The following is a 57,671-nucleotide window of genomic DNA, read 5'->3' as shown; positions in this document are numbered from 1 at the left end:
TAGCTTGCCTACAAGCTCCACAAGGAGGAATAGGCTTACTTGTCGGTGTAATTTTTGAGCCCGCGCATATGCAGATTTTTAAAATTTTGGCATTTGGAAATTGTGCCCCAGCTGAATAGATAGCCGTTCGCTCGGCACACAAACCTGAAGGGTATGAGGCGTTTTCTTGATTGTTTCCTAAAACGATTTCACCGTTATTCACTAAAATTGCAGCACCAACACTAAAATTTGAATATGGTGCATAAGCTTGACCTCTTGCTTTTATAGCACTTTTCATTAGGTTGAAAACTTCGGGCGGCAATTCGTCCAAACTTTGAAACACCTGCAGTATAGACTCTATTTTTATTTCTTTCATTGAAAAACCTTGTTCAGTAAAAATACTAAACTCTTTGAAACAAAAAAACTATTGCGATTGGCAATAGTTTTTTCAAAATAAATTTATTTAAATCTTTCTAATACTCATAATATTCACCCGCACCAATGTTGAATGTCAATGAAAAACGTAAAGTTCCTTCTAACGGACTTTGAACTTTTGATGCCGAAAACAAATAAGACAAATCGATGTTTACCACATTGGCTTTAAATCCAGCTCCTAAGGCTAAAAATTTTCTTGCACCCTTATCTTCACTTTCATTAAAATAACCTGTTCTAAAAGCAAATGAGTCTTGATATGTGTATTCTGCACTTAAAGCCCATGTAAACTCCTTCAACTCCTCACTAAAACCATCAGGCGCATCACCAAAAGATTGAAAAATCCCTGTTAAAAAACTAACATCTGGGTCTTTTCCTTCAACGATAATGGTTGGTTCGCTTCCATCAGAAGCCTGTGTTTGGTCTCCGTCGGCATCTACATATCCATAAATAGGTGGGGTTGGCACTAAAAGTTTGGCCACCTCGGCAGTAACAGCAACTTTGTTATAATCGTCAAAAATAAAATCAAAACCTGCTCCCAACCTTAAATTTGTTGGTTGAAAATTATCTAATCCACCGTCATCATATTTGAATTTTGGACCAATATTTTGAATAGCAAATCCTGCACGCCATCTTCCGTTGTAATCGGAATAAGCTTGTTCTTCACTTTGATAGTACCCTGAGATATCAACACCAAAAGTGTTCGCTGCAGAAGCATCTCCATCTACACCCTGTATCCTTAAATCTGAACGCAAGTAACGCATGCCCACAGACATGGCGAATTGGTCCGATAAACGCAACGCATAAGAGAGGTCAAGAGAAAGTTCACTTGGTCTTTGGATTCTGGGTTCGTCATTGGCATTCTCTACAAACTCAATATCTCCCAATGAAAAATATCTTAAACTAGCCCCAAAGGCACTTCGCTCATCCAATCTATTGAAATAAGACACATTTCCCAGAAAAATATCATTCACCAATTTACTTAAATATGGCGTATAACTAACCCCAATACCAGATTTTGCTTCTGAAAAAGCATATTTTGACGAGTTCCATTGTTGTGAAAAAGCATCTACGCTGGTAGCAACACCCATATCTGCCATACCAGCAGCACGTGCATCAGATGCAATTAATAAAAAAGGAACCCCCGTTGTTATGACCCTTCTTTCTTGATTTGGAAAGATAATAGTTTCTTGTGCATTAATTTTTAGCAAAAAAGCCAATGCCAAAATTAACAGTACTTTATTCTTCATGAATTGATTTTTAGTTAGCAAATATAAATTTTTATTATAGTATTACAAGTTTCTCAATTTTTTCTACGGTCTTATTCAATAAGTTGGAACGTACTCTCATTTTGTACACATACACCCCTTTACCTATTTTATCACCAAAGTCATCCCTCCCGTCCCAAACAATATCTCTAGACAATGAACTTGGAGATGTAAACCCGCCCGTTGTTTGTCCGTTTAGCGTTCTTACCAATTTTCCTGAGACTGTAAATATCTGTATTGAAACGTCTAAAGGTTCCGAACTATTGTGATTGAACCAAAATTCTGTGTAATTAACAAACGGATTTGGGTAATTAAGCACATTATTGATGACCAAATCTTGATCTTTATCAAAAACGATAAATTGAATTTCTGAAATAGATGAATTATTATAAACATCCCACGCTTTAAGCGTTAAGGTGTGCAATCCTGGCTCTAAATCTCTAAATGGGAAGCTCAAAGTACCTTTGGTATAATCGTCCACATCGGTTTGATAATAATCGTTTAGAATAATGGGGTTGGTTTCATCACCATCAATTATGGCTACGATATCATGTCCAATACCACTTGCCGTATTAATACCATTTGCATCTTCAAGTTTAGCAAGCAAAGTAGGAGATTCATTGGTAATACCACCTGACACAAAACTTTCATCATTCATATATAGTGCAATAACCGGCCCAATATTATCTTCTGGTGCATTTTCATTCAAACCACCAATTTTAACCATATCTACGCTCGCTCCTGTCCTGTCTTGAGTCAATTCTTCGTTTTTAGCATAAAAGCTAACCTTTCCAAAACCAACGGGAATGCCAATGTCTTTAGGAACCACAAAATCGAACTCAAATTGCCCGTTTTTAACCGAAGCCTGACCTCTAAAAATAATTTCGCCAAGGGTTTTAAAATCCATTTGAACAAGTTGCCCATTTAATCTGGTTCCATCATTGGCAAGGGTTTGTCTCTCAATTTCTTTATCGTAGATGGTTGTGGAAAGTGTTCCGTTAAAATCAGTTAAGACATTACCTGATAAATCTGTAACATCCCCAGCCAATTTAACATAACTCAAGGCTTTTAAAGTATCGGTAGCTTGGGCAATTGGCACATCATTTATTTTTGTAAGCCTAATTTCGGGCTTTGAAAATGCCAACTTCATGGCAGGATCGCCAATAAAAAATATCAATCTTTTTTGACTAGATCCAGAGACCCCCGGGTCACTTTTGGCCAACCTAAGTGCTTCAGCCATAGACGGATATTCATAGGGTCCATAAGTATCATTATCACTATAAGAAAACAAATATTGCCCCAATATACTATTAAATGAAATGGCAAAACTCACAAAAATCTGACGAGTGGTACTTATTAAGCCTATAGCTCCAGCCTGTTTATTCCAGTACGTAAATTCGCCTGCCGTTTGCCTGTATGGATTATCAAACCGGGTAAACTCACAAGTAACGGTAACAAAACAATTCAGTTTATTATAATTTCGGAAATTCTCAACATCGGGTTTGAGCAAAATACGCTCTTCTGCCAAACCATCTTCACCACCATGCCCAAAATAGTTTACTACTAAAGCGCCATTGTCAACTGCATTGGCGATTTCTGTTGTAACGTCTGGATACCTTTCCCCTCCCGCCGAGAACTCTTGTTGAAACGCATCAGAATGTATTTTAACCACATTTATGAATGGTTTATTTCCAGAAACCAAGTCACCAATCATATCAGTTGTTTCTTGAAGTAAACCTTCCCAATCTTTATCAACATCATCCGAAATAACAACAAAATTGTTTCGCCAACTGCCTAAAGACTCCTTGGCATAATATGCCGCAATTTTATCTACCAACTCTTTGCCACGCTGCGGTGTATCGGCCAGTATTCTTCCCACAGCTATATCCAAACCATCTGAAATACCCATAGTCCCTTCATTATTGCCCATCATCCCATAAAAATCATCGGAAACAAATGAAGTTGCCAAACTAAAACTTTCATAAGAATACCATGAAGGCACGATATTGGTATTGTTGGGTGTTCTATCCTTATAATCGAAAGAGGCATCACCAAACAGGCACAAATATTTCAAAGGTCTATCAGTGCTAGGATTATCATAAACATACTTCACCAAATTTCTTATGGCACCAATGTCTGGATTTCCAGAACTAAATTCATTATAAATCTCATCTAGCCCAAAAACCATAACATTTAAATTATATTGGTCTCTATTAATTTGGGCCAATCGCTCCGCTTGAGCCATCATATTGTCTGGAGCCACAATAATGTAATCTAAAATAAACTCCCCTTGTTCATTTTGTAAAATAGAGCCCTTAATATTTTGGTTTGCTACAGCTGTTTTTCCATCAAATTTAGGCGTATAATAATCTGAAGGTGAAAAAGCCACATAAGTCATTAAACTTCCTAGTGTTGCATTGAAGCTAAAGTTTGCACTTTTATCATTATTTGCAGCGTTTGATACATTATAAATATCTGTTACATCCCAAACCTCAGATAGATTCTGAGCATTACTGATGTTATATTGAACAATACCCGATGCATTTGCAACTGCACTATTCTTAAATTTAAATTGCTTGTTGTTGAAATTCAAATTTCTAACACCTTCAACCGAAATATAATCCAAATACCCCAAAGTACTAGGATTTCCTCTATTATCAAAGTCAAGTTTCACAGTAACTTTCGACGAGTTAACACTAACATTATTATTACTAAATGTAGCCCCACTTGCATATGTAGGGCTGCTTACCCCTGAAAGAGACAGTGTGGCAAGACTATTTCCGTTAACACTAACATTCATGGCACTGGCCGATTTTGCTGCCGCAGCTACAATTACGGTCAATTTCAAGGGTTGTGACGTTACCAAATCAGGGAAATCAAACTCAAATTCCTTCTTATTACTCACATCAAACCGATCTCCAAACCAACGTCTACCTAAAGAAACTAGATTGTATTCGTCTATTTCATGAAACTGATAGTCTTCAAATGCGTCTATAGTCATATCAGGAGTACCTGATGGCTGGGAAAATTCCTGGATACGTTTTCCATTACCCGGACTTACATTAATGTAATAATAGGTCTTATCGGTATAGCAATTAATATGCGTTCTACTGTCTGTGTTATAACCCGTAGGGCCTTCGGCGTAAAACAAAATATAATCTTCATTATTTAGCACACCATCTTCTTCTCCCACGAACTTAATGGCATTTTCTGGAACATCGTACGGATAAGACGCTGCATTGGAATGTGGTATCATACGCCCCCCATGGCCAAAAACCTTAATGGTTCTTGGGTCAACGCTATTAACATTAACACCCAATTGCTGCAAAAAACCTCTTGATAACTTAAAAACTCCCGAATTCTCAACATAAAATCTGTACCAATCCCCAGAGTTTAAAACCGAATTAGATAATGCTGCCGTACTGCTAAATCCCTTTTTTAAAATTGAAGAATTAACGTTGCTCAACCCGATTTTATAAATAAGCTGAAAACTAACAACCTTTTTAAATGTTCCATTATTATCTTTTATGATAGGAGATAATTGAAACATGGCATATGTTTTATTTCTAGCAGAGGAATTCTTTAATCTAAAAGTCAATTCATTTGGAATTGTGCTTAAATCCAAGTCCTTTAGTTCTGTTTTAGAAATGGATTTATAAGAAACATTTGTTAGTGAAACCGAATTTTCATCAATTGAACTTTTCGTTTCCCATTGATCCACAAACAGTAAGCCAGTGTCAAAATTATACACAAAATAATCCTTTCCAAAGGAAGGAACCTGCAAAGATTTACTACCAACTGTCAGGGTTTTGAAGGCTTCCCAAGCTATGTTATATCTTCTTTGCTGGGCAAAACCTACCGCCGATACCAATAGCAGTATTAATAAAATATTCTTTTTCATCGCTAAAATAACGTCATGAACACCTTGTTATTATTAAAGAAAACAACAATTTGCAAAACTGAGCCAAAAATACAATAATAAATTTGGAAAACACACGTTAATACAACACAAAACAACGATGAAAAACAGTAAAAACATCGATGTATGGACCAAAAAATAGGATGAAATACACTTTTTTTTGGTTAAAATGCAAAAAATAGCTTGCATTGTAAGGTTTAATTATTATATTGCACCACCAAAATTTATTAGCTTACTTAAAAGTATGGATATGAAAAACGTAGTAGCATTAAAGTTTCTATTGGTTTTAGCGCTAATAGTTTCTACAACTAGTTGCAAGAAATCTTCGAGTTCTAAGAACAGCTCCAGAGCTACTGGATGGCAAATCAATTCTAGAGAGGGCGGATTTCAATACAATACCGATTTCAAAGAACAAGAAACTTCCCCTGGTTTAGTTTTTATCGAAGGCGGTACATTTACTAAAGGACGTGTTCAAGACGACGTTATGCATGATTGGAACAATAGCCCAAATCAGCAGCACGTGCAATCTTTTTATATGGATGAAACCGAGGTTACCAATGCCATGTATATGGAATACTTGGATTGGATTAAACGTGTTTACCCACCTTCAGAAGAAAACTTTAGAGCCATTTACCATGGTGCTCTTCCAGACACTTTAGTTTGGAGAAACCGTTTAGGGTTTAACGAGGTTATGACAGACAACTACTTACGCCATCCTGGGTATGGTGAATACCCTGTCGTTGGTGTAAGCTGGATTCAAGCTGTTGAGTTTGCCAACTGGCGTTCAGACCGTGTTAACGAATACAACTTGGAAAAAGCTGGCTATCTAAAGCGTGATGCCAAAGTTACCGATGTAGATGCTGAACAGACTTTCAGTACAGACACATACATTAATGCCCCATCATTAACCTATGGCGGTAACGAAGAAATTACAAGACCCGATGGTCGTGGAAGACGAAATTTAAGAGTTGATGCCGATGGTAACGAAACCGGGGTTTATGCTACTGTTGAAACTGGAATTATTTCTCCAAAGTACAGGCTACCAACTGAAACGGAGTGGGAATATGCAGCTCTGGGTTTAAGTGAAATTAGAGCCTACAACTTATACCGTGGACGTAAAAAATACCCGTGGGATGGTCAATATACCCGTAACGGTTCAAGAAAATATCGTGGTGACCAATTAGCTAACTTTAAGCAAGGAAAAGGTGATTACGGCGGAATTGCAGGTTGGTCTGATGATGGTGCAGATATCACAAACGCTGTTAAATCTTATGAGCCAAACGATTATGGTTTATATGATATGGCCGGAAACGTTGCCGAATGGGTTGCCGACGTTTACAGACCTATAGTAGATGATGAGTTTAACGACTTTAACTACTACCGTGGTAATGTTTACACAAAAAATGCATTAGATGAAGATGGCACTGTAAAAATTGTAACTGTTGATGATATTGTTTACGATACGATATCGAATGGTAAAGTAGTTGCTAGAAATTTGCCAGGCGAAATATTACAAGTACCTGTTGATGAAAACGAAACTTATTTAAGAACAAACTTTGATAAGAGCAACGAAATTAACTTTAGGGACGGTGACAAGCGTTCATCTCGTTACTATGAAAGCTTTAACGATGACGAGGAAAATGAAGACAGTGAAGCTTCCCAAACAAGAAAGATGTACAACTCTCCGAAACACAGTATTTCAAGGGATTCTCTAGGAAATATAATAAGAGAGTACGATAAAACGAATGACAGATCTTCCTTAATTAACGACGAAGTTAGAGTTTACAAAGGTGGTTCTTGGAAAGACAGAGAGTACTGGTTAGACCCTGCTCAAAGACGCTACTTCCCACAAGATATGGCGACAGACTATATTGGATTTAGATGTGCGATGTCTCGCGTAGGTTCAAAAAGCAAATCAAAAAACAAAAAGAAAAACTAAACCTTAGTTTTAAAATAATTTAAAAAAGTCCTGGCCTGAAGTCAGGACTTTTTTAATACATTTAGTTTTTAATAAAATAAATTTCATTTGGAAATAAAAGCCTTACACAGCCTTTTCTTAAAATGCAATGCTGTTTGCACCGATACAAGGAAACTTCAAAAAAATGATATGTTCTTTGCCCTTAAAGGCGAAAACTTTAATGGCAATGAATATGCCGAAAAAGCAATTGAAATTGGTGCAAAATATGCCATAGTTGATGAAGCAGCTTACAATACTTCATCTCAAACCATTTTGGTTGGCGATGTTCTAAAAACACTTCAAGAATTGGCATTATTCCATAGAGAATACTTAAAGGTTTCTATAATTGCCTTAACAGGCAGTAATGGAAAAACCACTACAAAAGAACTTATTAACGTCGTTCTTTCGCAAAAATATCAAACAACAGCAACCATTGGCAACTTGAATAACCATATTGGTGTTCCTTTAACCTTACTTTCCATGACCAACAAAACAGAAATAGGCATTGTTGAAATGGGTGCCAACCATTTAAAGGAAATTGCGTTTTTATGCAATATCGCGAAACCCAATTATGGTTATATAACCAACTTCGGTAAGGCCCATTTGGAAGGTTTTGGTGGAGTTGAAGGGGTCATTAAAGGCAAAAGCGAAATGTATGACCACCTTATTGCCCATAACAAAACCATTTTTATAAATACCAGCGATGCCATTCAGATTGAAAAAACCAAAAATGCCACAACATTTTCATTTGGAAACAGAAATGAATCCTTGGATGTGAACATAGAATTTAAAGCAGCACAACCCTTTGTAACATGCCATTATAATGGCCTGGAAATAAAAAGCCAACTTATAGGTGACTATAATTTTAATAATATTTCAGCGGCCATTGCCATAGGCAACTATTTTAAGGTTGAAGATGGCCTTATAAAAACTGCCATTGAGAGTTATACACCTTCAAATAACCGCTCCCAGATTATTCAAAAAGGGTCGACAAAAATTATTTTGGATGCCTACAATGCCAATCCTACCAGTATGAATGCCGCCCTTTTGAATTTTGAACAACAACCCGGGAAAAAAATAGCTGTTTTGGGCGATATGTTTGAACTAGGCAATGAAGCCAAACAAGAGCACCAAAATATTGCCGATTTGGCAACCTCAATGGAGATTGACAAAATTATCTTTGTGGGTGAAAATTTTTACAAAGCAACAATCTCCTCTAAAACAGTACAACAGTACAAATCCTTTTCTGAATTTGAATCCAACTTCGATTTACAAAACATTAAAAGTACCACACTTTTAATTAAGGGCTCTCGGGGAATGGCTCTGGAGCGAATATTAGAATTGTTAAACTAATTTTAAAGCTTGTTTAAGTTTCATGACAGCACAATAAAACCAAATTAACTTTTATCTCACCAAACTAAAATGGCCTTTCAACACTTTGCCATCCTTATATATAATTACATACCAATAATCGCTGTCTGGCATTAAAGTGTTATTGTAAGTACCATCCCAGCCCATTTCAGTATCCCTTATCTCTTTTAGCAGTTTACCGTAACGATCATATATGTCGATATGGCTAATACTTTTTAATCGATCTGGAACAACCCATGTGTCATTGTTACCATCATTATTAGGTGTAAAGAATCGTGGTGGAACTTGTTCCCTTTCAGTTACAAAACTATATTCTGAGCACCCTAAAGCTGTTTGCGAATCATTATACGGCACTACATTAACATAAACTTCCGTATTATAAGGCAAGTCGTCTGAAAAATCAAAATTTAAGGTATTGCCCAAATCTAATCCATTAATGATATCTGTACCTTCAGGACTTGTCCCCACTGACAATATATACCCTATGGCATTTGGCACTGACTGCCATGACAGATCAGTATCAATGGGAACAGCAGTTTCATTTGGCACAGGATTATTTATTGAAGTACACGGAAGCAATTCAATGATAATGAGTTCAAAATTTTCCTCAGAATCACATCCTGAGCTCCCAATATCATAAATATAAAATGTTATAGGGTAAACTGAAAAATCAGTAAAATAAATGGTATCCCCCTGATAGTATATCGTACCATTACCATTTGGTTCTGTGTAATATGCTTCATTACCTGATAAATTCAACCCATCGATAAATGGGAATGTAAAACTATTGATTACCGTTTGATTTTCTAAATCTTCTATTTGGGGTTCTGGAATCAATCCGTCACAATTGTTATCCAGCCCGTCACAAAGTTCTGGAGCATTGGGGTATACGGTTGGATTCGTATCATCACAATCGGAATCATTATCAATATAACCTAATGGTTGGGAACAAGCCTCTACACTGTTGGAAGTATCTCCAAAACCATCGCCATCCATATCCGCATAGTAAATTGTGGTAACATTTTCATCAATCTGTCCATCACAATCATTATCTATACCATCACACAGTTCGAGTGCATTTGGGTAGACGGTTGCATTTGTATCATCGCAGTCGGAATCATCATTCACGTAGCCCACCGGTGCAGAACAAGCCTCTAGGCTGACGGATATGTCCCCAAAACCATCTCCATCTGTATCCGCATAATAAATTGTGGTAACACCTTCATCAATTTGTCCATCACAATGATTATCTAAACCATCACAAAGTTCCGGCGCATTGGGATATACGGTTGCATTCGTATCATCGCAGTCGGAATCATCAGCAACATAGCCCACCGGTGCAGAACATGCCACAAGACTGTCGGAGACATCCCCAAAACCATCACCATCTGTATCTGCATAGTAGGTGGTTGTTACGCCCTCATCTATCTGTCCATCACAATTATTATCAACGCCATCGCATACTTCAGTAGCTCCAGGGAAAACATTAGCATTGGCATCGTCACAATCCGTGTTATTAGGAACATAACCCGCAGGCTGGTTACAGGACAAAATACTATTGGTGGCATCACCGAATCCATCCGAGTCGCCATCCAGATACCAAATGCCCTGATCGGCGATATCAGGATCGGCATCGTCAACTAAACCATCGCAGTCGTCGTCAATACCGTTACAAACTTCTGTAGCTCCAGGGAAAACGTTAGCATTGGCATCGTCGCAATCTGTATTGTCAGGAACATAACCCGTAGGCTGATTACAAGACAAAACACTATTGGCGGCATCACCGAACCCATCCGAGTCGCTATCCAGGTACCAGGTGTTTTGACCAGTAACATCAGGATCGTCATCATCAACCAGTCCATCACAATCATCGTCTATACCATTACAAATTTCTATTGCACCAGGATTAACTAAAGCATTTGTATCATTACAATCGTTATTATCCAACACATAGCCCGGTGGTGGTAAACAGGCCTCAATACTATTGGTAGCATCTCCAAACCCATCACCATCTGTATCGGCATAATAGGTAGTGGTTACGCCTTCGTCTATTTGTCCATCGCCGTTATTGTCCAAGCCATCGCATACTTCCACATCAACACAGTCGGCAACACCGTCGCCATCGGTATCAGCAAAACCTTCATCTACAACCCCGTCCCCATTATTATCCAATCCATCACACTCCTCTATATCCATACAGTCTGCAATACCATCCCCATCGGTGTCAGGAAAGCCTTCATCTACCATTCCGTCACAATCATTATCTATACCATCGCAAAGTTCGGGTGCATTTGGGTAGACGGTTGCATTCGTATCATCGCAGTCGGAATCATTATTCACGTAGCCCACCGGTGCAGAACAAGCCTCTAGGCTGACGGATATGTCCCCAAAACCATCTCCATCTGTATCCGCATAATAAATTGTGGTAACACCTTCATCAATTTGTCCATCACAATCATTATCTATACCATCACATAGCTCAGGCGCATTTGGGTATACAGTTGCATTCGTATCATCGCAGTCGGAATCATCAGCAACATAGCCCACCGGTGCAGAACATGCCACAAGACTGTCGGAGACATCGCCAAAACCATCACCATCTGTATCTGCATAGTAGGTGGTTGTTACGCCCTCATCTATCTGTCCATCACAATTATTATCAACGCCATCGCATACTTCAGTAGCTCCAGGGAAAACATTAGCATTGGCATCGTCACAATCCGTGTTATTAGGAACATAACCCGCAGGCTGGTTACAGGACAAAATACTATTGGTGGCATCACCGAATCCATCCGAGTCGCCATCCAGATACCAAATGCCCTGATCGGCGATATCAGGATCGGCATCGTCAACTAAACCATCGCAGTCGTCGTCAATACCGTTACAAACTTCTGTAGCTCCAGGGAAAACGTTAGCATTGGCATCGTCGCAATCTGTATTGTCAGGAACATAACCCGTAGGCTGATTACAAGACAAAACACTATTGGCGGCATCACCGAACCCATCCGAGTCGCTATCCAGGTACCAGGTGTTTTGACCAGTAACATCAGGATCGTCATCATCAACCAGTCCATCACAATCATCGTCTATACCATTACAAATTTCTATTGCACCAGGATTAACTAAAGCATTTGTATCATTACAATCGTTATTATCCAACACATAGCCCGGTGGTGGTAAACAGGCCTCAATACTATTGGTAGCATCTCCAAACCCATCACCATCTGTATCGGCATAATAGGTAGTGGTTACGCCTTCGTCTATTTGTCCATCGCCGTTATTGTCCAAGCCATCGCATACTTCCACATCAACACAGTCGGCAACACCGTCGCCATCGGTATCAGCAAAACCTTCATCTACAACCCCGTCCCCATTATTATCCAATCCATCACACTCCTCTATATCCATACAGTCTGCAATACCATCCCCATCGGTGTCAGGAAAGCCTTCATCTACAGCACCATCACCATCATTATCAAGACCATCACAGGTTTCGGAATCTATACAATCTGCAAGACCATCACCATCAGTATCAGCAAAACCTTCATCTATTTGGCCGTCACAATTATTATCAATGCCATCACAAAGCTCAAGCGCCCCTGGGTTAACTGTCGCATTTGTATCGTTACAATCGGTATTGTCCGAAACATAGCCAGGCGGCGGTGTACAGGTCACTATGCTGTTGCTAGGATCACCATAGCCATCATTATCTGCATCGGCATACCAAGGGGTACTACACGTTATAGTCAATAAAAAGTCCTGCTCGTCACTGCACCCTGGATAAGCTTCATCATAAATATAGATGGTTATGGGGTAACTTGGAAAGTCAGTCACATTAATCACATCACCAGCGTTGTACATGTTGCCGGTACCTCCCGTGCCAGTATAATAAGCCTCGGTGCCAGAAAGGTTAGTACCAGTAATAGCTGGCAAGGTATAAGTATCTATAGCTGTTTGATCTAAAAGGTCAACAACTGTTGCACCGGCATAACCACCATCTTGAATGCTCCAGCCATCGGTATTTATCATGTTGGTTCTAGCTGGTTCCCCTGCACAGTATTGACTAAAGCCACCATGAAAGTTTAAATTAGGATTAAGTATTTGTGCATCCCAGCCTATCAATAAACTATCGTAATTAGGAATAGAAAGAGTCACATTATAAAACATAGCTCCTGCATTCAATAAATTCGCTACATTCCAGTTCCCTAAGTCTTGATCAAAACTTACGGCTGAATGAAACATACTATTCATATTAGTCGCATTGCCTGTATTCCAAGCTCCAATATCTTGGTTAAACGAGCTGGCTTGTGAAAACATAGCTTCCATATTTATGACACTGCCTGTATTCCAAGCTCCAATATTTTGGTTAAAGCTAGTTGAATACATAAACATCCTATTCATATCTAACACATTGCTTGTGTTCCAGGTCGATAAATCTTGATTGAAAATGGAAGCATTTTGAAACATTTCAACCATATTAATTGCACTAGTGGTATTCCAAGCACCAATATCCTTATTGAAGGAAATACAAAATGCAAACACCCTTTGCATATTGGTAATAGTGCTTACATCCCAATTCCAATTTCCGGAGCCATTTCCAAGATTATCACAATGATAAAACATCCAGCTTAAATCTGAAGCAATAGAAAGATCTGGAGTATCAATAGCATTAATAACAAGATTATCACAACCTGCCAGTGCATAATTCATTGAAGTCCATTGGCCACAACCCCATTGGTCAACCGAAAGAAGTTTTTGACCATTGACACCACCAGCAAGATTCATCTGTATTCTTGGAAACGTTCCTGAAATAGATACTTGATGAATGCCAGCAGTTGCATATGTGTGGTTTGCATTTCCTGTATGGCCAGTCGTGACGTTGCCATCTCCCCAATCTACATCATAGTTGTAAACTTCCCCTACAACTGTTGGGATAGTAATAGTCTCATTAGCCGTGCTGGTTTGCCAGGTGGTGATAAAATCACATAAAGGGTCTGTGATGGTCAATAAAAAGTCCTGCTCATCGGCACAACCTGGGTAGGCTTCATCATAAATGTAAAGGGTAACTGGGTACGTTGGAAAGTCTGCATAGTTAATTACATCACCAGCATTATATGGTGTTCCCGTTCCACCCGGACCTGAATAGTAAGCCTCGGTGCCAGACAGGTTAGTCCCGGTTATTGTGGGTAGGGTAAAACTTCCAGAGACAGTTTGATCTAAAAGATCATCCAATATAGATCCTACGTAACCACCGTCTTGTATGGTCCAACCAATAGTATTAATCAAATTAGTACGAGCGGCTTCACCAGCACAATACTGACTAAACCCACCATGAAAATTAGGGTTAAAACCTAAAGGATGGTTTTGAGCATTCCAACCTATTAATAAACTATCATAATTAGCTATTGATAAAGTTGCACCTACAAACATCCCCCAAGCATCTTGTAAGCTTGAAATATTCCAGTTTCCTAAATCTTGATCAAAGGAGATAGCACTTTCAAACATGTGTACCATACTGGTTACATTTGCTACGTTCCAGCCACCAATATCTTGATTAAAATTAGTTGCGAAATGAAACATATATTGCATGTCAGTCACACTACTAGTATTCCAAGTGCCTATGTTACCATTAAAATTGGTTGCTCCTGCAAACATGAGTCCCATGTTAGTCACATTTGAAACATCCCAAGTTCCAATATTTTGGTTAAAGTTTAGAGCACCCCAAAAAGTCCTATACATGTCAGTAACATTGCTAGTATTCCAAGTAGATAAATCCTGGTTAAAGCTTATAGCGCCATTGAACATATATCGCATAGTAGTTACATTGCTAGTATTCCAAGAACCAATGTTTTGGTTAAATGCTTCAGCTGCTGAAAACATATGACTCATATTGGTAACATTACCAGTATTCCAGTTACTAATATCAAGATTAAAATTAGTAGCAAGACTAAATAAAAAACTCATATCAGTAATATTACTAGTGTCCCAATTCCAATTACCAGTTCCTCCTCCTAAAGCAGAAGCATTACTAAACATTTCACGCATGGAGGTGGCATTGGTAAGATTTGGCGTGTCAGTAGCATTTATAACTAAATTACTGGCTCCACCAAAAGCAAATTGCATAGAAGCCCATTGAGTGCACCCCCATTGCTCTACAGATAAAATTTTATTGGCGTTAGCTACAGTGGCCAATGAGATTCTTGGATACATTCCACTTATTGTAACTTGATGAGTACCTGCTGTAGTATAAATGTGCGTGGTATTTCCAACATGACCTGTAGTTATAGTTCCATCACCCCAATCCACATCGTAGTTGTACGGATCAGCACCAATTGTTCCTATAGTTATAGATTCATTAGCCGTAGTGGTTTGCCAAGTCGTGATGTAGGCGGCAGCACTACTTCCCCCCGGCTGGGAGTTATTAATATATAGTTTGGTGGATATTCCGGTGGATGTCCAGTTTCCGGGAATCATTAAGTCTTCATCACCATCATTATCAACATCGGCCAAAGCTATGGCTGCTCCAGTAGATCCTGCAAATGGTGTACAATACTCTTTAAAGAAATTACCACTGCCATCGTTGCTATAAATTTCTGTATTCCAAGAACCTGAATTACCAGTAATTATTACATCTTGGTCGCCGTCGCCATCCATATCAAAAAACCTGACTGAAGAATCAGCTACTTGCACAAAGGGAGTAACAACTTCTGTGAAGGTTCCGGTGCCATCATTGGCATAAAGTTTTGTAGACTCAACACCTCCCGACCAGTCTGCTCCGGTAATTAAAAGGTCTTGGGTGCCATCTCCATTAATATCAGCAAAATCGACGGAGCACAACCAAACACCTACAAAAGGTGTTCCTGCAACCAAAGTAAAGTTTCCCGAACCATCGTTAATATAAAGTTCAGAATGAGCGCTACTTCCCCCAAGCCCACAGATTAGCACATCCAGATTACCATCTCCATTAACATCTTCAAATTCGACATCCCCTTGGTAGGTAGGTGTAAATGGTGTGCCAATTACTTCCGTAAAAATTCCGGCTCCATTATTTAAATATAAAGTTGCATAAGCAGCGGCGTTATTTGTTCCGCTTCCAGTGATAAGTACATCTAAATCGTTATCCCCATCTACATCTGCAAAATCAATTGTTGATTTATATACATCAGGAAATGGCGTTCCAGCAACCAAGGTAAAGTTGCCATTGCCATCATTTTCGTAAAGTCCCGTAAAAGCCGCACTGGGAAGCCCTATTAATCCAGAAATTAAAACATCCTGATCGTTGTCTCCATCAATATCAGCAAAAGCCACATCGCCCCATCCCGAAAGTGGTGGGAAAGGCGTTCCAACCACTAAGGTAAAATTACCTGCTCCGTCATTGGTATATAATTCCGTAATAAAGTCTCCAGAAATTAGAAGGTCTAAATCGCCATCGCCATCAATGTCGGCAACATCGGAACCGCCTTCGTGAATCCCAGAAAAAGGTACAGACAGATTCTCTGTAAAGACAATCTGTGCTTTCAAAATACCTGAAAACAGCATAAAAAATAGCAACAGAGCTATATAGTAATTTCTCACCACAGGCAATACCTTCGTTTAGATAGTTGTTTTTTATGTGCATGGAAAAAATCTTAAATGAAATTTTGCCGTGTCTTTAAAACTATCATAAGATTTATAAACATGAATATTTTTTCGATAAAATACCTTTCTTGACGATTTATTAATTTTAAGAGGACAGAATATAAATAAAAAGTGCCCGCCATATACAATATAACGGACACTTGTATCATTGGTCCCTCTCAAAGAACTAATTAATAGCAACGTAAAATTGCGGATGAAAACCATAAAAAGCAATACTCAATTTGAGTATTCCGATAAATTTTAGAATAATTTTCGTTGAAACGCCTATTAAAAGAGATAAAAAAGCACAAGCGAAAGCGCAATTATTCAGAAAGAATAAGAAAATACGCTCACCTTATAATGGAATAATATTAAATTAACCCTTAAATAATTAGGACTCTTTTGAATTGAGTAGCAATAAAGCAGTACACTAAAAAATCATTTTTTTCATTTTTAGCATACTAATAAGCTCCCCTGTTGAGGTGATATTAAGCTTTTTTAAGATGTTCCTTCTGTGTGTATCCACCGTATTTGAACTGATGTTTAATTTCTGAGCAATTTGCTTACTGGTATAATTTAATGCCAACAACCTAATAATATCGCGCTCTCTATTACTTATCCCATCAGTCAATAGCTTTTGTGAAAAATTGTTATAGTAAACCGTATCGTACTCATCATTATCGTTTAAGAATTTTGCAGAAGCGCATACCGGCATCTCTAATTGCGCATTAATAACTGTATAATGTGCCAAACCGATTATTGGCTTTTCATCCAAATCAAATTCTAAAGGCGTTGTATTTTGGATAATATTAACGTATTCGTCTTTGGAATTTTTAAACCGATAGTTCCATGTGTAGCTCATTCTTACTCTATCCTCTAAATCAATTTCAGCCAATGTAAAATTCATCAATTCATTCAAGGCTTTCAACCATTGTTCCAAATCATCAGGGTGTATTCTACTCCAAAAATACTGCATCCCTTTTACCTCCAAATCACTCTTGTCTAACCCTAAACACGTCTTAAAATTTTTACTGACATACTCAAAAGACAAGGCTTGGGTATTGGTGATGCAAAAAAACGTTGAACTGTAAGGGAGAAACGCATCCAATTCAATTATTTTTTCGATATGTTTTTCTAAAGAAGGGCTGTAATATGACTTGAATATTGCTTTATAGGCGGCCTTAACTTTATCGTTAGTCATATGAACGAGAGATTTCGCTACTAAATGTAATAAAAAAACTTGCGAAAACTTGAATTAGTTATAAAAACTTAATTCAAACTAGTGGGTCATACTGGATTCGAACCAGTGACTTCTACCCTGTCAAGGTAACACTCTGAACCAACTGAGTTAATGACCCTTAAATGATTTGATAAATATATGATTTTTTAATCACAGGAAATAAAAAAGCTTCCATTTCTGGAAGCTTTTGTGGGCGCAGAGGGATTCGAACCCCCGACCCCTTGGGTGTAAACCAAGTGCTCTGAACCAACTGAGCTATGCGCCCTTAAATAGGTGTGCAAATATAAGCTAGTTTTTAAAATTGCAAAAACTTTTTCAATAAAAATTCAAATTATTTCTGCCACCACAAACGTACTGCCACCAACAAAAATAAAATCATCTTTTTTTGCATTTTCAAAGGCTGAATTATATGCTTCGGTAACCGAACCGTAAGCCTTACCAATCAATCCATACTTTGAAAATCGCTCCTTTAAAATCTCGGCATCTAACCCTCTCGGGATATCCGGTTTACAGAAATAATAGTTGGCATTCTTTGGCAATAAATCTACTATTGAAGTTATATCTTTATCGTTAACCACCCCAAAAACCATATGAAGGTGTTGAAATCGCTCTTCATTTATTTGCTTCATAACATAGGTTAGACCCTCCTTGTTATGACCCGTATCACAAACAACTTTGGGCTTTAAGCTTAAAATCTGCCAACGGCCCAACAAACCCGTGTTTTTAACCACATTGAGCAAACCTTCTTTTATGTTTTCCTTAGAAATATGAAATCCTTTCTGTCGAAGAACTTTAGTGGTTTGAAGAACGGTTTTAATGTTTCTCGATTGATAACTACCAACCAAATCAGAGACATAGTTTTCGCTTTTTTTCTCATCAGCAAACGTAATTTCAGCACGGTTCTTTTGTGCCAATTCTCTAAAAACAGTTTCCGTTTCCTTTTGCGTTTCCCCAATAACAACCGGCACATTAGGTTTAATTATACCACCCTTTTCATAAGCGATTAGCTCTAAGGTGTCTCCCAAAAATTGAGTGTGGTCCAACCCTATATTAGTAATAACCGATACTTCGGGGTTGATGATATTTGTAGAATCCAATCGGCCGCCCAAACCAACCTCAACAACGGCAATATCAACTTTTTCTCTTGAAAAATAATCGAAAGCCATGCCTACAGTCATCTCAAAAAAAGACAATTGGTGCTTTTCAAAAAAGGTTTTATTTCGTTTCATGAAACCGATAACGAACTGCTTACTAACGTCTTTACCGTTAATTTTTATCCGTTCCCTAAAATCTTTTAAATGCGGAGAAGTATAAAGCCCGACTTTATAGCCAGCTTCTTGTAAAATGGACGCCAGCATATGGCTGGTTGAGCCTTTACCATTTGTACCTGCAACATGAATAGACTTAAAATCCTTTTCAGGAAAACTGAGATGTTCTGATAATTTTAAAGTGTTTGATAAGTCTTTTTTGAAAGCCGCGCTACCCTGGCGCTGATACATAGGAAGTTGCGAGAACATCCACTCCAATGTCTCTGAATAAGTCATTGAATTTATTGACTTAATTGGAAATTAACACTAACAAACCCTATTTGACGTGCTGGTGCATTTGAATCTGCCGGCCATTTATGTGACAAGGCAATCTTTTTAGCAGGTTCCAATAAACATTGGGCATTGTTTGTGGTTCCTTTTATACCTGGTATGGCTTCTACAACATTGCCACTTTGATTAACCACAATTCTAACCACCACAAGTCCAGACTCATTACAATCTTGTTTATATATAGATCTTGAAGGTGCTCCTCTTCCGCCCAGACCATAACCAACACCGCCACTACCAGTGCCTTGTCCTCCAAAGTAACTCGGCGCATAAGGATTTCCATCCAACTGGCCTTTATCACCAGATTGATTATCGTTACCTTCGCTACCTGTTTCGCTACCTTCGGATTTGCTTACACCACCAATCAAAGCATCAAGTTTCCTTTTCTTTTCCTCTTGCTCACGTTTTTCCTTGGCAATTCTTTCAGCCTCTGCTTTTGCCTTGGCTTCTGCGATAGCTTTGGCCTTTGCTTCAGCTTCTTTTTGTTTTTTAATGGCTATTTCTTCAGCATTATCTGCAGTCAATACCTCTTCTTTCACTTCAGAAGCTTTGGCAGGCTCTGGTTCAGCTTTGGAAACATCGGGTTGCGGAAGTTCATTAACCTTTTGAGGCTCAGACTTCACTGGCTTTAAAGGCTGTATGTTACCCCTTCCAAAATCTGAATTTCCGAAGTTAACGGCAACACCATATTCCTCTGGTGGATCCATATATTTTGCACCAACCACAAATAAAAGCAACAAAATAATAAGCGTAATTAACGCCGTTAATTTAGCTGAATTCCGTTCGTGTTTGGTTTCAAAATACTTCATCTTAATTTTTTACAAACTATTATGAGTTAAGCCTTTAAGGAAAGATTTAGTTTGGCTTTACGGCCAATATAACCTTGAATTTGTTTCTATTGGCAATATCCATCACCTTAACCACATTTTCAACAGGCACTGATTTTTCAGCCCTTAACACAATGGTTGGTTTGTCTTCTACCGATAGCAAGGCCAGCAATTCGTTCTCTAAAACGCTTTCACCAACCCTCTTTTGATCGATGTAATAAGTTAAATCGCTTTTTATACTTACCGCAACCGATTTTTTGTTTTCAGTTTTACCACTGGCTTTTGGCAAAATGATATCAATGGCATTGGTAGTCACCAAAGTAGAAGCAATCATAAAAAAGATCAGCAGCAGAAATACAATATCGGTCATTGAAGACATATTGAATTCTGGAGTAACCTTATTTCTTCCTCTAAAATTCATATTATATTGGTTCGTTTAAGTGATCTAAAAACTCAAGCGAATTAGCCTCCATTTGATATACAACCTTATCTGTTCTAACCACTAGGTGGTTGTAAGCTATATAAGCCACAATACCTACGATAAGCCCCGCTACCGTCGTGGTCATGGCGGTATACAAACCTCCGGCTAAAACATCCATCTCAATAGTTCCTCCTGCATTGGCCAATTCAAATATGGCTAATATCATTCCAATTACCGTACCAAGAAATCCAATCATAGGTGCGGCCCCTGAAATTGTTGCCAAAATGCTTACGTTTTTTTCAAGCCCATAAATTTCCAATCGCCCTGCATTTTCAATGGCTGTATTAATATCTGCTAGTGGTTTCCCAATTCTGGAAATACCTTTGCCAATTAATCGAGAAACTGGAGAATTTACTTGTGCGCAAAGCAATTGTGCGGAATCAATCTTGCCATTGCTGACATAATCCTTGATTTGGTTCATGAAATTGGCGTCAACATTTGATGCTGCCTTAATTGCGAAAATGCGCTCGAAATAAATGTATATAGCTCCTACCAATAGCAAAAACAGAACAGCTATTATAACTTGTCCTGCTACGCCTCCACTACTGATTAATTCTATTATTGAGAGTGTTTTTTCAACAGATTCACCTTCAATTGGCATTTCTGCACCTTCTTGTATGTTTTGTATTAATGTTGTAAGCATATAATGTTATTAATTTATTCGCATCTGTATAACGCTTGATTTTTTGCTAAAGTATAATAAAAATCATTTTCAGTAATATTTACCCATATAAAAATGGAAAGATTGGTAAAAAACACCAATCTTTCCATTTTGAATATCGTTGAACCGTAAATTTAAAATAGTGTTCTGGTTACCATAAATGCAGCAGCACCAACCAAGAAGCCTATTAAAGCCAGCCAAGCTATCTTTTTAAGATACCAGAAGAAATCTATTTTTTCCATGCCCATAGCCACAACACCAGCAGCAGAACCAATGATCAGCATACTTCCTCCTGTACCTGCTGAATAAGCGATAAAATGCCAAAGCTCATTATCCATTGGCTCATGAAACATACCCAAACTAGCTGCCACCAAAGGCACGTTGTCAATTACCGCAGAACCAACACCAAGCAACAACACCACGATGTCTGAAACACCTTCGTGTCCTCCTGGGTGAATTTCTGTTCCAAGCATTGGCATATTTTCCTGCAATGACGCCGCAAAGCCGAATAGAATTCCTAAAGATTCCAATGCGGCAACAGCCATTAAAATACCTAGGAAAAACAAGATACTAGGCAATTCTATTTTAGACAATGAATAATGTACGGGGCTATGGTGCGCATGGGCATCACTTTCTTCAGCATGAAATTCAGTCATACTAAATTTTGAACTGCTGTAAATTTCAGCAAATGTAGCAACAACACCCAAAGACAACATCATACCAACGTATGGCGGTAAATGGGTTATCATTTTAAAAATAGGCACAAATACGATGGCTCCCAATCCTAAATAAAGCATGGTTGCACTAAAGCGTGATTTCTTTTTCTCCTCAACGTCCTCTACGTCCAATTCCCCTTTAAAGGCAGGCAAAAACGAAGCAACAAACGTAGGCACTGCCATACATAAAAATGAAGGCACTAATAAATAACCTATTAAATGACCTGTAGATACTTTTTTACCAATCCAAAGCATGGTTGTCGTTACATCGCCTATTGGAGACCAAGCACCACCGGCATTTGCCGCAATAATGATTAACCCAGCATACCAGATACGAACATCCCTTTCCTTAACGATTTTTTGAAGGATTGATATAAGCACAATCGTTGCCGTAAGGTTATCAATAATAGCAGATAGTATAAAAGCCAGAATACTGAAAATCCAAAGAATTTTTGTCTTCTTTTTGGTTTTCACGAAGTCCTTTATAGTAGAAAAACCATCAAAATAATCTATAATTTCAACAATAGTCATGGCGCCCAAAAGAAACACTAAAATCTCGGCCGTTTTCCCTAAATGGTGGAGCAGCGTTTCTTCCATAAGGTGCATCTTCTCATCTGCCCCTAAATCACCAAACCCTTCCAAAAGCGCATGGTTTCCAGAGTCAAACCATTGCGGGAAGGTTTCAAGACCCAAAGCAATTAACGCCCAACAGATAGCCATCATGACCAAGGCTGGTATTAATTTATCTATTCTTAAACTGTGCTCTAGGGTAATGCCCAAATAGCCTATTACAAATACCAAAATAATTGCTGATTCCATATGTTTTCGTGTTAGATGAGTTGTTTTAGCGCAATTTCAAAAGCTGTTGCACTAATCTCCGTTTTGGATTTATTTTTATTGTAAATTTTTTCTAATGCCTCTTTAATTCTGTTGGATGTGTCGTTAAAAATAGCCTCGTCCGTCATTTGCACTTTGCGTTCCATAAAATAAGCAAAAACCCGAGCCATGCCACAGTTTGAAATAAAATCGGGTATCAAACTTACCTTGTAATCAGTATGTTCCATTATGGGCCCAAAAAATATTTCTTTATCAGCAAATGGCACGTTGGCACCGCAAGATATGACCTCCAAACCACTATCAATCATTTCGTCTATTTGATGAATGGTAACCAATCGGGATGCGGCACAAGGTGCAAAAATTTCCGTTTTTAATGACCATATTTTTTTATTTATTTCCTCAAAGGGAATTAAATTTTCAGCAACAAGTGTATTTCCTTTTTTCGCAAGAAAAAGTTTTGAAACATCTTCAAAAGTAAAACCTTCTTCGTTTATCAACCCGCCTACAACATCAATAATGCCAACTATTTTAGCACCCATTTGGGACAGATAAAATGCAGCGGCAGCTCCAACATTTCCAAAACCCTGAACAACCGCCCGTTTGCCTTTTATTGAGCCTCCATAAATATTATAATACTGCCTCACAGCTTCAGCCACCCCAAAACCCGTTATCATATCGGCCACAGTGTATTTTCTCAAAACACTTGGTGAGAAATAAGGGTTTTCAATAACCTTAATGACACCTTGGCGCAACTGTCCTATTCGGTTTATTTTATCGGCTTCGGTCGGCTTGAAATAACCATTAAAAACACCTTCCTGAGGATGCCACACGCCACTTTCTTCTGTAATAGGTATGACCTCATGTATTTCATCAACATTTAAATCGCCCCCTGTACCGTAATAACTTTTCAGCAACGGTGAAACGGCCATAAACCAACGTTCTAAAACCCCTTTCTTTCTGGGGTCCTTTGGGTCGAAATTAATCCCAGACTTTGCTCCGCCTATTGGTGGACCCGAAACAGTAAATTTGATTTCCATGGTTTTTGCCAACGATAAAACCTCGTTCATATCAAGGCCTTTACGCATTCTTGTACCACCACCGGAAGCACCACCACGTAATGAATTTATAACCACCCAACCCTCTGCTTCCGTCTTGGAATCTTTCCAATTAAAAACAATTTCGGGTACTTTATTTTCATATTTTTTTAATAATTCTTTCATCTCTATTCTTAAAACTGATTCACTATTGCTTACTATAAAAACTTCTTTGAAATTAAATTAAGCGTAGCTAAAGCTGATTCATTTTAGAGAAATTAAATTATTAATGTAACAAATATAAAAAACTAAAAATCCTTAAAGATTAAATTTAGATAAAATTTAAGGATGATAGACGATGCCTGAACTGTGGTCTTTTGAAGCCCCCGTTACATTTTGCAAACAGTTTGCTTCTCCACGAAGTTTTAACACGCCAAGAAATCCAAAAACGAGCGCTTCCTTGAATTCAACAACCTGATTTTCAGGAATAATTATTTTGCTTTTAGAATGGAATTTGATTCTCTCCATTAAATATGTGTTGTACGCCCCTCCTCCGGTAACCAAAAGCGATGTGTCATTTTTTTGTTTGATTACTGAAGCTATTTGAATGGCAATGTGTTCAACAAATGTGTTTAGAACGTCTTTGACCTCCAATTGAAAACCATCAATAAGTGGAAAAATATTGGTTTTCACCCATTCCAATCCCAAAGATTTTGGGTGCTTTTGCGCATAAAAATCAAGGCCATTCAATTGATAAAGAAGCGTTGTATCCAACTTTCCTGAAGAGGCTATTTGTCCACCATCATCAAAATCAAAACCTAACTGATTTACATAACGGTTCAGCACAATGTTCACAGGGCAAATATCAAAAGCAATTCGAGATTTGCTTATCTCTGTTGAAATATTGGCGAACCCACCCAAATTCAAACAAAAACCGTATTCAGAAAACAACAACTTATCACCAATGGGGACTAACGGCGCTCCTTGACCACCTAGCTTAACATCATCAACTCTAAAATCACAAACCACGGTTTCATTTAAAATCTTGGCTATTTTAGGCAAATTGCCAATTTGAAGTGTTAGCTTTTTCTCAGGTTGGTGCAAAGCCGTGTGCCCATGGGAGCAAACTGCATCAATATTTTTGATGTCGTTTTTAAGAATGAAATCTTTAATGATAAGGGCCAAAAACTCGGTATAATCTTCATCTATTTCCTTTAAGTCTTTCAATGAAAGTGACACTAAATTGCTCAGGGTATCACGCCATTTTTTGGGATAGGCAATAGTTTCAGCAATAAGAATCTCAAAACGCCAAAAACCATCAAAATAGAACTTGGCCTGAACCAAATCGATACCATCTAATGAGGTTCCAGACATTACGCCAACTACATGATATTCGCTTTTTATCATACAGAGCAAAAATAATAATCCCATTAAATATTTAACAGTAAAAAGCTATATTTGTAAATATTTTTTATTAAAAACACAAAATATTTGTCAATTATGGATTTTAGCCTTTCAGAAGAACACCTAATGATTCGAGATGCGGCTCGCGATTTTGCTCAAACTGAACTCCTTCCTGGGGTGATTGAACGTGATGAAAAACAACATTTCCCCAAAGAGCTTGTCAAAAAAATAGGTGATTTGGGCTTTTTGGGCATTATGGTAGACCCAAAATATGGTGGAAGTGGCATGGATGCCATTTCCTATGTGCTCATTATGGAAGAATTGTCTAAAATAGATGCCTCTGCCTCTGTAATTGTTTCCGTTAATAACTCTTTGGTCTGCTACGGGCTGGAGGCTTATGGTAGCGAAGAACAAAAAGAAAAATACTTGACTAAACTGGCTACAGGCGAATTTATTGGGGCTTTTTGTTTGAGCGAACCCGAAGCTGGAAGCGATGCCACGTCTCAAAGAACAACGGCTATTGATAAAGGTGACCATTATGTTCTTAACGGCACAAAAAACTGGATAACCAATGGTGGCCGTGCCGATGTTTATATTGTTATTGCCCAAACCGATAGAGATAAAGGTTCGCATGGCATCAATGCCTTTATTGTTGAAAAAGGCATGGAAGGTTTTCATGTGGGGCCTAAAGAAGATAAATTGGGCATTCGCGGAAGCGACACGCACACCCTTCAATTTAATGATGTTAAAGTTCCCAAATCCAACCGAATTGGCCCCAACGGTTCTGGGTTTAGATTTGCCATGAAAACCCTTTCAGGCGGTCGTATAGGCATTGCATCGCAGGCATTGGGTATAGCATCCGGCGCTTACGAATTGGCTCTTAAATATTCCAAAGAGCGCAAAGCTTTCGGCACCGAAATTTGCAACCACCAAGCCATTGCCTTTAAATTGGCCGATATGTACACCGACATTGAAGCAGCACGTATGTTGGTAATGAAAGCAGCTTGGGACAAAGATAATGGCAATAATTACGACAAAAGCAGCGCCATGGCAAAACTATACGCCTCAACCGTAGCCATGAAACATACCGTTGAGGCCGTTCAAATTCACGGTGGAAATGGTTTTGTAAAAGAATACCACGTTGAGCGTTTAATGCGCGATGCCAAAATAACCCAGATTTATGAGGGCACTTCTGAAATTCAAAAAATTGTGATTTCTAGGAGTTTGATTCGGGAATAAAAGGGGCATTACTAACTATTTAATCTTCACAACAAAATACCTTCAGCCCAAAAATCTCAACAAATTTTGTTAAGTCCAAATAAACATGTCGACTTAACAAAGCAGATTTATATCTTTAGACCAAAATACACAGATGCAAAAAACATACTACGACCCCGCCGATTTAAGAAAATTTGGAAAAATTAGCGAATGGAACGAGGAATTGGGCAGCAAATTCTTTGACTACTACAATTCTGTTTTTGAAGATGGCGCCCTTACTGCCAGAGAAAAATCGTTAATCGCCTTAGCCGTAGCGCACACCATTCAATGCCCTTATTGTATTGACGCCTATACAGGTGATGGCCTTAAACGCGGCATCACCAAAGAAGAAATGATGGAAGCTTTGCACGTAGCAGGAGCTATTCGTGGTGGTGCATCGTTGGTACACGGTGTACAAATGATGAACAAAGTAAATAAATTGGATATGTGAATCGATTTTAAGAGTTACGATGTATGATTTTAGAGTTTTTTCTCAATCGTTATTCGTAATTCTTAAATCAAAAATCAAAAAATGATTAAATCCTTACATAAACGTGAAAGTGCACTTGCCAACTCAAAAAGGCAATTGGAAATTTTGTCCAATGGTATTTTTCAGTACGGTGATTTACCCACTTTTAAAAACAAAATTGCAGAGACGGGACAATTTCCGCTTAAAGCAAAAAAACTGGAAATTCTTCAGATAAATGTGGGTTATATGTGCAATCAAGTTTGCGCACATTGCCATGTTGATGCCGGTCCTGACCGAAAGGAAATCATGAGCAAGGAAACTATGGAACAGTGCTTGGAGGTCATAAAAAATACCGAGGCACATACTTTAGATTTAACGGGTGGCGCTCCAGAAATGAACCCTAATTTCAGATGGTTTGTGGAAGAAGCGGCAAAAGTTGGTATTAAGGATTTCATTGTTCGGTCTAACTTAACCATTATCAAAGCCAACAAAAAATATCACGATTTACCTGAGTTTTTTAAAAAATACAATATTCATGTGGTTAGTTCCATGCCACATTGGACACGCGGAAAAACGGACAAACAGCGTGGCGAAGGTGTTTTTAACACATCCATCGAAGCGCTTAAAATGTTAAATTCCGTAGGGTATGGCATGCCAAACAGTCCGCTAAGATTAGATTTGGTTTATAATCCATCTGGGGCATTTTTACCGGGAAATCAAGCTTCAATGGAAATGGATTTCAAAAAAGCATTAAAAGAAGATTTTGATATTCAATTCCACAATTTGTTTGCCATTACCAACCTTCCAATTAGCAGGTTTTTAGACTACCTCATCGCCTCGGAAAATTATGAAGATTACATGTATGAGTTGGTTGAAGCCTACAACCCTGCAGCCGTTGAAAACGTAATGTGTACCAATACGCTTTCCGTTAGCTGGGATGGCTATTTGTACGATTGCGACTTTAACCAAATGTTGGAATTGCCGATTAATGGTAAAACCAAACATATTTCGGAATACAACGAAACCCTTTTGGAGGGCAGAGATATCGTAATTTCTCAACATTGTTATGGTTGTACTGCAGGTGCCGGAAGCAGTTGCCAAGGTACGGTTGCCTAATTAAATAATATGAAGCAGTTTCTTTTTTATCTTATTATTCTAGTGTCATCCGTGAGTTTTTCGCAACAAAAGCTTTCAAAATTATTAAAACATTATAATACCGAAAGCATCCCTTATATCAATGCTGAATCGTTGAGAACTTCCGCAGAAAATACTATTTTACTTGATTCTAGAGAAGAAAAAGAATACCTCGTCAGTCATCTTAAAAACGCCATTTTTGTGGGATACGATAACTTTAGTTTAGATTCGGTTCAACAAAAAATAGCCGATAAAAATTCAAGCATTGTGGTTTATTGCTCTCTCGGCGTTCGGTCTGAAGATATTGCCGAAAAACTTAAAAAAGCGGGCTACACCAATGTTAAAAACCTGTACGGTGGTATTTTTGAATGGAAAAATCAAGATTTCCCCGTTTATAATAAAAAAGGACAAGAAACCGATAGCATCCATGCCTTTTCCAAAAGCTGGAGCAAATGGCTTATCAAAGGAATAAAAATATATGAGTAAAGCCCTTGTTATCGTTTTTGTAAAGAATATTGAACTTGGAAAAGTAAAAACTCGGCTTGCCAAATCTATTGGCAACCAAGCTGCATTGGAGGTCTATAAAGAACTCGTAAAAGTCGCAGAAAATGCTACTAAAAATCTTTCGGCAGATAAGCGTGCATATTTCTCCGATTCAATTGTAAACAATGAATGGAAAGGCTATCACAAAACCATTCAGAAGGGCAAAGACCTCGGCGAGCGGATGAAAAATGCTTTTGAAGATGGTTTTGAAGACGGCTACGAGCGTATCGTTTTGATTGGCACAGATTTACCCGAAATATCAGAAGAACTTATTAATAATGGTTTAAAGGCTCTAAATAAAACTGATACCGTTTTTGGCCCAGCCCAAGACGGCGGGTATTACTTGATTGGGATTAACAAGATGTGCGATTTCATCTTTGAAAACAAACCTTGGAGCCAATCTAATTTATTGCAAGAAACTCTTCAACAGTTAACCAAAAACCGCCTTACATTTACTACTTTAGAGACTTTGAATGACATTGATACTTTTGAAGATTTAATGGCTTCAGAATTCTATCAATCCAACCATAAATTGAAAGAAAAAATTCAACATTTAAATGATTAAACACATAGAAGAAACAGTTGATTATTTAAAAGGCAAAGGCTTTGAAACTCCTGAAATAGGTATCATTTTGGGCACAGGATTGGGGCAACTCATAGAGCATATTGAAATTATAAAGGAAGCAAGCTACAACCATATTCCCAATTTCCCAACAGCTACTGTAGAATTCCACAAAGGCAAACTCATCTACGGAAAATTGGCCGGAAAAACCGTGGTGGTCATGCAGGGACGTTTCCATGTCTATGAAGGCTACAGCCTGCAAGATGTTACTTATCCGGTTCGCATTATGGAAAAATTGGGTATACACACCCTATTGGTTTCAAACGCTGCTGGAGCCATTAACCTTAACTTTAAAAAAGGCGAGTTAATGCTTATTGAAGACCACGTTAATCTTCAAGGCAGTTCGCCATTGGCCTTTAAGGGTGTTGAGTTTTTAGGCGAACGCTTTACAGACATGAGCATGCCTTATGATGCTGAAATCAACAGCAAGTTTAAAAACATCGCCAAAGCCAACAATATTAAATTGCACGAAGGAGTTTATGCCAGCGTTGTTGGCCCACAACTGGAAACCCGTGCAGAATACCGCATGCTGAAAACCCTTGGCGCAGATGCTGTGGGCATGAGTACGGTCCCTGAAATTATTGTTGCCAATCATTTAAAATTAAAAGCGGCAGCGGTGTCAGTTTTAACAGATGAATGCGACCCAGACTATCTGGAACCTGTTGACATTAATGATATCATTGCCTATGCAGCAAAAGCAGAACCAGAAATGATTATATTATTTAAAGAATTAATTAAAACAATATAGAATCAAGATTTTCTGAATCAAGAATCAAGAAAAACTTTTAAAGGTCTTGGCTTCTGGATCTTGCTTCTTCTATCTAAAAAAACAATGAGCTACTTAGAAACCACACATAACGTCTACAAAGAAGCAGCATTAACACCAGATGTTGGATTATGTTGCACCACAAATCCTGTTTGGGAATTACCTGGATTGAAAATCCCAAAAATCATGCAAGAGATGAACTATGGTTGTGGTTCCACAGTGCATGCCCGTGATTTAACCAACAATCCAAAAATGTTATACGTTGGTGTAGGTGGCGGCATGGAACTATTGCAGCTTGCTTATTTTAACCGTCAAAAAGAGGGCGTAATTGGGGTTGATGTAGTAGATGAAATGTTGGAAGCGTCACGCAAAAATTTTATTGAGGCTGAAAAATTAAATCCTTGGTTTAAAAAGGAATTTGTCACCTTAAAAAAAGGAAATGCCTTAAACCTTCCAGTGCCCGACAACAGCATTGATGTAGCCGCCCAAAACTGCTTGTTCAATATTTTTAAATCGGAAGACTTAAAAAAAGCCATTGCCGAAATGTACCGGGTTTTAAAACCCCATGGACGTTTGGTTATGAGCGACCCTACTTGTGAGCAACCCATGAATGATGCCTTAAGAAATGATGATAGGTTGCGCGCTTTGTGTTTAAGTGGTAGTCTGCCTATTGCAGAATATGTAAAAATGCTAACAGATGCGGGTTTTGGTACTATAGAAATTCGTGCTCGTAAACCGTATCGCGTATTAGCCCCGAAACACTACGCTACAGACAAACTGATTTATATTGAATCCATTGAAGTTGCTGCAATTAAAGACCCAATGCCGGAAGACGGCCCTTGCATTTTCACTGGAAAAACAGCCATTTATTTTGGTGACAACCCTTTTGTTGACGATAAAAAAGGGCATATTTTATTGCAAAACCAACCGTTGGCCATTTGTGAAAAAACGGCAGCCGCTTTAGCAAGTTTAAATCGGGATGATATTTTTATAAGCGAATCTACTTATCATTACGATGGTGGCGGATGCTGCTAAAAAAGCTTTTTTTAGATTGAAAAATAGCCGCGGAAGTAAATAAACTTAATAATGAAATACATCAACCTTATTATAGTTTTTACTATTTCTTTGGCAAGCAGCAGCGCCCAAGTTGCTAAGACTTCAATTGAACCCTCTCTAGAATTTAATCAAATTCTAACTAAAAGGGCTATGCCTGCTCATCAGTTGTTTGATGAACTTTTACAAAAACATGTTTCAGATGATGGTGTTGTTAATTATAAATCGTTTAAAACCGAATACAAAAAATTGCTTGACTACATTCATGTTTTGAGTTTAATGCATAATTATGAAAGTTTTCTAACCCTATCAAAAGAGGAAAAACTGGCCTATTGGATAAACGCTTACAATGCTTTGAGCATCGATTTAGTTTTACGCCATTACCCCATTAAAAGCATAAAAGACATTAAAAACCCATGGGAACAACGCCTTTGGAAATTAGGTGACAGCATGTACAGTTTAAATAAAATTGAACATGATATTCTCAGAAAAATGAATGAACCCCGAATTCATTTTGCTATTGTTTGTGCTTCCTATTCCTGCCCAAAATTATTGAACGAAGCATTTACGACGCCAAAATTAGAGAAGCAACTAACCGAGGTTACAAAAGAATTTCTGAATGATTCCAGACGAAATGAAATATCTGAAAACAAACTAAAGCTTTCAAAAATTTTTCAGTGGTTTACTAAAGATTTTGAACAAAACGGCAGCTTAATTGATTTTTTAAATCAGTATTCGGACATTAAAATTTCATCGAAAGCAAAAAAATCCTTTAAAGAGTACAACTGGAGTCTGAATGAATAAAATTTCAATAATTATTCCCATTTTAAACGAAGCCGAATTTATCGAGAAATCGCTCAGGAACATCATAACCAATTCAAAACAACAAAATGTTTCAGAAATTATTGTGGTTGACGGCGGGAGCACAGATAACTCAATACATTTGGTTTCAAACTTCAATAACGTTATTCTTTTAAGTTCTGAAAAAGGTCGGGCCAAACAAATGAATCTCGGCGCTAAACGCGCTACAGGAAACATCCTTTATTTTTTACATGCCGATTCTTTTCCGCCCAAGAACTTTGACCAACATATTATTGATGAAATAGAAAAAGGCAACCAAGCCGGTTGTTTTAGAATGCAATTTGACAGCAACCATTGGTGGTTGCGCTTGGCCAGTTGGCTAACCCAATTTAAATGGCGCGCCTGCAGAGGTGGTGACCAAAGCCAATTTATTACTAAAACCCTTTTCAATGAAATAGGAGGTTACGATGAGCGCTACAATATTTATGAAGACAATATTTTAATCAATGAATTGTATAAACGAAAACAATTTGTGGTCATTAACAAAAAACTAAATACATCAGCCAGAATGTACCAAAAACAAGGCATTTGGAAATTGCAATACCTCTATTGGTCTATTTACGTTAAAAAGTGGTTTGGCGCAGATGCAGAAAGTTTACACAGTTATTACAAAACATATATTTCCTAAAAATCAAATTTTATTCCTCCCTTTTTCATTCGGATATAAACTGGGCAAGTTATCGCTTTGCCAAAACTCTTTTGTCTCAACATCAATACCCGTTAGTTTTCCTTTAAATGCCGCACCAGTATCGATGTTCCAAACGTTTACGGCGCGCATGGGCTCATCACAATTAAAGTTGGTAGTTGGTGTATGTCCAATAAATATTTCTGTGTAATGTTTCAACCTATTGGGATATAATTCAGAATCTTTTTCAATACTTTTATCCATGGTCAATGCCATTTCCCAAAGCGTTCTGTCAAAATACAATGTGGTTTGAAAAACTTCCCTTTCCACACCGTGCATCGAGGTGAATCCGGCATGTAAAAACAGCCGGTTTTTATCATCAAGATGGTACATTTTTAAATTTTCAAAAAATGTTAAGTGCGCCCTTTTTACCTCCTTGGTAAATCCTGTATAACTCTCCATGGTTTCCTTTCCTCCATGAATGTACCATGTCATATTCACTTCGCCATCACGAAGCCACTCCTCACACCAAACATCATGATTACCCTTTATGAAAACACAATTTATTTTTTCTGAAAGTTTCATTAAAAATTGGATAACCTGTGCCGATTCGCTCCAACCATCTACATAATCACCCATAAAGATTAAGGTGTCTTCATCTTTTACCTCCATTTTATTTAAAACTTGAATCAGTGCTTTTAAACCGCCGTGAATGTCTCCTATTGCTAAAACGCGCATAATTTTTATTTTCAACAAAACTAATTGTTTCCCTTTATAATAATCAAGAAGAATATTAAAATATGTTTAAAAATGATTAACAATCACGAACTTAAATTCGTAATTTAAGCACGCTATTATTAGACAAACTAACTCACTTCTCATGAAAATAAAGAAAGTTTTAGTCGCTAATCGCGGTGAAATTGCCATTAGAATTTTTAGGGCCTGTACGGAAATTAATGTGAAAACCATTGGTATTTACACCTATGAGGATCGTTACTCGCTTCACCGTTACAAATCTGACGAGTCTTATCAAATTGGTGAAGACAACGAACCTTTAAAACCCTATTTGGACATCAAGGCCATCATAAAAATTGCCCTTGAAAATGAGGTTGATGCCATTCATCCCGGTTATGGCTTCCTTTCTGAAAATGCAAATTTTGCTCAAGCATGCGAGGATAACGGCATTATTTTCGTCGGGCCGAAAGTATCGGTTTTAAAAGCATTGGGTGATAAAATTAAAGCCAAGGAAGTGGCCATTGCAAACCAAATTCCCATTATAAAAAGTAATGAAAAGTCATTAAAAGATGTGAAAGTTGCTATTTTTGAGGCCAAAAAAATTGGTTATCCCATCATGCTCAAAGCAGCATCGGGTGGCGGTGGACGTGGCATGCGGGTGATAAGAAATGAGGAAGAATTAAAAAAAGCCTATACCGAAAGCAAACGCGAAGCCTTGAACGCTTTTGGTGACGACACTGTATTTTTAGAAAAGTTTGTTGAAAACCCAAAACATATTGAAATTCAAATTGTTGCCGACAGCCATGGCAATATTGTCCATCTTTTTGAGCGCGACTGTTCGGTGCAGAGGCGCTACCAAAAAGTTATTGAATTTGCGCCTTCTTACGGGCTAAAGGATGAAACCAAAAACGCCCTTTACGATTATGCAATTAAAATTTGTAGTGCAGTTAATTATAACAATATTGGGACAGTGGAGTTTTTGGTAGATGATGACGATTCCATCTATTTTATTGAGGTAAACCCCAGAATTCAGGTGGAACATACGGTTACCGAAGTGATTACCAACATAGATTTGGTAAAAACCCAATTATTTATTGCTGGTGGTTATAAACTTTCTGACGAGCAAATAAAAATTGCTAACCAAGAATCTATTAACATCAATGGTTATGCTTTGCAATGCCGCATAACAACCGAAGACCCACAAAACGATTTTAAACCAGATTACGGAACAGTTTCTGCCTACCGAAGTGCTTCTGGTTTTGGTATTCGATTGGATGCAGGCAGCATATACCAAGGCGCCAAGATTTCACCTTTTTTTGACTCCATGTTGGTAAAGGTTACAGCCAATAGTAGAACTTTAGATGGTGCCAGTAGAAAAATTCGTCGTGCCTTGGCAGAGTTTAGAATTCGTGGAGTAAAAACCAATATGCCATTTTTAGATAATATTCTGATTCATGAAACTTTCAGAAAAGGTTTGGTCACTGTTAATTTTATTAAACAAAATCCAGACTTATTTAAATTTAAGGCACCTAGAAATAGGGCCACTAAATTAATCACCTATCTGGGCAATATTATTGTAAACGGAAATCCTGATGTTAAAAAAATTGAACACGACAAAATATTTGTAAAACCCAAAGTCCCCAAGTTTGATGTTAACAGTGGTTATCCAGAAGGCACCAAAGATTTACTGACTAAATTAGGACCCGAAAAATTCTCAGAATGGCTTAAAAATGACAAGAAAGTCCATTTTACGGATACTACTATGCGTGATGCCCACCAAAGCTTACTGGCTACCCGCATGCGAACTTTCGATATGCTAAAAGTAGCTGAGGGCTATGCAAGAAACCATCCTGAAATTTTCAGCATGGAAGTTTGGGGCGGTGCCACTTTTGATGTCTGCCTGCGTTTTTTACAAGAAAACCCTTGGGAAAGGTTGCGTTTATTGCGCAAAGCCATGCCCAATTTGTTACTGCAAATGCTTATTCGTGGTTCAAATGGTGTGGGGTACAAAGCTTATTCCGATAATTTAATCGGTGAATTTGTTGAGCATTCTTGGGAGAACGGTGTAGACGTATTTAGAATTTTCGATTCCCTAAACTGGATGAAATCATTGGCACCTTGCATCGAGCATGTAAGAACCAGAACCAAAGGTTTGGCAGAGGGTTCTATCTGCTACACCAACGATATTTTAAACCCGGAAAATAAAAAATATGATCTAAAATATTATGTCAATTTGGCCAAAGAACTTGAAAATGCCGGCGCCCATATTTTGGGGGTGAAAGATATGGCCGGTTTATTGAAACCATATGCGGCTTTCGAGCTCATTTCCGCACTAAAATCAGAGTTAAAAATTCCTGTTCATCTGCATACACATGATACGTCTTCCATTCAAGCGGCAACTTATTTAAAAGCTATTGAAGCCGGCGTTGATGTAGTTGATGTTGCCCTTGGCGGGTTGTCAGGATTAACCTCGCAACCCAATTTCAATTCGGTGGTTGAAATGTTAAAATTTCAAGACAGAGCTACAGATATAAACATTGATTCTTTAAATGAATATTCTAACTATTGGGAAACTGTAAGAGAATATTATTACCCATTTGAATCTGGGTTAAAAGCAGGTTCCGGTGAAGTTTTTAGACATGAAATTCCTGGTGGGCAATATTCCAATTTAAAGCCACAGGCAAGGGCTTTGGGGCTTGAAGACCGTTTTCATGAAATCACACAAATGTACAGCGATGTGAATACGCTTTTTGGCGACATTGTAAAAGTAACGCCAAGCTCTAAGGTGGTTGGCGATATGGCCCAATTTTTAGTGAGCAATAACTTAACCATACAAGATGTTATGGAAAAGGGTGAAACCTTATCCTTTCCACAATCGGTGGTTGATTTTTTTAAAGGTGATTTAGGGCAGCCTGTTGGTGGATTTCCAAAAAAACTTCAAAAAATAGTTCTGAAAGACCAAAAACCTTATTCCGATAGGCCTAACGCACATATGCCTCCATTAGATCTTGAAAAGGAATATGAAGATTTTAAAAAAATCTTCGAACAAGATTTGAGCAGAACGATTGAGTACACGGATTTTCTGTCCTATCAACTGTACCCCAAAGTATTTACAGATGCTTACAACCTGCATTTAAAATATGACAACCTTATGAACTTACCAACCAAAAATTTCTTCTATGGCATGGAAATAGGTGAAGAAATAATTGTTGAGGTGGACAAAGGAAAGCGACTTTTAATTACCCTTGAATCTGTTGGGCAACCAAACAGCGACGGTCTGGTAACGGTATATTTTAAATTGAACGGGCAAGGCAGAAGTGTTCAAATTAAGGACAATGCCATAAAGGTGGACAAAGTTGAACATGTTAAAGTTGATAAGGCTGATGTTAACCAAATTGGGGCGCCATTGCAAGGCATGCTGTCGACTATCTTGGTTAAACGGGGAGATAAAGTAACCAAAAATCAACCTTTGTTCGTTATAGAAGCCATGAAAATGGAAACAACCATTACCGCAAATGCTGATGCAACGGTCAAAAAAATCACCCTGCAAACAGGAATTATGGTAAATGCCGATGATTTGGTTATAGTTTTGGACTAATAGCCGGCACCTTTAATTCAAGTTATTTCTTATGTAAAAAAATGTCTAATATCACTCATGTAAGCTGTATTGCGTTCTAATTACAGCCTCGGCCGGTTTATTCTGTGGTGTAAACCTTGTGTTCTTTTCTCCACCGGCTTTGTCATGGTTATGGTGCCATTTCCAAACAAATCCACCAGCAAACCAATTTTCACCCCAAAAGGTTTCAAAAAGTGCTTTTGTAGTATTCGTTTGTGCCTCCAAATTTACTTGGTCCATATTTCTGTCACTTTTCCATGGCTCTTTTCCAGTATAATCAACACTTCTGTAACCATACTCTGTGAATAAAACGGTGCTATCATATTTTTGGGTCATTTCAGAAATAAGTTGCTTGTAATTTTTCCAACTGGTTAAACACTCTTCAACGGTTGGGGTTTTACTGTCGCTTACTGGGAAATAGGCATCAATTCCAATATAATCCAACTTATTCCAAAATGGGGTTCGGCTAAATTCATTCCAGTTGGCTGCATAGGTGAGCTTACCTTTATAAACTTTTCTTATTTCGCTAATTAATTCGTTCCAGTATTCAGGCCTATGGTCAATAAAATTTTCAAGTTCTGTACCAATGCAAAAAATATCCACTTTCATTTCTTCGGCAAACGATGCAAAATCCAAAATAAACTTTGAATAGGAATCTTCAAGAAGTTGCCAATCGGCTTCAGCATTCATTTTAATAAGTCCCGTGAATTCACCTCGCCACACCCAAATTTGTGGTTTTAGCATTATTTTGATTTTTCTCTTTCTCAAAGTTTCAATGTATTGTTTAGCCCCAACCTTAGTTTCACCAAACCACTGTCTTTCTGTATTAAAAACTATTTCAGGGTGTTCCAAATTCCTAATAAAGCCAAAAGGCATCACGGCAGCAAAGTTGGCATTTAAATGCACTACTGGGTTAACGTGGCTTTCGTCAATGGCCTCTCTTGAAGCCACAAAACTCACTCCATTAATCTTTTGAATTTGTGGCGCACAGGATTGAAAACTTAGAATCAACGATAACAACAGAAATTTAAGAATACGCATGAACGGTTAATATTTAAACTTCTAATTTACTATTTAATATTATAAGATTAAGAATCTTAACATTTAAAGTCTATCCAAATCCCACCCTTTACAAATTGAAACAAAACACAACGACTAACTTACATTCAAGAAAAAAAGGATTTGGATGACCACAAATTTTAGGAAATCTTACAACTTCAACAAAATTTAAAGTGTTTCTAAATTAACAAGCTCACTATAAGTTATTATCTTTAGCTTCGACCTATTACAAAACATCCATCAAAACATGGAAGAACATATCGTTATTATTGGCAATGGCATTTCAGGCGTTACGGCCGCTAGACACATAAGAAAACTTTCCGATAAAAAAATTACGATTGTTTCTGCGGAAACCGAATATTTCTTTTCGCGTACGGCACTTATGTATGTTTATATGGGTCATATGAAGTTTGAGCATACACAGCCTTACGAAAATTGGTTTTGGAAGAAGAACAGAATCGACTTAAAAAAAGGCTATGTAAAAACGGTTGACACTAAAGCTAAAACGCTCCATTTTGACAACAATGATGCTCTAAAATATGACAAACTCATTATTGCAACAGGTAGTAAACCCAATAAATTTGGTTGGCCTGGGCAAGATTTAGAGGGCGTTATGGGCATGTACCATAAGCAAGACTTAGAGAATTTAGAAAAATACGCACCGAATAATTTGGCATGTAAACGAGCCGTGATTGTTGGCGGTGGGTTAATTGGTATTGAACTTGCTGAAATGCTCAACTCTCGAAATATTCCGGTAACTTTTTTGGTTCGTGAATCCAGTTTTTGGAACGGAGTTTTGCCCGAAGGTGAAAGTCAAATGATAAATCGGCATATAAAAAGCCATCATATAGATTTACGTTTAAGCACCAATTTGAAAGAAATAAAAGCCGATAAAAATGGCAAGGTAAATTCAGTAATTATCGAAGAAACGGGCGAAGAAATCATGTGCTATGTGGTTGGGCTAACGGCTGGTGTTTCACCAAATATTGACTTCCTGAAAGGCACTAACATTGAAATTGCTAAGGGTGTAAAGGTGAATCGTTCTTTAGAAACAAACATTAAAGATATTTACGCCATTGGTGATTGCGCCGAACAGCGTGAGCCAATTGGCCAACGGCGCAACATTGAAGCCGTTTGGTATACCGGGCGCATGATGGGTGAAACAGTCGCCCAAACAATCTGCGGCAATAGAATACCCTACAACCCAGGACATTGGTTTAACTCGGCAAAGTTTTTTGATATTGAATATCAAACTTATGGTTGGGTTTTTAATAAGCCCGGAGAAAACGAAACCCACTTCCATTGGAAGCATGAAGACGACACCAAATGCATTACTGTGGCATTCAATAAGAACACGAATGAATTTCTAGGCATTAACACCTTTGGGATTAGAATGCGTCATGAGGTATTTGATAGATGGCTTAAGGAAAAACGCGATGTGGATTACGTTATGCAAAATTTACCTGAAGCTAATTTTGATCCTGAATTCTATAGAACCTATGAATCGGATATATGGTTGGCTTATAAAAGTCAACTTCAAACGGCATAAATCCATTATCCATGAGCAATAAATTAAACCATAGCATGTCGTTAGCAAAACCTGAAGCCACTACTATGAGTACTAAACAAAAAATTGGCGTTTTCATTGGCACGTTCGGGTTGTTCATTTTAGTTTTGGCTTTATTTAATACCCATTTCCCTAGTAAGGGTTTGTTCCTGACTTTATCCATAGGGTTCATCACTTTGGGCACTGTTGTTTTTGCAAACGACCTTTACTTAACAAAGTCGGAAGGCATTAAAAATGATGGCATTTGGTTTAAATCTATTTCATCAAGAGGAGTTTTAGGGTGGGTTACTGGCATTGTGCTTACCGGATTTTATATTGTGCTTTATTTTTTTCCACAATATTTAGGGCAAACACCGTCTGAAGAAGTTAATACCGGATTCATTTCTTTATTTGACCCTTTAAGTGAATTATTGAGCGGAAGACCAGCAAGCCAATGGTTCGTTTACGGCACACTCTATACACTGGCCATTTTAATCTTTGGCTATAAGTTTTTATTGAAATATAGACATAACCGATATGAACAAATTCGAACCATTTCGGTCATGTTTTTTCAGTTGGCATTTGCATTTTTAATCCCTGAATTCATGTATGTAATGAATTCCGATTTACCCTATTATGACCTCAAGAATATTTGGCCCCTTAACTATTACAACTTTGAGCAATACCGAATAAATTCATTCATCAATGCCGGAAGTATTGGGGTTGCCATGCTTATTTTCGGCGTTTTGTCCGTTTTCGTCATCACACCAATACTTACCTATAAATTTGGAAAACGTTGGTATTGTTCGTGGGTTTGCGGCTGTGGTGGCTTGGCTGAAACTGCTGGAGATTCTTTTAGACATTTAAGCGATAAAAGCCTTTTTGCTTGGAAGGTTGAACGATGGGTTATTCATAGTGTTTTGGTTTTTGTGGTTTTAATGACCACAGCCGTTATTTATACTTATTTAGGTTACGACCCCAACAAGTATTGGCTTACAAGAGATGTTTTTTTGTTTTCGATTGTTGGCTTTTTAACCTTGGTTTTTGTGCTTACCATGATTTTTAAAAGAAAAGAATTAGGCAAAGATGCCAAATATGGTGCCATTGGTTATTTTGTGACTATTTTAGTTTTAATTGGCATGCATCTATTTAGCTCTGAAACCAAACTGTTTTTATTTAAAGTAGAAACGTTAAGGTCATCCTATTCTTTTTTGATTGGCGCAGTTTTTTCAGGAGTAATTGGCACGGGGTTCTACCCCATTTTTGGCAGCAGGGTTTGGTGTCGCTTTGGATGCCCCATGGCTGCTATATTAGGTTTTCAGCAAAGGCTATTTTCAAAATTTAGAATTACAACCAATGGCGGACAATGTATTTCCTGTGGTAATTGCTCTACCTATTGTGAAATGGGCATAGACGTTCGAGCTTATGCCCAAAAGGGTGAAAATATTGTGCGTTCCAGCTGCGTGGGTTGTGGCATTTGCTCTGCGGTATGCCCTCGAGGTGTTCTAAAACTGGAAAATGACAAAATAAAAGGACGCATCAACCCTAACGAAATTTTGTTGGGCAATGATGTTGATCTGATGCGCCTAGTGAATAATAGTCAAAAATAATTGAAAGTGCTATTTCAATTATTAATTTAGAGGCACATTACAAGAATACACCCTAAAATGTAATGCCTTTTTTTAAAATGCTAGCTAAAACCAAAAATATCACCATAGCCGTCTTGCCCTTTCAGGTAATAAGTGATGAGGCCAGAATTAAAAATCTGTTTAGAGGTTTTACAGAAGACCTAATAAACAATTTTTCAAAATTTATTGGCCTATCTGTGATATCACATATTTCTACATTCCACATAAAAGATATTTCCGAAAAGGACAAAATCAATCAACTAAGAGCGGATTTTCTTATAACGGGTAGTGTAAGGCATCTTAATGAAACGCTGCGAATATCCATTCAGCTCATAAAAACCGAAGACAAGAGTGTGATATTTGCTGGCCAACATAATGAAACTCTCAATTCGTTATTGGAATTTCAAGACAGCATTATCAATCAAATTGTTAGCGTGCTACAGGAAAAAATAAATGTCAATTTATTATCGCATTCTTACAAAAAGGAATCGGTGCAACTTGCCGTTTATGAAAACTACTTGATTGGAATGAGCATTTTAAAACAGGGGACTTCTGATAGCGATAACAGAGCCCGAGCCTATTTTAATGCAGCATTAAAGATTAATCCACATTATTCTTTGGCCTACACAGGCCTGTCTTTAAGTTATTTCAATTTTTGGTCTTGCTTAATGTGGGATAGATGGGATGTCAGTAAAAAAGGAGCTCACAAATATGCACTGAAAGCCTTAGAAATAAATCCGGAAGATTATATTGCATTGGGGGTGTTAGGTCGAAGCTATGTGTACATGGGCGAATTTGAAAAGGCAGAACATTGTTTGCGCAAATCCTTAAAAATGAATTCCAACGATACATCTCATTTATTAAGAGTTTCATATTCCTTGATGTATTTGGGGTATTCTCAAGAGGCGGTTGAAATATATTTAGAAGCAATTAGGCTAAATCCATTTCACAAGGAATCTTATTTTGGCTATGGATCCAACTATTATTTGCAGGTTAGTGATTTTAAAACCAGCATTGAATTGTCCAAAAAGACCGACTTGAATATTTGGACCGATTTCCCAGCGTGGGTTGCCGCCGCTTACTTACAATTAAATGATTTTGAAAACCTCTGGAAATATTGGAATATATATATTGAGCAATTCAAATCTGCCATTTACTCAGGGAAAAAACCGTTACAAGAAGATGCCTTGGAATGGTTATTAATTGTAAACCCTTTTAAAGATGGCTCTTATTTAAACCCCTTATGTGAATATATTAAAACCGAAAAGACGCTTTCAGTTCCAGAAAATATTTCGAACATAACAAACATCCCAAATTCATTTATTCCTAACGGTGAATTTTGGGAAATAGTTTATCAAAACACAACCATAACTCTCAAGCACGTAAAGGGATTTAATGACATCCATAAGCTTCTGGCTGAACCTACTAAATTATTCCATTGTTTGGATTTGATGGAAGCAGCCATTGATGAATCCAATAGCACAAAAACCATAGATGCCAAAGCAAAAAGCCAATATCTTAATAAAATTAAGGAACTTCAGGCAGAAATTGATGAAGCAGAAGAGTTAAACCAAATTGAAAAAATCAATGGCTTAAGAGAGGAATATGAACATATTTTAGACCATCTTTCTAAGTCTTTAGGGCTTTCAGGAAAAACAAGAAAAGTTGGTTCCACAATTGAAAAAGCACGTTCTGCAGTAACTTGGCGAATAAGAAGTGCTATTAAAAAAATTGAAGTCTCCCATCCTCAATTAGGAAAACATCTTTCTAAATCTGTAACCACCGGAACTTTCTGCGCTTACAACCCAGAAATCAAGAATGATTGGCAGCTTTAATGCTGTAACTTACCGGCATTTTTCTTTCAACTTACATTGTAAGTACCAAACTTACGCCCTAAAGTTAAAAAGCAAAAAGTATTAATCTAAAATTATTTATGATGCCAACTCCGTTAGAAATTTTATTGGACCCCATTTCAATAACCGCAATTGCCATTTATGGTCTTCTTATAATTTGGGAAGCTTTATTTCCAGCTAAAGCATTACCTAAAGTAAAATATTGGAAATTAAAAGGAATGGCCGCTTTTGCCGTTTACTTCTTTCTATCCTCTTATTTACCCATATTGACCGATCCATACTTATCAGAGTTCCAATTTTTTGATTTAACCAATTTAGGTCACGTTGGTGGCGGTATTGCTGCCATTGTTGTCTATGAATTTGGAGTTTTTATATGGCATCGTTCCATGCATAAATCCAATTTTTTATGGCGTACATTTCACCAAATGCACCATAGTGCAGAACGCATGGATACTTATGGGGCCTTTTATTTTAGCTTACTTGACATGGTTGGATTTACATTTTTAGGAAGTATTTGTCTAGCACTTCTTATTGGGGTTACCCCACAAGCAGTAACCATCATGCTCCTTACAACAATGTTTTTGGGTGTTTTCCAGCATACCAATATAAAAACACCTCAATGGATAGGTTATATTATCCAGCGCCCAGAAAGCCATACCGTTCACCATGCAAAAGGCATTCACAAATATAACTATTCAGATTTACCCATTTTTGATATCATCTTCGGTTCTTTTAAAAACCCAAAAACTTATGAACATGAAACTGGGTTTTATGATGGAGCCTCATCAAAAATAATAGAAATGTTGACGTTTCAAGATATCAATAACCCTAAATCATAAACAGATGTCAACTTTAAACAATAAAATAAAAACCATCCATTTTTTAACCGATGGTGGCCTGGAAACCGATTTAATATTTAATAAGAATATCGATTTACCTCATTTTGCAGCTTTCCCTTTGGTTGAAGACCCTGATCTTATTAATATTTTGAAAGATTATTACAAAGCATACATGAACATTGCAAAACACCATAAAACAGGATTTATTCTGGAAAGTCCCACATGGAGGGCAAACCCAGATTGGGGTTTCAAATTGGGGTATACTAAAACAGATTTAATTGAAGTAAACAAACTCGCCATTAATAAGTTGAAAGAACTTAAAATGTTATATGCCCAAGATATAAATGATATTCTTGTATGCGGACAAATAGGGCCACGTGGCGATGGATATGAAGTTGGCAAAGCTATGACGGCTGTACAATCCAACGAATATCACCATTTGCAAATCAAAGCTTTTGGAGAAGCTGGTGTTGATTTGGTTTCAGCCATAACAATGACTTATACAGATGAAGCTTTGGGAATTGTTGAATGTGCCAAAAGTAACGGTCTTCCTGTTGTTATATCATTCACTGTTGAAACTGATGGAAATTTACCAAGCGGTAAAAGCTTAAAATATGCTATCGAAAAAATTGATGCAAAAACCAACAAATACCCGTCTTACTATATGATTAACTGTGCCCATCCGTCACATTTCGTCAAACAATTATCAGAAAACCAAAATTGGAGAAACAGAATAAAAGGTGTGCGTGCCAATGCCTCTTGTAAAAGCCATACTGAGCTGGACCAATCTACAACTCTCGATACTGGCAATAAAGAAGATTTAGCCAAATGGTACAATACCTTAAAAACTCTTTTACCTGGCCTATCTATATATGGTGGGTGCTGCGGTACTGATGCCACTCATATTGAATCTATTTGTAACCGCATACTAAACTGAGATGCCATGGAATTTATAGGAATTCAAAAAACATTCCATTTCATTCAAACCAATATGGCTAACCGTGAAGAAATTTTTCCTTTACTCTGTCCTATTAGGGAGGCAGATTGGATTGATGGTTGGGAATATAATATGATACATTCAAAAAGTGGACTAATAGAAAAAAACTGTGTTTTTTCAACGCCAAATCATGGTAATTTGGAAACTATTTGGCAGGTAATCCATTATAACAAAGACACCTATTCCATAGAATTTGTTAGGGTAACACCCAGAGAAACCATTGTTAAAATAAGCATCCAGTTAGAATCTATTTCAAACTTTAAAACACGTTCAATTATAAGTTATCAATATACTGGATTGAATGAAAGTCAGAACAAAAAGATTGAATCTTCCCTTGAAGAAGAATTTATTGCTTCAATGAATTATTGGGAAAATGCCCTAAACCACTATTTAAAAACAGGCAAGAAGCTGTTGAAAAACCAAGCCTATTATTTAAAGTCATAAATTGTGCCGTTTGGGTGATTATTTGAATTCTAAAAATGTTAAATCATCAGTTTAATTTAAACTTTACATCTTGAGCTTCCAATTCGCTTAATAACTCTTGGCAAACCTTTACTTTTTGCTTCCTGCTGGGCATACTTAGTTTTAATTTTTCGCGCGTATCATAAACGACGAAATTCAGCACTTGATTACCCGGATGCAAATGGATTAGTTCTTTCAAAGCGATGATTTTCTGTTCATTCAAATCATGGATATCAACCTGTATAGACAGTTTTTTTGCATACTGCTCCATCACATCGTGCAATAATTGAAAATTATTGAACTGCAATCTAGGGTCACTGGGCTTGCCTGTTTCTTTATTAGTCCAACCCTCACGCACAAAAGCCTTTACAAACACAAAATTGTTTTTCAACAAAAAATGTCTAAATTTTAAATATTCCTCGCCAAAAATCCTGAACTCAAAACTGTCGTTGTAATCTTCAATAGTAAATAAAGCCCATCCTTTTCCTTGTTTGCTCACACGATGTTGCACATCGGTAACTACACCGCCAAAAACCAGTTCGCGGTTAACAAAAGGTTGCAAATTATGGAACAATCCCACTTTGGCATTACAGAATGCATTCATTTCTGTTTTAAAATCATCCAATGGATGCCCGGAAATATAAACCCCAACAACCTCTCGTTCTTTACTAAGTTTTTCCATGGTGCCCCACTCCTCACAAGGTGGCACCAGAGGCTCCGGAATTTGCACATCACTTGCTTCTCCAAACAAACTTACCTGAGCTGAATTTTCATTTTCCTTATACTTTTGGGCATATTTAATAGCCTTTTCCAAAAAGGTAATGCCATCACCTTCATCATAAAAATATTGCGCACGGTGGGTGTTACCAAAACTGTCAAAACCTCCTGCCAATGCTAAATTCTCAAAAGCTTTTTTATTGGCGGCACGTAAGTCAATTCGCTTTGCTAAATCAAAAATAGACTTATATGGACCATCTTTTTTTCGATTTTCAACGATTGTTAAAACTGCACCTTGGCCAACCCCTTTAATCGCTCCCATACCAAAGCGTACAGCACCATCTTTATTTACAGAAAACTTATAGTAACTTTCGTTAACATCTGGCCCAAGAACGTCTAACTTCATGCGCTTGCATTCTTCCATAAAAAAAGTAACCTGCTTAATGTCGCTCATATTATTGGAAAGCACCGCAGCCATATATTCCGCCGGATAGTGAGCCTTGAGATATGCCGTTTGATAGGCAATCCACGCATAACATGTAGAATGTGATTTATTGAAGGCATAACTGGCAAAAGCTTCCCAATCTTTCCAAACTTTTTCTAGAATTTTGGCATCATGCCCATTGGCACTGGCTTGCTCGACAAACTTGGGCTTCATTTTATCGAGTACCGCAATTTGCTTTTTACCCATGGCCTTTCGAAGCACATCGGCCTCACCTTTAGTAAAACCTGCCAGTTTTTGCGACAATAACATCACCTGCTCTTGATAAACCGTAATACCGTACGTTTCCTTTAAGTACTCTTCCATGGCGGGCAAATCGTAATCTATATCCTCATCACCATGTTTTCTTCTAACAAAACTTGGGATATATTCCATAGGACCCGGACGATAAAGGGCATTCATCGCAATTAAATCTTCAAAAACGGTCGGTTTTAAATCGCGAAGGTGCTTTTGCATGCCTGGTGATTCGTATTGGAATACTCCAACGGTTTCTCCTCTTTGGAAAAGTTTATAGGTTTTTTCATCATCAAGCGGAAAACTCTCCGGATCTAGTTGAATACCATGTTTTGCTTTAACAATTTTAACGGTGTCCTTAATTAGCGTCAGCGTTTTAAGCCCCAAGAAATCCATTTTTAAAAGACCGGCAGATTCCACCACAGAGTTATCAAACTGGGTAACGTAAAGCTCGGAATCTTTTGCCGTAGCCACAGGAACGAATTTGGTAATATCATCTGGGGTAATGATCACTCCACATGCATGGATACCTGTATTTCGTACCGAGCCTTCAAGCGTTCTGGCGGTGTTTACGGTTTCAGCCTCTAAATCGTCACCTTCTGAAATGTTGAGTAATTGATTGACCTTTTCTAAATCTTCTGCCCTAAATTTTTTGCCGAGTTCCTTTTCATCCAAACCAAAAATCTTGTTCAGTTTGGACATGTTGGGTATTAGTTTTGCGATTCTATCGGCGTCAAATAACGGCAAATCGAGTACTCGGGCTGTGTCTCGAATAGACGACTTGGCTGCCATGGTACCATATGTTATAATTTGGGCAACTTGGTTTGAACCATATTTTTTAATCACATATTCCATGACACGGCTTCGGCCTTCGTCATCAAAATCAATATCGATATCGGGCATACTGATACGGTCTGGATTGAGGAAACGCTCAAAAAGCAAATCGTATTTTAGGGGATCGATATTCGTTATCCAAAGGCAATAGGCCACAACGGAGCCAGCTGCCGAACCACGACCTGGCCCAACCGAAACATCCATTTTACGGGCCTCTCGTATAAAATCTTCAACAATTAAAAAATACCCCGGATAACCCGTATTTTCAATAACGCTTAATTCAAAATCGAGTCGCTCTTTAATGTCTTCTGAAAAAGGGTCGCCATAACGTTTTTTTGCTCCTTCATAGGTTAAATGACGCAAATAGGCATTTTCACCTCGTTTTCCACCATCAACCAAATCTTCTTCATGCTTGAATTCATCTGGAATATCGAATGCAGGCAATAACACATCACGTGCCAGTTGAAATGCTTCAACTTTGTCAACAATTTCCTGAACATTAAAAATGGCTTCGGGAACATCTTTGAAAAGTTGTTTCATCTCCTCAGAAGATTTAAAATAATACTCCTGATTTGGCAATCCGTAACGATATCCACGCCCTCGGCCAATTGGGGTAGCTTGTTTTTCACCGTCTTTTACACACAGCAAGATATCATGGGCATTGGCATCTTCCTTTTTTTGATAATAAGTGTTATTTGTAGCGACCAGCTTTATATCATGTTTTCGTGCCAATTCAATTAAAGTGGGATTCACACGATTTTCATCCTCTTGATTGTGGCGCATTAGCTCCATATATAAATCATCACCAAACTCATCTTTCCACCATAATAAGGCTTCTTCCCCTTGATTTTCTCCTACATTCAACACTTTGCTTGGCACTTCGCCATATAAATTACCCGTGAGCACAATAACATCCTCTTTATACTGCTGAATGAGTTTTTTGTCTATTCGAGGCAAGTAATAAAACCCATCGACGAATGCGTGCGATGACAATTTTGCCAAATTATGGTATCCATTTTTGTTTTTGGCCAAAAGCACAATTTGATAGCCATTATCTTTTCTGGTTTTATCGGTATGGTCTTCACAAACAAAAAACTCGCAACCTACTATAGGTTTTATTTCCTTAACATCAATTTTCTCGCCAGTTTCTTCGGCTGCTTGTAACTTAGCTTTAACACTTCCGTTGTGCCTATTTACCGCATTCACAAAATGAAAGGCACCCATCATATTGGCATGGTCCGTTAACGCTACGGCTGGCATGTTGTGCTCTGCGGTAGCGCTTACCAAATCGGCCACACTCATAGTGGATTGCAGTACCGAAAATTGTGAATGATTGTGAAGGTGCACAAAATCAGTATCGGCTAAATCTGATACATTTTGTTTTATTTCTTCAGTAGAAATGTGTGCCGTGGAAGCCTTTTTTATACGCTCCCTTATTTTAGCACTTTCTTTTTTAAGGTTGATGTGCTTCAATCCAATGAGTTGGATTTCATTAGGATTGGCTTCCTTGAAACAATCAAAATAATCTGGTTGTACGTCTAATTCTTCTTTAGTAAATTCACCCAAACGGACCAACTCTAAAAAACAACGTGTAGTAGCCTCTACGTCGGCAGTAGCATTATGAGCTTCTTCAAATGGCTCGTTGAACAGGTGCTCATGAAGCTCGGTCAAGGTCGGTAATTTAAATCTACCGTAACGCCCTCCTGGGATCTGGCATAACTGTGCTGTGTGCTCAGTACAGGTATCCAAAACGGGCAATTCCTGCAACGGGTTTTCAACATCGCCACGTAAAAATTCCGCGCCCATAATATTCAAATCGAACTTAACATTTTGCCCAACAATGAATTTGGCTTTTCCAAGTGCTTCATTAAATTTTTCCAATACTTCAGCCAAAGGCACACCTTGCTCTTCGGCTAATTCTGTAGAAATACCATGTATTTTTTCCGCATCATAAGGAATATTAAACCCGTCTGGTTGCACCAAATAATCCTGACTTTCAATACAATTACCCATAGCGTCGTGCAACTGCCACGCAATTTGAATGCACCTTGGCCAATTATCTACATCGGATATTGGCGCATCCCAGCGTTTTGGCAATCCCGTGGTTTCTGTATCAAAAATTAAGTACATTCCTATAGTGTTATTGTGTTGATTTGTTTAATTGTTTGGTCGAAAATGAGTTTATAAAAATACACAGAATATACTCTTTTTTGAATGGAAGTTATAAACAGTTTTAAACAAACCTTAATATTAGTTTAAAGTTTTTGTTACCGGAAAAATATTTATACAATTCTTATGATATAGAACATAAACATTCCTCTTTTAAAAGTCAGAACATAATTTATCCGAAACATCATGAAAAAAAACCGAGTTGATATCTCATCGAAAAACAAACATACCTAAATAGCTTCTAGTCAACCAAAACCTGACATTTATCATAGTTTAGGGTATCTTAAATTTATATTTTCCGGAATCTTATCATTAACTAATATCGTCATGAAAAATTTAAAACTCATCATTAACTTGATCGTAATCACTTCAAGTTTAATGTTATTCCAATGTACAAGTGATTATACTGCAATCAAAGGTGAACCAGGCATTGACGGCATTGACGGGGTTGATGGCATTGATGGCATTGATGGCATCGATGGGGTTAGTGTTCAACAATGTATTGACTGTCACTCTAGTGAACACAGAAATGAAATAAAGGCTGCTTATGCCCTATCAGGCCATGCCACTGGAACTTCTTGGGCAAGAGGAGAGAGTGGTAGTTGTGCCCGATGCCATAATAACGAAGGCTATATCGATTTATTGTCAGGAATGTATATTGAAGTGGACGAAAATGATGACCCTGTTTTAGACCAATATAACAACGAAATTATATCAGCAAATTTTGATGGTTATCAAGTTTCACATAATATAACCTGTAACGGTTGTCATGCTCCTGAAGAAGGCCATAGATCTTTTGATTTTGAAAATGATGGCAATGACTATGCGCTGAGAAATATTGATCCCATTAATCTGTATATCGACCCAATGGTTTCTCTTGATATGACTAGTAATGCAGATCCTTTAGGATTAAGCAATACTTGTATAAACTGTCACCAACCTCGAAACTCATATCCTATTCCATCCGGCACTGGCGATATCACAATCACAAGTCGACGTTACGGCCCACACCATGGCCCACAATCAACGATGTTAGAAGGTATTATGGGTGCTAATATAGCCGGCACCACTGGTTATCCTGGTAGAGGAACTGCTGCTCATAAAACTGGCGCATCATGTACTTCATGCCACATGGGTGAAACAACAGACGGTACTGATGGCTCACATACTTGGGAACCAACATTAAATACGTGTATTGAATGCCATGATAGTATGACAGCAATTCCAGAACAAATTACAGCATGGACAGATTACAAGGTTTTACATGACTTATTAGTGGCAAAAGGATATATTTCCGAAAGTGGAAGTGTACTCGGCGCAGATGGAGGAAACGCAGGTAGTTCAAACCCACTTGTAGTACCTGTAAGCCATGCTCAAGCTATTTGGAATTACAAAACTTTGGAAGAAGATAAAAGTAATGGTATCCACAATCCAAAATATACCGAGGCATTGTTGAAAAATTCAATCGAAGCTCTACAAAATTAATTAATAGTTTATTAAAAGTTTTGAATATTTCATTGTTAAAAATTTAAAATAAAAAAAATGAAAAAACTATTAAAAATAGCTCTCCTTAGTAGCTTACCTCTTTTAATGTTTTCATGCTATTACGATGAGTTTCCTGAAGTTGTAGAACAAGAAGATGTGGTTATACCCCCTGAAACAATAGTTTCATTTGCCGATGACATTGCTCCCATATTCGCAACCTATAATTGTACGCAATGTCATAATACTTCCGGACAAAATCCAGATTTAACAGCTGGAAATGCGTATGCCTCTTTACTTTCAGGATATGTAACCCCAGAGAATAGCACTTCGAGCAAACTATATATTCAATTGGCAGATAATGGTCATAGAAATGTAGATGCCAATTCGATAGCACTAATTAAAAAGTGGATTGATGATGGTGCTGAGAATAACTAACCCAAAAGATGTTACAATGAAAAAGTATAAAATATTACTATTGGTCTTATTAATTATGCCTATTTTTTGTTTCTCGCAAAAAAAGGCTAAAGACTCCATTGTTGAAAAGCCCGCCCGTCCTGCTTTCGAAAGCGCCACCTTAATTGATAATGCCTCGAACATCCTATTCAATAAAAATACGTTGGAAGTAATGATGCAACACAGATTTGGACTTTTAGAGGAAAAGAATTCTTTAGCTGGAATTTATGGTGCAAATTCCAATATAAGAATTGCATTATCTTATGCCTTTTTAGATTGGGTAACGGTTGGATATGGCATTACCAAAAAGAATAGAATTAGTGACTTCAATTTAAAGGTTGGTTTATTAAAACAAACCCGATCCGGAAGTATTCCCGTTAATATTAGTTATTTTGGAAATATTGGCATAGATGGTCGCTCTTTAGAGACAAAATACCCTAATGGCGACTATATTCCCCCTGATGCGGACAATGGACCGTTCTTGAAAAAGCAAGACCGCTATTCCTATTTCCATCAACTTGTAATTGCTAGACGGTTTAATTCAAAACTATCATTACAAATTGCACCAAGTTTATCTCATTTTAATGTCGTAAATTATGGTAATGATAATGAACATGATCGCTTTTCCTTAGCATTTGGTGGACGATATAAGGTGAGCCCACAAACAGCAATAATTTGTGACGTTAGTGCGCCTATAACCCAGTTAAATGAAGACAAATACAATATTACAGGCTTAAGTTTCGGGGCAGAATTTTCTACTTCAGCCCATACGTTTCAAATATTTATAACCAACTTTAACGGAATATTACCTCAATATAATTACATGAAAAACACCAATGATATGTTTAATGGCGGTGCCTTATTTGGGTTTAATATAACCCGTAATTATAATTTTTAAAACTTCATGAATAAAAAATCTGTAAAAGAGAATCAACTATCCAGAAGAGGTTTTTTACCCATTTTAGGTGGTAGTTTACTCTTGCCGTTTTTAGGAATGGGTAGTCCAGTTGACAAATCGACAAAAACCCTTGGTGAAGAAGCATACGAGACCTTATTAAAGCCAGACGGCACTACCGTTAAGGTTAAGGTGAGTACCGTGAAAAAATCAAGAATCATTGAGAAAGATATATCGAATAAATCCTTTCTTAAATGGCTTGGAAAAAAGCAGTAACGTAAAGTTGAAATTTCAGGTACTATGGAAAATCATAAAAAAAACTCCAGGCGTAAATTTCTCGACAAAGGCCTTAAGTTAGGGGTGGCATCTGCAATTGGAGGATTGGGGCTGTCCCATCTTTCCGAAAAATTAAACGCATCCAATAACGACCGTAATGAGAAGAAATTAGAGTTAATGACTACCGATGGCACACTCATTGAAGTAGATGCCTCTGAGGTTGTGGAAGTAATCCATTCTGAACACCATGATACTAAATACAATGTAAGAGAGGGTATTCCTTACCGTAAATTCGTAATGGTTATTGATCTGGCTAAATGCAAAAATGCTCTAAAGTGCGTAAGCGCCTGCAATAAGCATCACTTTGTAACTGGAGAAAACGCCTGGCTTAAAGTCCACAAAATGCAAGAATCTAAAGATACGGCGCCCTATTGGATGCCAAGAACATGCATGCATTGTGATCAACCAGCCTGTGTTACCGTTTGCCCCGTTGATGCAACCTTTAAGAGAAGAGATGGCTTGGTATTAATTGATAATGAACGCTGTATTGGCTGTCGTTTCTGTATGGCAGCTTGCCCCTATTCCATAAGGGTTTTTAATTGGAGTGAACCAAAGCAAGGAGAAATGAGCGAGATTACCCTAAACATGATGGATATGGGGCATGAAAACACCTCCATTGAATATGCCGGTGTTCCGAGTAGAATAGGAACTCCAGACAAATGTGACTTTTGTCCACATCAAATTCATGAAAATCAGTTACCGCATTGTGTAACCGCTTGCCCAAATGGGGTATTCTATTTTGGTGACAAATATGAAGATACCGTAACCAATGGAGAGGAAACTTTGCGTCTTACCAAATTACTTAAAGACAAGGCCGGTTATAGGTTATTGGAAGAATTAGGAACCGCCCCTAGTGTTTATTATTTACCTCCTGTAAACCGTTTGGTTGATTTTGAGAAAGGAATGGAAAATTACAATGAATTTGAATCAGTAGAAAAATCAGTAGAAAAACCCGTATCTGATTAATAACTTGAATGATTATGAAAAATTATGACGTCCTTTTGGAAAAATTAGCTCCCAGAAAATTTGGCAAAAGGGGTACAATTTGGGTCATTTTTTTGAGTATTATTATTGTACTTGGACTTATTGCCTATATCGATCAAGTAAAAAAAGGACAGATAGTCACCAATATGAGAGATTATGCTCTTTGGGGCATTTATATATCGAATTTTGTTTTTTTTGTGGCGACAAGTTTTGTGGGGTCAGTTACAGTGGCCATTTTAAGACTAACCAATAATACTTGGAGGACCCCATTAGTTAGAATTGCGGAAATCATTACGTTTGCTTCTATTGTGATGGCAGGTTTAACGATAATGATAGATATGGGAAGACCTGATAGATTGTTAAATCTCTTTATTCATGCCAGACTTCAATCTCCAATTACGTGGGATGTTATTATCATCCCTACAACTATAGCATTGAGCTTCCTTTTATTGTATTTCCCTCTCCTTCCGGACTTGGCAATCCTTAAAAAGTTCTACAAAAAGACAAAACCTAAATTAAGCAAATGGTATGGAAAAATATCTTTGAACTGGACTGGAAGTGAACGACAAAAATCAATTCAAGAAAAATCTATAAAAATTATAGCGGTCTTAATTATCCCTGTTAGTATTATGCTACAAACCATAGATGCATGGTTGTTCTCTACTACTTATAGGATAGGATGGGACAGTACAAACATGGGAGCCTATTTTATTTCAGGCGCCTTTGTTGCGGGCTTAGGTGCATTAGTTACCATGGTTTACGTTATTAGAAAAGTTAGAGGACTAGACTATTACATTACAGAGTATCATTTTGATAAACTGGGTAAATTTTTAGCTTTAGCCTGCCTGACTTATCTGTATTTTAATATTAATGAGTATTTAATCCCGATTTTCACAGCTCCGGTTGAAGAAGACATCCATTTAAATTCCTTGGTTTTTGGTGAATGGGCTCCCATTTTTTGGTTTGCACAAATAGTTGGACTATTGTTGCCGCTTGTCATATTATTGTTCAGGAAGGGAAGACACCCAAAACCGATGCTTTTTGTTGGTTTAATGGTTGTAATTGGGTCGTGGTGGAAACGATATATTATTGTTATCCCCACACTATTACATCCTTTTTTACCTATTGAAGGAGTTCCCGAATCTTGGCATCATTATTTTCCAAGTGCCCATGAATGGATCATAACATTTGCTACTCTAGCCATGGCGCTATTGATTATTACATTGTTTGTTCGTTATTTACCCGTTGTACCGATTCAACGCACTGCAGACGAAAAGAACACTACTGGAATTAAGAAAAATAAAGAGTCATGAAAAATAGGTTAAAACACCCTTTGGTTTTTTTCGTATTTATCGGAATATTTTTAGCTACCGGACAGCGTGCCTTTTATGCCCAAAATACCAAAAAACATACGGTAAGATTAAAAATGGATTACACTAAAATTATGGACAGCGTATCCTATTTATATATTAAGGCTTTTTCAAGGGTAGACCGGGAAAATATCGATGTCCCTAACATTGATTTAACGGTTTACAACGAAATCGATAACGAAACTATCGAATTAGGCTCCGTAAAAACAAATGTGAGTGGTGAATGTAAATTTGTTTTGAAAAATTTTAATACGATAACATCAGATTCATCAAGCAACTTTAATTTACAGGTGAAATTTAATGGTAATGAGTTGTATAAAAAAGCTTCTAAAAGTATAAGTTTTAGAGATGCCTCAATTGAAACCAATTTGATTACTAAGGACAGCGTCAATTATGTTAGGGCAATTTTAAAAGATTCCGAAACTGACAGTGTACTGAGTGATCAATTGGTACAAGTACAAGTTCAAAGGTTATTTAAACCTTTAAAAATAGGAAAAGAATTTAATATGACTGATGAAAATGGCACCATTTTGGTACCTGTAGATAGTGACATTCCTGGCATAAATGGACAATTAATTATTGAAGTGATATTGGCAGATAATGATGACTATGGCACCGTAAAAGCTCTTGTTAATGCGCCCATTGGCACTCCTATAATTGAGGAATCGACATTCGACAATAGAACCATGTGGTCAACCAGAAATAAAACCCCTTTATTTTTATTAATATTTCCTAACTTACTTATTTTCGGGATCTGGGGTATTATTGTATATTTATTAGTAAACTTATTTAAAATATCTAAATCTTAATTATTTAATCATGAAAGCCAAAAGAACATTAATACTTTTAGGAGTTATTATTTTTAGTTTATATTCATTCTCCTCCATATTTCAGGAAGGCTGGAAAGTACCAGAAAAATATGTAAAAATGAAAAACCCTACCGATCCTGATGAAGATCTGGCTATTGGTAAATCACTATACAGCAAACACTGTCAATCTTGCCATGGAAAAGAAGGATATGGTGACGGCCCTAAGGCAAAGGAAATGACTGGAGACCTTGGAGACTTCTCTAGTGAAGAATATCAACAACAAACTGACGGCACGCTTTTCTATAAAACATCATTTGGGAAAGATGACATGCCCGAGTTTACAAAAAAAATTCCAGACGATGAGGACAGATGGCTAATCGTAAATTATATGAGAACATTAGCCGAATAATTTTTTGCTTCTTTTTGTAAAAAACCGAATATATTGTTCGGTTTTTTTTATTCATCAAGGTTTATAAACAATCCTTACAGACTTTTCATCAAAAAAACAAAAACATTGAACATGACATAAGTCATTAAATTTTAGATTTTTACACACTAAATTTAGATTTCTTGAAGATTGTCAATTTAATTTAAATATTAATTATGGAAGACAATAAACGAATATCTGATTCCAGAAGAGGGTTCTTAAAAAAGCTATCTACCGGAAGTATTCTTGCAGCAACCGGGCTAGCATTTAATTCACTTTCGTCCTGTAAGAACAAATCAATAGAAAAAACGACCTTGTTAACTCCAGACGGAAAACTTGTCCAGGTGCCAAACTCAGAAATTGAAGCCATGGAACATTTGCATCATGGTGCAAATCCAAAAGAAGCGCGTCATGGCATTCCCGGCAAAAAATTTGTCATGGTTGTGGATTTAAGTAAATGTAAAAATGCGAGAAAATGTGTTCAATCCTGTGATAAACATCACAATTTAACTCCAGAAAGACCTTACATAAAGGTTCTAGAGATGAAAGATAATGAAGAATCCTCTCCTTATTGGATGCCTAAAAAATGCTTTCAGTGTGATAATCCCCCTTGTGTAAAAGTTTGTCCCGTTGGCGCAACATTTAAGCGTTCAGACGGGATTGTACTCATTGATAATGAACGCTGTATCGGTTGTCGCTTTTGCATGGCAGCCTGTCCTTATTCGGCTAGGGTATTCAATTGGGGCAATCCTCCAGAAGGCAAGTTAGATCTTCCTTATTCGCCTGAAACAAGCCTGCCAAGCAAAAAGGGCACTGTTGCAAAATGTGATTTTTGTCCGGATATGCTTCGTCAAGACAAACTTCCTCATTGTGTCACCGCTTGTCCCAATGGTGTAATATATTTTGGAAATGAGCTTGAAGACTCTGTAACTAACGGAGAAGAAACCGTCAGATTAAGCACCCTTTTAAGAGATAAAGCAGGCTACAGATACATGGAGGAACTTGGAACAAAACCTCGGGTTTATTATTTACCCCCTGTAGATCGACTCTTCC

General features: G+C 37.5%; 42 protein-coding genes and 2 tRNA genes (2 of these 44 running past the window's edge). 27 read left to right on the top strand and 17 right to left on the bottom strand.

Annotated features, from left to right (window positions below):
• The 3 genes from cdd to porU form a co-directional block, all read right to left on the bottom strand.
• Window positions 1-355 carry the 5' portion of a cytidine deaminase gene (cdd, locus tag ACB104_RS08300; protein ID WP_370477825.1) on the bottom strand. The gene continues 128 nt to the left of window position 1, outside the view, so 355 of the gene's 483 nt are visible here — the first part of the coding sequence; the start codon lies at window positions 353-355; the stop codon falls past the left edge of the window.
• Window positions 356-452: 97 nt separating this feature from the next.
• Window positions 453-1,661 carry a type IX secretion system outer membrane channel protein PorV gene (porV, locus tag ACB104_RS08295; protein WP_370477824.1) on the bottom strand — a complete coding sequence of 403 codons (1,209 nt, stop codon included), beginning with the start codon at window positions 1,659-1,661 and terminating at the stop codon, window positions 453-455.
• Window positions 1,662-1,695: 34 nt separating this feature from the next.
• Entirely contained in the window at window positions 1,696-5,580 is a 3,885-nt protein-coding gene (gene porU / locus ACB104_RS08290; RefSeq protein WP_370477822.1) for a type IX secretion system sortase PorU, read from the bottom strand.
• A 262-nt stretch (window positions 5,581-5,842) separates the two neighbouring features.
• Here porU and gldJ point away from each other — a divergent pair, with 262 nt between their 5' ends.
• Window positions 5,843-7,537: a gliding motility lipoprotein GldJ gene (gldJ, locus tag ACB104_RS08285; protein ID WP_370477820.1), complete on the top strand. Its 1,695-nt coding sequence runs from the start codon at window positions 5,843-5,845 to the stop codon at window positions 7,535-7,537.
• Window positions 7,538-7,624: 87 nt separating this feature from the next.
• Window positions 7,625-8,908 carry a UDP-N-acetylmuramoyl-tripeptide--D-alanyl-D-alanine ligase gene (locus tag ACB104_RS08280; protein ID WP_370477818.1) on the top strand — a complete coding sequence of 428 codons (1,284 nt, stop codon included), beginning with the start codon at window positions 7,625-7,627 and terminating at the stop codon, window positions 8,906-8,908.
• A 51-nt stretch (window positions 8,909-8,959) separates the two neighbouring features.
• On the opposite strand, the gene ACB104_RS08275 is transcribed toward ACB104_RS08280, so the two are convergent.
• The 11 genes from ACB104_RS08275 to ACB104_RS08225 form a co-directional block, all read right to left on the bottom strand.
• Entirely contained in the window at window positions 8,960-16,504 is a 7,545-nt protein-coding gene (locus tag ACB104_RS08275) for a MopE-related protein (RefSeq protein ID WP_370478075.1), read from the bottom strand.
• Between the two features lie 469 nt (window positions 16,505-16,973).
• A complete protein-coding gene (locus ACB104_RS08270) occupies window positions 16,974-17,744 on the bottom strand; it encodes a LuxR C-terminal-related transcriptional regulator (protein ID WP_370477816.1) in 771 nt (256 codons plus the stop codon).
• Between the two features lie 82 nt (window positions 17,745-17,826).
• Window positions 17,827-17,901 (bottom strand) — tRNA-Val (locus ACB104_RS08265).
• A gap of 72 nt (window positions 17,902-17,973) precedes the next feature.
• Window positions 17,974-18,048, bottom strand: a tRNA-Val gene (locus tag ACB104_RS08260).
• 61 nt (window positions 18,049-18,109) lie between these two features.
• Window positions 18,110-19,327: a bifunctional folylpolyglutamate synthase/dihydrofolate synthase gene (locus ACB104_RS08255; RefSeq protein WP_370477814.1), complete on the bottom strand. Its 1,218-nt coding sequence runs from the start codon at window positions 19,325-19,327 to the stop codon at window positions 18,110-18,112.
• Between the two features lie 5 nt (window positions 19,328-19,332).
• Complete coding sequence (locus tag ACB104_RS08250; RefSeq protein ID WP_370477813.1) at window positions 19,333-20,187, bottom strand: energy transducer TonB; 855 nt, start codon at window positions 20,185-20,187, stop codon at window positions 19,333-19,335.
• Window positions 20,188-20,233: 46 nt separating this feature from the next.
• Window positions 20,234-20,626, bottom strand: a complete 393-nt coding sequence (locus ACB104_RS08245; RefSeq protein WP_370477812.1) for an ExbD/TolR family protein — start codon at window positions 20,624-20,626, stop codon at window positions 20,234-20,236.
• A gap of 1 nt (window position 20,627) precedes the next feature.
• Window positions 20,628-21,329: a MotA/TolQ/ExbB proton channel family protein gene (locus ACB104_RS08240; RefSeq protein WP_370477811.1), complete on the bottom strand. Its 702-nt coding sequence runs from the start codon at window positions 21,327-21,329 to the stop codon at window positions 20,628-20,630.
• A 152-nt stretch (window positions 21,330-21,481) separates the two neighbouring features.
• Window positions 21,482-22,882, bottom strand: a complete 1,401-nt coding sequence (gene nhaD, locus ACB104_RS08235; RefSeq protein ID WP_370477810.1) for a sodium:proton antiporter NhaD — start codon at window positions 22,880-22,882, stop codon at window positions 21,482-21,484.
• An 11-nt stretch (window positions 22,883-22,893) separates the two neighbouring features.
• Complete coding sequence (locus ACB104_RS08230) at window positions 22,894-24,120, bottom strand: Glu/Leu/Phe/Val dehydrogenase dimerization domain-containing protein (RefSeq protein ID WP_370477809.1); 1,227 nt, start codon at window positions 24,118-24,120, stop codon at window positions 22,894-22,896.
• A gap of 156 nt (window positions 24,121-24,276) precedes the next feature.
• Window positions 24,277-25,365 (bottom strand): anhydro-N-acetylmuramic acid kinase, encoded by a 1,089-nt coding sequence (locus ACB104_RS08225; protein ID WP_370477808.1) that lies wholly within the window; start codon window positions 25,363-25,365, stop codon window positions 24,277-24,279.
• 69 nt (window positions 25,366-25,434) lie between these two features.
• On the opposite strand from ACB104_RS08225, the gene ACB104_RS08220 reads away from it, so the two are divergent.
• The 9 genes from ACB104_RS08220 (at window position 25,435) to ACB104_RS08180 (ending at window position 32,671) form a co-directional block, all read left to right on the top strand.
• On the top strand, window positions 25,435-26,577 hold the full coding sequence (locus tag ACB104_RS08220) for an acyl-CoA dehydrogenase (RefSeq protein ID WP_370477807.1): 1,143 nt from the start codon (window positions 25,435-25,437) through the stop codon (window positions 26,575-26,577).
• A 133-nt stretch (window positions 26,578-26,710) separates the two neighbouring features.
• Window positions 26,711-27,046, top strand: coding sequence for an arsenosugar biosynthesis-associated peroxidase-like protein (locus tag ACB104_RS08215; RefSeq protein WP_370477806.1), 336 nt, complete (start codon window positions 26,711-26,713; stop codon window positions 27,044-27,046).
• 81 nt (window positions 27,047-27,127) lie between these two features.
• Window positions 27,128-28,180 carry an arsenosugar biosynthesis radical SAM (seleno)protein ArsS gene (gene arsS / locus ACB104_RS08210; protein WP_370477805.1) on the top strand — a complete coding sequence of 351 codons (1,053 nt, stop codon included), beginning with the start codon at window positions 27,128-27,130 and terminating at the stop codon, window positions 28,178-28,180.
• Between the two features lie 9 nt (window positions 28,181-28,189).
• On the top strand, window positions 28,190-28,684 hold the full coding sequence (locus tag ACB104_RS08205; RefSeq protein WP_370477804.1) for a rhodanese-like domain-containing protein: 495 nt from the start codon (window positions 28,190-28,192) through the stop codon (window positions 28,682-28,684).
• A complete protein-coding gene (locus ACB104_RS08200; protein WP_370477803.1) occupies window positions 28,677-29,306 on the top strand; it encodes a TIGR04282 family arsenosugar biosynthesis glycosyltransferase in 630 nt (209 codons plus the stop codon). Before ACB104_RS08205 ends, ACB104_RS08200 begins: the two co-directional genes overlap by 8 nt.
• Window positions 29,299-30,111, top strand: coding sequence for a purine-nucleoside phosphorylase (locus ACB104_RS08195; protein WP_370477802.1), 813 nt, complete (start codon window positions 29,299-29,301; stop codon window positions 30,109-30,111). The genes ACB104_RS08200 and ACB104_RS08195 overlap by 8 nt, the downstream gene beginning before the upstream one ends.
• 84 nt (window positions 30,112-30,195) lie before the next feature.
• A complete protein-coding gene (gene arsM, locus ACB104_RS08190; RefSeq protein ID WP_370477801.1) occupies window positions 30,196-31,164 on the top strand; it encodes an arsenosugar biosynthesis arsenite methyltransferase ArsM in 969 nt (322 codons plus the stop codon).
• 51 nt (window positions 31,165-31,215) lie between these two features.
• Window positions 31,216-31,986: a DUF547 domain-containing protein gene (locus tag ACB104_RS08185; protein ID WP_370477800.1), complete on the top strand. Its 771-nt coding sequence runs from the start codon at window positions 31,216-31,218 to the stop codon at window positions 31,984-31,986.
• On the top strand, window positions 31,979-32,671 hold the full coding sequence (locus ACB104_RS08180; RefSeq protein WP_370477799.1) for a TIGR04283 family arsenosugar biosynthesis glycosyltransferase: 693 nt from the start codon (window positions 31,979-31,981) through the stop codon (window positions 32,669-32,671). The genes ACB104_RS08185 and ACB104_RS08180 overlap by 8 nt, the downstream gene beginning before the upstream one ends.
• Window positions 32,672-32,674: 3 nt before the next feature.
• Here ACB104_RS08180 and ACB104_RS08175 read toward each other — a convergent pair whose 3' ends face one another.
• Window positions 32,675-33,406: a metallophosphoesterase family protein gene (locus ACB104_RS08175; protein WP_370477798.1), complete on the bottom strand. Its 732-nt coding sequence runs from the start codon at window positions 33,404-33,406 to the stop codon at window positions 32,675-32,677.
• 142 nt (window positions 33,407-33,548) lie between these two features.
• Between ACB104_RS08175 and ACB104_RS08170 the strand changes: the two genes are divergently transcribed.
• Window positions 33,549-37,001, top strand: a complete 3,453-nt coding sequence (locus ACB104_RS08170; RefSeq protein WP_370477797.1) for a pyruvate carboxylase — start codon at window positions 33,549-33,551, stop codon at window positions 36,999-37,001.
• Window positions 37,002-37,052: 51 nt separating this feature from the next.
• Here ACB104_RS08170 and ACB104_RS08165 read toward each other — a convergent pair whose 3' ends face one another.
• Entirely contained in the window at window positions 37,053-38,060 is a 1,008-nt protein-coding gene (locus tag ACB104_RS08165) for a glycoside hydrolase family 113 (protein ID WP_370477796.1), read from the bottom strand.
• 265 nt (window positions 38,061-38,325) lie between these two features.
• On the opposite strand from ACB104_RS08165, the gene ACB104_RS08160 reads away from it, so the two are divergent.
• The 6 genes from ACB104_RS08160 (at window position 38,326) to ACB104_RS08135 (ending at window position 45,385) form a co-directional block, all read left to right on the top strand.
• A complete protein-coding gene (locus ACB104_RS08160) occupies window positions 38,326-39,627 on the top strand; it encodes an NAD(P)/FAD-dependent oxidoreductase (RefSeq protein ID WP_370477795.1) in 1,302 nt (433 codons plus the stop codon).
• Between the two features lie 11 nt (window positions 39,628-39,638).
• On the top strand, window positions 39,639-41,234 hold the full coding sequence (locus ACB104_RS08155; RefSeq protein WP_370477794.1) for a 4Fe-4S binding protein: 1,596 nt from the start codon (window positions 39,639-39,641) through the stop codon (window positions 41,232-41,234).
• Window positions 41,235-41,296: 62 nt separating this feature from the next.
• Window positions 41,297-43,087 (top strand): tetratricopeptide repeat protein, encoded by a 1,791-nt coding sequence (locus tag ACB104_RS08150; RefSeq protein WP_370477793.1) that lies wholly within the window; start codon window positions 41,297-41,299, stop codon window positions 43,085-43,087.
• Between the two features lie 101 nt (window positions 43,088-43,188).
• Window positions 43,189-43,944 carry a sterol desaturase family protein gene (locus ACB104_RS08145; protein ID WP_370477792.1) on the top strand — a complete coding sequence of 252 codons (756 nt, stop codon included), beginning with the start codon at window positions 43,189-43,191 and terminating at the stop codon, window positions 43,942-43,944.
• Between the two features lie 4 nt (window positions 43,945-43,948).
• Entirely contained in the window at window positions 43,949-44,881 is a 933-nt protein-coding gene (locus ACB104_RS08140) for a homocysteine S-methyltransferase family protein (RefSeq protein ID WP_370477791.1), read from the top strand.
• Between the two features lie 6 nt (window positions 44,882-44,887).
• Window positions 44,888-45,385 carry a hypothetical protein gene (locus tag ACB104_RS08135; protein WP_370477790.1) on the top strand — a complete coding sequence of 166 codons (498 nt, stop codon included), beginning with the start codon at window positions 44,888-44,890 and terminating at the stop codon, window positions 45,383-45,385.
• A gap of 46 nt (window positions 45,386-45,431) precedes the next feature.
• On the opposite strand, the gene dnaE is transcribed toward ACB104_RS08135, so the two are convergent.
• A complete protein-coding gene (dnaE, locus tag ACB104_RS08130; protein ID WP_370477789.1) occupies window positions 45,432-49,820 on the bottom strand; it encodes a DNA polymerase III subunit alpha in 4,389 nt (1,462 codons plus the stop codon).
• A gap of 366 nt (window positions 49,821-50,186) precedes the next feature.
• Here dnaE and ACB104_RS08125 point away from each other — a divergent pair, with 366 nt between their 5' ends.
• From ACB104_RS08125 to ACB104_RS08085, 9 genes are all read left to right on the top strand, one after another.
• Window positions 50,187-51,344 carry a hypothetical protein gene (locus ACB104_RS08125; protein ID WP_370477788.1) on the top strand — a complete coding sequence of 386 codons (1,158 nt, stop codon included), beginning with the start codon at window positions 50,187-50,189 and terminating at the stop codon, window positions 51,342-51,344.
• Window positions 51,345-51,401: 57 nt separating this feature from the next.
• On the top strand, window positions 51,402-51,779 hold the full coding sequence (locus ACB104_RS08120) for a hypothetical protein (RefSeq protein ID WP_370477787.1): 378 nt from the start codon (window positions 51,402-51,404) through the stop codon (window positions 51,777-51,779).
• 16 nt (window positions 51,780-51,795) lie between these two features.
• Complete coding sequence (locus tag ACB104_RS08115; RefSeq protein ID WP_370477786.1) at window positions 51,796-52,695, top strand: DUF5777 family beta-barrel protein; 900 nt, start codon at window positions 51,796-51,798, stop codon at window positions 52,693-52,695.
• A 6-nt stretch (window positions 52,696-52,701) separates the two neighbouring features.
• The gene (locus tag ACB104_RS08110; RefSeq protein WP_370477785.1) at window positions 52,702-52,968 is read left to right on the top strand and encodes a hypothetical protein; all 267 of its coding nucleotides are present in this window, start codon (window positions 52,702-52,704) and stop codon (window positions 52,966-52,968) included.
• Window positions 52,969-52,992: 24 nt separating this feature from the next.
• Complete coding sequence (locus ACB104_RS08105; protein WP_370477784.1) at window positions 52,993-53,994, top strand: 4Fe-4S dicluster domain-containing protein; 1,002 nt, start codon at window positions 52,993-52,995, stop codon at window positions 53,992-53,994.
• 14 nt (window positions 53,995-54,008) lie between these two features.
• Window positions 54,009-55,325 (top strand): NrfD/PsrC family molybdoenzyme membrane anchor subunit, encoded by a 1,317-nt coding sequence (gene nrfD, locus ACB104_RS08100; protein WP_370477783.1) that lies wholly within the window; start codon window positions 54,009-54,011, stop codon window positions 55,323-55,325.
• Window positions 55,322-56,191: a hypothetical protein gene (locus ACB104_RS08095; RefSeq protein ID WP_370477782.1), complete on the top strand. Its 870-nt coding sequence runs from the start codon at window positions 55,322-55,324 to the stop codon at window positions 56,189-56,191. The genes nrfD and ACB104_RS08095 overlap by 4 nt, the downstream gene beginning before the upstream one ends.
• Before the next feature lie 10 nt (window positions 56,192-56,201).
• Window positions 56,202-56,600: a c-type cytochrome gene (locus tag ACB104_RS08090; RefSeq protein WP_370477781.1), complete on the top strand. Its 399-nt coding sequence runs from the start codon at window positions 56,202-56,204 to the stop codon at window positions 56,598-56,600.
• 194 nt (window positions 56,601-56,794) lie between these two features.
• Window positions 56,795-57,671, top strand: the 5' portion of a protein-coding gene (locus tag ACB104_RS08085; RefSeq protein ID WP_370477780.1) for a 4Fe-4S dicluster domain-containing protein. It continues 38 nt past the right edge of the window; only the first 877 of its 915 coding nucleotides appear in the window; it begins with the start codon at window positions 56,795-56,797; its stop codon lies beyond the right edge, outside the window.

This window comes from Tamlana flava (assembly GCF_041287255.1).
Taxonomy (GTDB): domain Bacteria; phylum Bacteroidota; class Bacteroidia; order Flavobacteriales; family Flavobacteriaceae; genus Tamlana; species Tamlana flava.
Note: the sequence above shows the minus strand (reverse complement) of the source record. Positions and strands in the feature narration are given on the sequence as shown.

What these genes read in the sequence shown, in the direction of transcription:
- ACB104_RS08135 (WP_370477790.1), top strand. Translation starts at nt 44,888, where the DNA reads ATGGAATTTATAGGAATTCAAAAAACATTCCATTTCATTCAAACCAAT.
- ACB104_RS08200 (WP_370477803.1), top strand. Translation starts at nt 28,677, where the DNA reads ATGAGTAAAGCCCTTGTTATCGTTTTTGTAAAGAATATTGAACTTGGA.
- ACB104_RS08115 (WP_370477786.1), top strand. Translation starts at nt 51,796, where the DNA reads ATGAAAAAGTATAAAATATTACTATTGGTCTTATTAATTATGCCTATT.
- ACB104_RS08095 (WP_370477782.1), top strand. Translation starts at nt 55,322, where the DNA reads ATGAAAAATAGGTTAAAACACCCTTTGGTTTTTTTCGTATTTATCGGA.
- ACB104_RS08215 (WP_370477806.1), top strand. Translation starts at nt 26,711, where the DNA reads ATGCAAAAAACATACTACGACCCCGCCGATTTAAGAAAATTTGGAAAA.
- ACB104_RS08185 (WP_370477800.1), top strand. Translation starts at nt 31,216, where the DNA reads ATGAAATACATCAACCTTATTATAGTTTTTACTATTTCTTTGGCAAGC.
- ACB104_RS08150 (WP_370477793.1), top strand. Translation starts at nt 41,297, where the DNA reads ATGCCTTTTTTTAAAATGCTAGCTAAAACCAAAAATATCACCATAGCC.
- ACB104_RS08205 (WP_370477804.1), top strand. Translation starts at nt 28,190, where the DNA reads ATGAAGCAGTTTCTTTTTTATCTTATTATTCTAGTGTCATCCGTGAGT.
- ACB104_RS08225 (WP_370477808.1), bottom strand. Translation starts at nt 25,365, where the DNA reads ATGGGATTATTATTTTTGCTCTGTATGATAAAAAGCGAATATCATGTA.
- ACB104_RS08170 (WP_370477797.1), top strand. Translation starts at nt 33,549, where the DNA reads ATGAAAATAAAGAAAGTTTTAGTCGCTAATCGCGGTGAAATTGCCATT.
- ACB104_RS08195 (WP_370477802.1), top strand. Translation starts at nt 29,299, where the DNA reads ATGATTAAACACATAGAAGAAACAGTTGATTATTTAAAAGGCAAAGGC.
- ACB104_RS08110 (WP_370477785.1), top strand. Translation starts at nt 52,702, where the DNA reads ATGAATAAAAAATCTGTAAAAGAGAATCAACTATCCAGAAGAGGTTTT.
- nhaD (WP_370477810.1), bottom strand. Translation starts at nt 22,882, where the DNA reads ATGGAATCAGCAATTATTTTGGTATTTGTAATAGGCTATTTGGGCATT.
- gldJ (WP_370477820.1), top strand. Translation starts at nt 5,843, where the DNA reads ATGGATATGAAAAACGTAGTAGCATTAAAGTTTCTATTGGTTTTAGCG.
- ACB104_RS08220 (WP_370477807.1), top strand. Translation starts at nt 25,435, where the DNA reads ATGGATTTTAGCCTTTCAGAAGAACACCTAATGATTCGAGATGCGGCT.
- ACB104_RS08240 (WP_370477811.1), bottom strand. Translation starts at nt 21,329, where the DNA reads ATGCTTACAACATTAATACAAAACATACAAGAAGGTGCAGAAATGCCA.
- ACB104_RS08230 (WP_370477809.1), bottom strand. Translation starts at nt 24,120, where the DNA reads ATGAAAGAATTATTAAAAAAATATGAAAATAAAGTACCCGAAATTGTT.
- ACB104_RS08270 (WP_370477816.1), bottom strand. Translation starts at nt 17,744, where the DNA reads ATGACTAACGATAAAGTTAAGGCCGCCTATAAAGCAATATTCAAGTCA.
- ACB104_RS08160 (WP_370477795.1), top strand. Translation starts at nt 38,326, where the DNA reads ATGGAAGAACATATCGTTATTATTGGCAATGGCATTTCAGGCGTTACG.
- porV (WP_370477824.1), bottom strand. Translation starts at nt 1,661, where the DNA reads ATGAAGAATAAAGTACTGTTAATTTTGGCATTGGCTTTTTTGCTAAAA.
- ACB104_RS08180 (WP_370477799.1), top strand. Translation starts at nt 31,979, where the DNA reads ATGAATAAAATTTCAATAATTATTCCCATTTTAAACGAAGCCGAATTT.
- arsM (WP_370477801.1), top strand. Translation starts at nt 30,196, where the DNA reads ATGAGCTACTTAGAAACCACACATAACGTCTACAAAGAAGCAGCATTA.
- ACB104_RS08165 (WP_370477796.1), bottom strand. Translation starts at nt 38,060, where the DNA reads ATGCGTATTCTTAAATTTCTGTTGTTATCGTTGATTCTAAGTTTTCAA.
- porU (WP_370477822.1), bottom strand. Translation starts at nt 5,580, where the DNA reads ATGAAAAAGAATATTTTATTAATACTGCTATTGGTATCGGCGGTAGGT.
- ACB104_RS08155 (WP_370477794.1), top strand. Translation starts at nt 39,639, where the DNA reads ATGAGCAATAAATTAAACCATAGCATGTCGTTAGCAAAACCTGAAGCC.
- ACB104_RS08120 (WP_370477787.1), top strand. Translation starts at nt 51,402, where the DNA reads ATGAAAAAACTATTAAAAATAGCTCTCCTTAGTAGCTTACCTCTTTTA.
- ACB104_RS08145 (WP_370477792.1), top strand. Translation starts at nt 43,189, where the DNA reads ATGCCAACTCCGTTAGAAATTTTATTGGACCCCATTTCAATAACCGCA.
- ACB104_RS08255 (WP_370477814.1), bottom strand. Translation starts at nt 19,327, where the DNA reads ATGACTTATTCAGAGACATTGGAGTGGATGTTCTCGCAACTTCCTATG.
- nrfD (WP_370477783.1), top strand. Translation starts at nt 54,009, where the DNA reads ATGAAAAATTATGACGTCCTTTTGGAAAAATTAGCTCCCAGAAAATTT.
- dnaE (WP_370477789.1), bottom strand. Translation starts at nt 49,820, where the DNA reads ATGTACTTAATTTTTGATACAGAAACCACGGGATTGCCAAAACGCTGG.
- ACB104_RS08140 (WP_370477791.1), top strand. Translation starts at nt 43,949, where the DNA reads ATGTCAACTTTAAACAATAAAATAAAAACCATCCATTTTTTAACCGAT.
- arsS (WP_370477805.1), top strand. Translation starts at nt 27,128, where the DNA reads ATGATTAAATCCTTACATAAACGTGAAAGTGCACTTGCCAACTCAAAA.
- ACB104_RS08090 (WP_370477781.1), top strand. Translation starts at nt 56,202, where the DNA reads ATGAAAGCCAAAAGAACATTAATACTTTTAGGAGTTATTATTTTTAGT.
- ACB104_RS08175 (WP_370477798.1), bottom strand. Translation starts at nt 33,406, where the DNA reads ATGCGCGTTTTAGCAATAGGAGACATTCACGGCGGTTTAAAAGCACTG.
- ACB104_RS08105 (WP_370477784.1), top strand. Translation starts at nt 52,993, where the DNA reads ATGGAAAATCATAAAAAAAACTCCAGGCGTAAATTTCTCGACAAAGGC.
- ACB104_RS08245 (WP_370477812.1), bottom strand. Translation starts at nt 20,626, where the DNA reads ATGAATTTTAGAGGAAGAAATAAGGTTACTCCAGAATTCAATATGTCT.
- ACB104_RS08250 (WP_370477813.1), bottom strand. Translation starts at nt 20,187, where the DNA reads ATGAAGTATTTTGAAACCAAACACGAACGGAATTCAGCTAAATTAACG.
- ACB104_RS08125 (WP_370477788.1), top strand. Translation starts at nt 50,187, where the DNA reads ATGAAAAATTTAAAACTCATCATTAACTTGATCGTAATCACTTCAAGT.